Annotated in this window: 47 protein-coding genes and 1 riboswitch (2 of these 48 cut by a window edge); of the genes, 20 read left to right on the forward strand and 27 right to left on the reverse strand. The window is 69.8% G+C overall.

What is annotated here, in order from left to right:
* Positions 1-583, forward strand: partial view of a dihydrofolate reductase family protein gene (locus tag ACLJO0_RS40585; protein ID WP_410585198.1) — the 3' portion only. It extends 506 nt beyond the left edge of the window; 583 of the gene's 1089 nt are visible here — the last part of the coding sequence; its start codon lies beyond the left edge, outside the window; its stop codon occupies positions 581-583.
* 204 nt (positions 584-787) lie between these two features.
* Here ACLJO0_RS40585 and cobN read toward each other — a convergent pair whose 3' ends face one another.
* The 5 genes from cobN to ACLJO0_RS40610 form a co-directional block, all read right to left on the reverse strand.
* Positions 788-4369, reverse strand: coding sequence for a cobaltochelatase subunit CobN (cobN, locus tag ACLJO0_RS40590; protein WP_410585200.1), 3582 nt, complete (start codon positions 4367-4369; stop codon positions 788-790).
* Between the two features lie 53 nt (positions 4370-4422).
* Positions 4423-4497, reverse strand: a riboswitch (cobalamin riboswitch).
* Between the two features lie 214 nt (positions 4498-4711).
* Positions 4712-5392, reverse strand: coding sequence for a Clp protease N-terminal domain-containing protein (locus ACLJO0_RS40595; RefSeq protein ID WP_410585202.1), 681 nt, complete (start codon positions 5390-5392; stop codon positions 4712-4714).
* Positions 5389-5634, reverse strand: a complete 246-nt coding sequence (locus ACLJO0_RS40600) for a helix-turn-helix transcriptional regulator (RefSeq protein WP_005162705.1) — start codon at positions 5632-5634, stop codon at positions 5389-5391. Before ACLJO0_RS40600 ends, ACLJO0_RS40595 begins: the two co-directional genes overlap by 4 nt.
* Positions 5635-5637: 3 nt before the next feature.
* Positions 5638-6489: an ABC transporter permease gene (locus ACLJO0_RS40605; RefSeq protein WP_410585205.1), complete on the reverse strand. Its 852-nt coding sequence runs from the start codon at positions 6487-6489 to the stop codon at positions 5638-5640.
* The gene (locus ACLJO0_RS40610; RefSeq protein ID WP_410585207.1) at positions 6486-7394 is read right to left on the reverse strand and encodes an ABC transporter ATP-binding protein; all 909 of its coding nucleotides are present in this window, start codon (positions 7392-7394) and stop codon (positions 6486-6488) included. Before ACLJO0_RS40610 ends, ACLJO0_RS40605 begins: the two co-directional genes overlap by 4 nt.
* 114 nt (positions 7395-7508) lie before the next feature.
* Between ACLJO0_RS40610 and ACLJO0_RS40615 the strand changes: the two genes are divergently transcribed.
* Genes ACLJO0_RS40615 through ACLJO0_RS40625 form a run of 3 tightly spaced genes read left to right on the forward strand, consistent with a single transcriptional unit; the run spans position 7509 to position 10728 of the window.
* Complete coding sequence (locus ACLJO0_RS40615) at positions 7509-8606, forward strand: precorrin-3B synthase (RefSeq protein ID WP_410585209.1); 1098 nt, start codon at positions 7509-7511, stop codon at positions 8604-8606.
* The gene (locus ACLJO0_RS40620; RefSeq protein WP_125797065.1) at positions 8603-9226 is read left to right on the forward strand and encodes a precorrin-8X methylmutase; all 624 of its coding nucleotides are present in this window, start codon (positions 8603-8605) and stop codon (positions 9224-9226) included. The genes ACLJO0_RS40615 and ACLJO0_RS40620 overlap by 4 nt, the downstream gene beginning before the upstream one ends.
* Positions 9223-10728 carry a precorrin-2 C(20)-methyltransferase gene (locus ACLJO0_RS40625; protein WP_410585211.1) on the forward strand — a complete coding sequence of 502 codons (1506 nt, stop codon included), beginning with the start codon at positions 9223-9225 and terminating at the stop codon, positions 10726-10728. Before ACLJO0_RS40620 ends, ACLJO0_RS40625 begins: the two co-directional genes overlap by 4 nt.
* Here ACLJO0_RS40625 and ACLJO0_RS40630 read toward each other — a convergent pair.
* Positions 10719-11348, reverse strand: coding sequence for a response regulator (locus ACLJO0_RS40630; protein WP_410585213.1), 630 nt, complete (start codon positions 11346-11348; stop codon positions 10719-10721). The two genes, ACLJO0_RS40625 and ACLJO0_RS40630, sit on opposite strands and share 10 nt — an antisense overlap.
* 93 nt (positions 11349-11441) lie before the next feature.
* Here ACLJO0_RS40630 and ACLJO0_RS40635 point away from each other — a divergent pair, with 93 nt between their 5' ends.
* Both ACLJO0_RS40635 and helR read left to right on the forward strand, forming a co-directional pair.
* Positions 11442-15104: a hypothetical protein gene (locus ACLJO0_RS40635; protein ID WP_410585215.1), complete on the forward strand. Its 3663-nt coding sequence runs from the start codon at positions 11442-11444 to the stop codon at positions 15102-15104.
* A gap of 104 nt (positions 15105-15208) precedes the next feature.
* Positions 15209-17377, forward strand: coding sequence for an RNA polymerase recycling motor ATPase HelR (gene helR / locus ACLJO0_RS40640; protein WP_410585217.1), 2169 nt, complete (start codon positions 15209-15211; stop codon positions 17375-17377).
* Between the two features lie 98 nt (positions 17378-17475).
* Here the strand turns inward: helR and ACLJO0_RS40645 are convergent, their stop codons facing one another.
* Genes ACLJO0_RS40645 through cbiE form a run of 5 tightly spaced genes read right to left on the reverse strand, consistent with a single transcriptional unit; the run spans position 17476 to position 24258 of the window.
* Entirely contained in the window at positions 17476-20595 is a 3120-nt protein-coding gene (locus ACLJO0_RS40645) for an arabinosyltransferase domain-containing protein (RefSeq protein WP_410585219.1), read from the reverse strand.
* A 33-nt stretch (positions 20596-20628) separates the two neighbouring features.
* The gene (locus ACLJO0_RS40650; protein WP_410585373.1) at positions 20629-21372 is read right to left on the reverse strand and encodes a cobalt-precorrin-6A reductase; all 744 of its coding nucleotides are present in this window, start codon (positions 21370-21372) and stop codon (positions 20629-20631) included.
* Entirely contained in the window at positions 21369-22364 is a 996-nt protein-coding gene (locus ACLJO0_RS40655; RefSeq protein ID WP_410585221.1) for a Gfo/Idh/MocA family protein, read from the reverse strand. The genes ACLJO0_RS40650 and ACLJO0_RS40655 overlap by 4 nt, the downstream gene beginning before the upstream one ends.
* On the reverse strand, positions 22361-23122 hold the full coding sequence (gene cobM, locus ACLJO0_RS40660) for a precorrin-4 C(11)-methyltransferase (protein ID WP_410585223.1): 762 nt from the start codon (positions 23120-23122) through the stop codon (positions 22361-22363). Before cobM ends, ACLJO0_RS40655 begins: the two co-directional genes overlap by 4 nt.
* The gene (gene cbiE / locus ACLJO0_RS40665; protein ID WP_410585225.1) at positions 23119-24258 is read right to left on the reverse strand and encodes a precorrin-6y C5,15-methyltransferase (decarboxylating) subunit CbiE; all 1140 of its coding nucleotides are present in this window, start codon (positions 24256-24258) and stop codon (positions 23119-23121) included. The genes cobM and cbiE overlap by 4 nt, the downstream gene beginning before the upstream one ends.
* Positions 24259-24319: 61 nt before the next feature.
* On the opposite strand from cbiE, the gene ACLJO0_RS40670 reads away from it, so the two are divergent.
* The 5 genes from ACLJO0_RS40670 to ACLJO0_RS40690 all read left to right on the forward strand — a co-directional run bounded on the left by ACLJO0_RS40670 (position 24320) and on the right by ACLJO0_RS40690 (position 30408).
* Entirely contained in the window at positions 24320-26284 is a 1965-nt protein-coding gene (locus ACLJO0_RS40670; protein ID WP_410585227.1) for a putative cobaltochelatase, read from the forward strand.
* Positions 26284-26898, forward strand: a complete 615-nt coding sequence (cobO, locus tag ACLJO0_RS40675) for a cob(I)yrinic acid a,c-diamide adenosyltransferase (protein ID WP_410585229.1) — start codon at positions 26284-26286, stop codon at positions 26896-26898. The genes ACLJO0_RS40670 and cobO overlap by 1 nt, the downstream gene beginning before the upstream one ends.
* Entirely contained in the window at positions 26892-28226 is a 1335-nt protein-coding gene (locus ACLJO0_RS40680; protein WP_410585231.1) for a cobyrinate a,c-diamide synthase, read from the forward strand. The genes cobO and ACLJO0_RS40680 overlap by 7 nt, the downstream gene beginning before the upstream one ends.
* The gene (gene cobC / locus ACLJO0_RS40685) at positions 28219-29247 is read left to right on the forward strand and encodes an Rv2231c family pyridoxal phosphate-dependent protein CobC (RefSeq protein ID WP_410585233.1); all 1029 of its coding nucleotides are present in this window, start codon (positions 28219-28221) and stop codon (positions 29245-29247) included. The genes ACLJO0_RS40680 and cobC overlap by 8 nt, the downstream gene beginning before the upstream one ends.
* Positions 29248-29712: 465 nt before the next feature.
* Entirely contained in the window at positions 29713-30408 is a 696-nt protein-coding gene (locus tag ACLJO0_RS40690) for a hypothetical protein (protein WP_410585235.1), read from the forward strand.
* On the opposite strand, the gene ACLJO0_RS40695 is transcribed toward ACLJO0_RS40690, so the two are convergent.
* From ACLJO0_RS40695 to ACLJO0_RS40705, 3 genes are read right to left on the reverse strand one after another with little or no spacing between them, the layout of a single operon-like run.
* Positions 30321-31067, reverse strand: coding sequence for an adenosylcobinamide-GDP ribazoletransferase (locus ACLJO0_RS40695; RefSeq protein WP_410585237.1), 747 nt, complete (start codon positions 31065-31067; stop codon positions 30321-30323). The two genes, ACLJO0_RS40690 and ACLJO0_RS40695, sit on opposite strands and share 88 nt — an antisense overlap.
* Positions 31064-32077, reverse strand: coding sequence for a nicotinate-nucleotide--dimethylbenzimidazole phosphoribosyltransferase (gene cobT, locus ACLJO0_RS40700; RefSeq protein ID WP_410585239.1), 1014 nt, complete (start codon positions 32075-32077; stop codon positions 31064-31066). Before cobT ends, ACLJO0_RS40695 begins: the two co-directional genes overlap by 4 nt.
* Positions 32078-32085: 8 nt before the next feature.
* Positions 32086-32691 (reverse strand): bifunctional adenosylcobinamide kinase/adenosylcobinamide-phosphate guanylyltransferase, encoded by a 606-nt coding sequence (locus tag ACLJO0_RS40705; protein ID WP_410585241.1) that lies wholly within the window; start codon positions 32689-32691, stop codon positions 32086-32088.
* Positions 32692-32727: 36 nt separating this feature from the next.
* Here ACLJO0_RS40705 and ACLJO0_RS40710 point away from each other — a divergent pair, with 36 nt between their 5' ends.
* Both ACLJO0_RS40710 and ACLJO0_RS40715 read left to right on the forward strand, forming a co-directional pair.
* Entirely contained in the window at positions 32728-33660 is a 933-nt protein-coding gene (locus ACLJO0_RS40710) for a cobalamin biosynthesis protein (RefSeq protein WP_410585243.1), read from the forward strand.
* Positions 33657-35117, forward strand: a complete 1461-nt coding sequence (locus ACLJO0_RS40715) for a cobyric acid synthase (protein ID WP_410585245.1) — start codon at positions 33657-33659, stop codon at positions 35115-35117. Before ACLJO0_RS40710 ends, ACLJO0_RS40715 begins: the two co-directional genes overlap by 4 nt.
* Positions 35118-35396: 279 nt before the next feature.
* Here the strand turns inward: ACLJO0_RS40715 and ACLJO0_RS40720 are convergent, their stop codons facing one another.
* Together ACLJO0_RS40720 and ACLJO0_RS40725 are read right to left on the reverse strand one after the other, a co-directional pair.
* A complete protein-coding gene (locus ACLJO0_RS40720) occupies positions 35397-36155 on the reverse strand; it encodes a CbtA family protein (protein WP_410585247.1) in 759 nt (252 codons plus the stop codon).
* A 15-nt stretch (positions 36156-36170) separates the two neighbouring features.
* Positions 36171-36377, reverse strand: coding sequence for a CbtB domain-containing protein (locus ACLJO0_RS40725; RefSeq protein ID WP_005162643.1), 207 nt, complete (start codon positions 36375-36377; stop codon positions 36171-36173).
* Positions 36378-36688: 311 nt separating this feature from the next.
* Between ACLJO0_RS40725 and ACLJO0_RS40730 the strand changes: the two genes are divergently transcribed.
* From ACLJO0_RS40730 to ACLJO0_RS40750, 5 genes are all read left to right on the forward strand, one after another.
* On the forward strand, positions 36689-37597 hold the full coding sequence (locus ACLJO0_RS40730) for an ABC transporter ATP-binding protein (RefSeq protein ID WP_410585249.1): 909 nt from the start codon (positions 36689-36691) through the stop codon (positions 37595-37597).
* Positions 37598-37608: 11 nt separating this feature from the next.
* Complete coding sequence (locus ACLJO0_RS40735; RefSeq protein WP_410585251.1) at positions 37609-38349, forward strand: ABC transporter permease; 741 nt, start codon at positions 37609-37611, stop codon at positions 38347-38349.
* Positions 38350-38352: 3 nt separating this feature from the next.
* Positions 38353-39636 (forward strand): sensor histidine kinase, encoded by a 1284-nt coding sequence (locus ACLJO0_RS40740; RefSeq protein ID WP_410585253.1) that lies wholly within the window; start codon positions 38353-38355, stop codon positions 39634-39636.
* Entirely contained in the window at positions 39633-40262 is a 630-nt protein-coding gene (locus ACLJO0_RS40745) for a response regulator (protein WP_410585255.1), read from the forward strand. Before ACLJO0_RS40740 ends, ACLJO0_RS40745 begins: the two co-directional genes overlap by 4 nt.
* 71 nt (positions 40263-40333) lie before the next feature.
* Complete coding sequence (locus tag ACLJO0_RS40750) at positions 40334-41227, forward strand: ROK family protein (RefSeq protein WP_125785777.1); 894 nt, start codon at positions 40334-40336, stop codon at positions 41225-41227.
* Here the strand turns inward: ACLJO0_RS40750 and ACLJO0_RS40755 are convergent.
* The 4 genes from ACLJO0_RS40755 to gltB form a co-directional block, all read right to left on the reverse strand.
* Complete coding sequence (locus ACLJO0_RS40755; RefSeq protein WP_410585257.1) at positions 41217-42002, reverse strand: DeoR/GlpR family DNA-binding transcription regulator; 786 nt, start codon at positions 42000-42002, stop codon at positions 41217-41219. The two genes, ACLJO0_RS40750 and ACLJO0_RS40755, sit on opposite strands and share 11 nt — an antisense overlap.
* A gap of 219 nt (positions 42003-42221) precedes the next feature.
* Complete coding sequence (locus tag ACLJO0_RS40760; protein ID WP_410585259.1) at positions 42222-43634, reverse strand: Dyp-type peroxidase; 1413 nt, start codon at positions 43632-43634, stop codon at positions 42222-42224.
* Between the two features lie 288 nt (positions 43635-43922).
* Positions 43923-45374: a glutamate synthase subunit beta gene (locus ACLJO0_RS40765; RefSeq protein ID WP_410585261.1), complete on the reverse strand. Its 1452-nt coding sequence runs from the start codon at positions 45372-45374 to the stop codon at positions 43923-43925.
* The gene (gene gltB, locus ACLJO0_RS40770; protein ID WP_410585263.1) at positions 45367-49905 is read right to left on the reverse strand and encodes a glutamate synthase large subunit; all 4539 of its coding nucleotides are present in this window, start codon (positions 49903-49905) and stop codon (positions 45367-45369) included. The genes ACLJO0_RS40765 and gltB overlap by 8 nt, the downstream gene beginning before the upstream one ends.
* 551 nt (positions 49906-50456) lie before the next feature.
* Here gltB and ACLJO0_RS40775 point away from each other — a divergent pair.
* A complete protein-coding gene (locus tag ACLJO0_RS40775) occupies positions 50457-51086 on the forward strand; it encodes a YigZ family protein (protein WP_410585265.1) in 630 nt (209 codons plus the stop codon).
* Positions 51087-51201: 115 nt separating this feature from the next.
* Here the strand turns inward: ACLJO0_RS40775 and ACLJO0_RS40780 are convergent, their stop codons facing one another.
* From ACLJO0_RS40780 to ACLJO0_RS40790, 3 genes are all read right to left on the reverse strand, one after another.
* The gene (locus tag ACLJO0_RS40780; protein WP_410585267.1) at positions 51202-51768 is read right to left on the reverse strand and encodes a GNAT family N-acetyltransferase; all 567 of its coding nucleotides are present in this window, start codon (positions 51766-51768) and stop codon (positions 51202-51204) included.
* Between the two features lie 41 nt (positions 51769-51809).
* A complete protein-coding gene (locus ACLJO0_RS40785; RefSeq protein WP_125785740.1) occupies positions 51810-52079 on the reverse strand; it encodes a hypothetical protein in 270 nt (89 codons plus the stop codon).
* 131 nt (positions 52080-52210) lie between these two features.
* Positions 52211-52690, reverse strand: coding sequence for an Lrp/AsnC family transcriptional regulator (locus ACLJO0_RS40790; protein WP_125797093.1), 480 nt, complete (start codon positions 52688-52690; stop codon positions 52211-52213).
* A 111-nt stretch (positions 52691-52801) separates the two neighbouring features.
* Between ACLJO0_RS40790 and ACLJO0_RS40795 the strand changes: the two genes are divergently transcribed.
* The gene (locus ACLJO0_RS40795) at positions 52802-53860 is read left to right on the forward strand and encodes a Glu/Leu/Phe/Val dehydrogenase dimerization domain-containing protein (RefSeq protein WP_410585268.1); all 1059 of its coding nucleotides are present in this window, start codon (positions 52802-52804) and stop codon (positions 53858-53860) included.
* Here ACLJO0_RS40795 and ACLJO0_RS40800 read toward each other — a convergent pair.
* The 4 genes in view from ACLJO0_RS40800 to ACLJO0_RS40815 are tightly spaced (each overlapping or abutting the next) and all read right to left on the reverse strand, a layout consistent with a single transcriptional unit that may run on beyond the window.
* The gene (locus ACLJO0_RS40800) at positions 53802-55052 is read right to left on the reverse strand and encodes an ABC transporter substrate-binding protein (RefSeq protein ID WP_410585269.1); all 1251 of its coding nucleotides are present in this window, start codon (positions 55050-55052) and stop codon (positions 53802-53804) included. The two genes, ACLJO0_RS40795 and ACLJO0_RS40800, sit on opposite strands and share 59 nt — an antisense overlap.
* Positions 55049-56206 (reverse strand): branched-chain amino acid ABC transporter permease, encoded by a 1158-nt coding sequence (locus ACLJO0_RS40805; RefSeq protein WP_410585270.1) that lies wholly within the window; start codon positions 56204-56206, stop codon positions 55049-55051. The genes ACLJO0_RS40800 and ACLJO0_RS40805 overlap by 4 nt, the downstream gene beginning before the upstream one ends.
* A complete protein-coding gene (locus ACLJO0_RS40810) occupies positions 56199-57077 on the reverse strand; it encodes a branched-chain amino acid ABC transporter permease (RefSeq protein WP_125785745.1) in 879 nt (292 codons plus the stop codon). Before ACLJO0_RS40810 ends, ACLJO0_RS40805 begins: the two co-directional genes overlap by 8 nt.
* Positions 57074-57499: the 3' portion of an ABC transporter ATP-binding protein gene (locus ACLJO0_RS40815; protein WP_410585271.1), read on the reverse strand. 351 nt of this gene lie beyond the right edge of the window; the window shows 426 of its 777 coding nt (coding positions 352-777); its start codon lies beyond the right edge, outside the window; it ends in the stop codon at positions 57074-57076. Before ACLJO0_RS40815 ends, ACLJO0_RS40810 begins: the two co-directional genes overlap by 4 nt.

Raw genomic sequence — 57499 nt, forward strand, 5'->3', positions numbered from 1 at the left:
CGCGCCGTTCTTCGTCGGCGACCCGCGGGCGCCGCGCTTCGCCGACGAAGGCGCGTTCCCGCGTGGGCTGACGCTGGTTAAAAGCACACGGCTGGGTGACATCGCCGTACTGGAGTACCACGCGACGCCGGAACCGTCCGAAGTGGACATTCTGCGGCTGCGGGAGGCCATCGCGCTGGCGGATCTTTGCCCGCCGCGCACGTTCCGCGTCGGCGCCGTCATCACCGCCGCCGACGGCGAAGTGATCTCCACCGGTTACTCGGGCGACGGCGATCCCGCCAACCACGCGGAAGAAGCCGCCCTCGCCAAGCTCGAACCGGGAGATCCGAGACTGGCGGAGGCGACGATGTACACGTCGCTGGAGCCGTGCAGCTCGCGGACGTCACATCCGCGAAGCTGCACCCAGCTCATCCTCGACGCCGGCATCCCTCGCGTCGTTTTCGCCTGGCGCGAGCCGTCCGTGTTCGTCGACTGCGTCGGCGCCGAAACGCTGGAGGCGGCCGGACGCCGGGTGATCGAGGTACCCGCCCTCGCCGCCGACGTCCGCCGCGCGAACACCCATATCCCGGGTGTCCACCTCTGAACTTCTACTTGCAGGCGTCGCAGCAGCCGCAGCCCAGACCGGTGCACGCCGAGCAGCAACCGTGGCGAAGCACGACCTTCAACAGACGCTTGATCATCGCTGTCCTCCCGATCATTGACGTCCCACCGCCCTTGTCACGCTAAGTTCTGCGCATATGACAGTGGTACCGCCGGGAGTGCCATGGCGCTGCTCCAGCGGGTGATGTCAAGATTCGAGGTCCCCCTCCAACGAGAGGTAGACCTCGCGCAGCTGAGCCAAAAGATCGGCGTCCGGCTCCGCCCAGAGCCCGCGGTCGGCCGCCTCGTTCAGCCGCTCGATGATGCCGCGCAACGCCCACGGGTTGGCCTGGCGCAGGAACTCCTGGTTGACCTCGTCGAGCACGTAGGACTCGGTGAGCTTCTCGTACATCCAGTCGCCGACCACCCCGGCCGTGGCGTCGAAACCGAAGAGGTAGTCGACGGTCGCCGCCAGCTCGAAAGCGCCCTTGTAGCCGTGCTTGCGCATCGCCGCCAGCCAGCGCGGGTTGACCACGCGGGCACGGAAGACACGGGCGGTCTCCTCGCCGAGGGTGCGTGTGCGGACCGCGTCCGGGGTGGTGCTGTCGCCGACGTAGGACGCGGGCGCGGTGCCGGTGAGCGCACGGACCGTCGCGATCATCCCGCCGTGGTACTGGAAGTAGTCGTCGGAGTCGGCGATGTCGTGTTCGCGGGTGTCGGTGTTCTTGGCCGCGACCACGATCCGCTTGTACGAGTTCTCCATGTCCTCGCGCGCGGGCCTGCCGTCGAGGTCGCGACCGTAGGCGAAGCCGCCCCAGACCGCGTAGACCTCGGCGAGATCCTTGTCGTCGCGCCAGTTCCCGGAATCCATCAGCGGCAGCAGACCCGCGCCGTACGCGCCGGGCTTGGAGCCGAAGATCCTCGTGGTGGCCCGGCGTTCGTCACCGTGCGCGGCCAGATCCGCGCGGGTGTGGGCGCGGACGAAGTTCTGTTCGTCCGGTTCGTCGAGGTTCGCCACCAGGCGGACGGCGTCGTCCATCAGGCTGATCACATGCGGGAAGGCGTCGCGGAAGAACCCGCTGATCCGCACGGTGACGTCGATCCGCGGGCGGCCGAGTTCGGCGAGCGGGATGGCCTCGATCCCGGTGACCCGTCGCGAGGCCTCGTCCCAGACCGGCTGGACACCCAGCAGCGCGAGGACTTCCGCCGCGTCGTCGCCCGACGTGCGCATGGCCGACGTGCCCCACACCGAAAGACCGACCGAACGCGGCCAGTCGCCCGTGTCCTCCTTGTAGCGGCGGAGAAGCGAGTCGGCGAGCGCCTGTCCGGTCTCCCAGGCGAGACGGCTCGGGATGGCCTTCGGGTCGACGGTGTAGAAGTTGCGGCCGGTCGGCAGCACGTTGATCAGGCCGCGCAGGGGAGAACCGCTGGGCCCGGCCGGGATGTAGCCGCCGTCGAGCGCGTGGAGCACGGCGTCGATCTCGGCGCCGGTGCCCGCCAGCCGCGGCACGATCTCGGTGGCGGCGAAGGTCAGCACGCGGGCGACCTCCTGGTGTTCCGGCACGTCGGCGACGACCTCCGCGACCGCGGCGGGTGACCAGTCCCTCGCCTCCATAGCCACGACGAGCGATCGGGCTTTCTGCTCGATGGCGTCCACTTCGGACAGTGGAGCGTCGCTGTTCTCCTTGAGCCCCAACGCGGAACGCAGGCCGGGGACCGCGCCCTGTTTGCCACCCCACATCTGCTGGGCACGCAGCATCGCGAGCACGAGGTTGATCCGCGCCTCGCCTTCCGGTGCGGCGCCGAGGATGTGCAGGCCGTCGCGGATCTGCGCGTCCTTGACCTCGCACAGCCAGCCGTCGATGTGCAGCAGGAAGTCATCGAACTCGGCGTCGTGCGGACGTTCCTCGACACCGAGGTCGTGATCCAGTTTCGCGGCCTGGATCAGCGTCCAGATCTGCGCGCGGACCGCGGGCAGCTTCGCCGGGTCCATCGCGGCGATGTTGGCGTGCTCGTCGAGAAGCTGTTCCAGGCGGGCCATGTCGCCGTAGCTTTCGGCGCGCGCCATCGGCGGGATCAGATGGTCGACGATCGTGGCGTGCGCACGCCGTTTCGCCTGCGCGCCCTCGCCGGGGTCGTTGATCAGGAACGGGTAGATCAGCGGCAGGTTGCCGAGGACGGCGTCCGGCGCGCAGGAGTCCGAGAGGCCCGCGGTCTTGCCGGGAAGCCATTCCAGTGAACCGTGTTTGCCGAGGTGGACGACGGCGTGCGCGCCGAACTCCTCTTCCAGCCAGCGGTACGCGGCCAGGTAGTGGTGGCTCGGCGGGAGGTCCGGATTGTGGTAGATCGCCACCGGGTTCTCGCCGAAGCCGCGCGGCGGTTGGATCATCAGGATGACGTTGCCGGACTGCAGGGACGCCAGCACGATGTCGCCGTTGTCGACGTAGAGCTCACCGGGCGCGGGGCCCCAGTGCTCCTCCATGCCCTCGCGTAGTTCCGCGGGCAGCTCGGCGAACCATGCGCGGTACCTGTCGGCCGGGACGCGGATCGGGTTGCCGGACAGCTGTTCCTCGGTGAGCCACTCCGGATCCTGGCCGCCCGCGGCGATGAGCGCGTGGATCAGCGCGTCGCCGTCGGGCTGATCGGTGCCGGTGGGCTCGACGCCGGGGAACGGGTCCTCGCCGAGGTCGTAGCCCCGCTCGCGCATGCGGCGCAGCAGTTCGATCGCCGACGCGGGCGTGTCGAGGCCGACGGCGTTGCCGACGCGGGAGTGCTTCGTCGGATACGCGGACAGCATCAGCGCGATCCGGCGTTCCGGCGGGGGAGTGTGGCGCAACCGGGCATGGGCCAGCGCGATCTTCGCGACGCGGGACGCGCGCTCGGCGTCCGGCACGTACTTGGGGAGGCCGTCCTCGTCGATCTCCTTGAACGAGAACGGGACGGTGATGAGGCGGCCGTCGAACTCGGGGACGGCCATCTGGTTGCCCGCGTCGAGCGGGGAGAGGCCGTCGTCGTTCGCGGACCACGTCTCGCGGTCGCTGGTGAGGCACAACGCCTGCAGGATCGGGATGTCGAGCGCGGCCATCTCGGCGACGTCCCACGCCTCGTCGTCTCCGCCCGCGCCGACCTCGGACGGCCGGGTGCCGCCGGCGGCCAGCACGGTGACCAGGAGCGCGTCGGCCTTGGCCAGCTCGGCCATCATCTCCGGCTCGCGGGTGCGCAGGGACGCGCAGTGGATCGGGAACGCGCGGCCCCCGGCGTCCTCGACGGCGTCGGAAAGAGCGTGGACGAACTCGGTGTTGCCGGACAGGTGATGCGCCCGGTAGTAGAGGATCGCGATGACCGGACCCTCGGTGGTCTTGGGCGTGCGCTCGAGGACACCCCAGAGCGGCTGCACCGCGGGCGGCTCGAAGCCGTCACCCGTCAGAAGGAGTGTGTCGCTCAGGAAGCGGTACAGCTGGGTGAGGTTCTCCGGCCCGCCCTGCGCGAGGTACGCGTGCGCCTCCGCCGCCGTGCCCGCCGGGACCGTGGACAGCTTCATGAGCTGCGCGTCCGGCGTCTGCTCACCACCGAGGACCACCACGTGCGCGCCGCTCGCGCGGACCGTGTCGAGCCCCTCCTGCCAGCTGCGTTCGGAGCCGAGGATCCGGACGACGACGATCGGGGCGCCTTCGAGCAGGGCCGGCAGCTCCGCGAGGTCGAGCCGGGCGGGGTTCGCCAGCCGGTACTCGGCCTCGCTGGAACGGGCGCTGAGCAGGTCGGTGTCCGAAGTGGACAGAAGCAGGATCACAGCAGTCCTCACTCGGGGTGTCCGCGCCCCGGGTCGTGCGGTCGCGCCGGCCGGAGTTCCTGGCTTCCCCTCCTTGCTCAGGAGGGGTGACAGTGGCGGGACCGCCCCGGACTCTCACCGGGTTCCTCCACCTGCCGACGCGTGGGTTCGGACTTCACTCTCCGGTGCGGTCCGGCGGGAGTCAAGGTGATGTGCAGCCGGGGTCGGGGTCTTGACCCGCATGTGGGGGAAGCGGCCGGCCATGGTGGCGGATGGACGGCTCCCGGGGAGGGGCGAGATCCGGTGTCGCCGGCCCGCCGGGCATGACGAGGCCCGGCATCGAGACAAACAAGCCGCCCGCGATCACTCGGCCAACCGCGCGGCAGCCGAGGCGACCTGCTCCCGCAGCGAGACGACCGCTTCGGCGAGATCCACCGGATCGACGGTCGCGGCCCATTCGCGGATGAGCTCGGATCGCCGGCGAACGATCTGTTTCTCCGCGTCACGCACGATGGCCGCCTGGGTGTACTCCTGGGCGTCGACGGCCGCTTCCTTGCGTCGCCGGTGCTCGGCGATCTGCGAAGTCAGCAGGTCGATCTCAAGAGGCGGGTCCGCGGGTCCGCGTACCGGGGTCCCGGCGGCGGAACCGCCCCAGACGGCGTTCTCGTCGAGAAAGGGGGCCCAGATCCGAGCGTAAGCCTCCCGCATCCCTTCCTCCGTCACGCCGTGTTCGCCCAGGACGCGGGCCGGTCCACCGCCTGCCGACAGCAGTCCGGTGACCAGCTCCACCAAACCGGATAACCGCAACACTTCGCGGACTTCAGCGGTTACGGGATGCCCATCCACGGTCTCGACGGCAAGCGACGAATCCGCGCGAGCCGCTTTCTCCAGTTGCCATACGAGGACGTCGCGGGAAATCCCCAGCGCGCCTGGCAGGGCGTACCCGACGCCATCGTCGAGCACGGCGAGCAGCAGTTCCTCGCCGCCGATTCGGTCGTGTCCCAACCGGACGGCGTGGGCGTGAGCCCGCTCCAGCAGGTTCACGCCGACCGCTCCGACGAAGAGTCGCCGATCCGCGGGAAGGGCGCGGTGGAGAAGATGATCTCCACCGCGACCTCGAAGAACTCCGCGATCCGCAACGCGAGGTAGAGGCTCGGGCTGTACTCGCCGCGTTCGAGGTAGCCGATGGTCTGGTAGTGCACGCCCAGCGCATCGGCGAGCTCGCGGCGGGAGATGCCTCGTTCCGCGCGCAGCATCGCGATCCGGTTGTAAACGACCTCGCTCATGAACTAGCCAATTCGCTGCATCGCCTTTTCCCGTCGTGCCGCCACCGAGGACCCGGACTCGCGCCGCGCCATGCGCCGCAGGACGACCGGGGCCAGCACCAATCCGATCACGGCCCACGCGGTCAGCACGCCGAGGGTCTCCCATGGGCGCCAGGACTGGCCGATCTCGATGATCACCGTCGAGTCCGGCAGCAGCGCCGACCGCATGCCGAGGCCGAGCCAGTACATCGGGAACACCTGCGCGATGTACTGCAACCATTCCGGCAGCGCGGTGATCGGGTAGAAGATCCCGGAGATCGCCCCGAGTCCCAGCACCGGCAGCATGATCAAGCCGATGCTGCGGGCATTGCTGGTCAGTGAGCCGAAGACGGCGCCGATCGGCATGGTCGCGATCAGGCCGATCACCAGGACCCACAGCAGGCTCAGCCACGACGACCAGCCGCCCGGCGCGATGCCGTCGAAAAGGACCAGGCTGGGGATCAGCACCAGGAGTATCCCGATGACGGTGCCGAAGGAGATCGACACGACCTTGCCGACCAGGTAGCCGATCATGCCGTTCGGGGTGGCCTTGGCCCGCAGGAGGGTTCCGTCCTCGCGTTCGACCGCCAGGACGCCCGCCATCCCGAGCATGCCGCTGAACACGATCGACGCGCCCAGCACGCTCGGCACGGTGGCGGCGCCCAGTGAGAAGTCCGTCCCGGGGAGTTTCGAGTCCCGCATGAAGAACATGACGATCACGAAGATGACCGGGAACATGAAGATGTTGAACAGGTCTTCGCGGTTGGTCAGAGTCTGGCGGGTTTCGAGCCAGCCCCGTGTCATACCGAGCCGGACGCTGTGCTGGATCGCGTTCATGGCGCGCTCACCTCCACGAGCGGGGATTCCGCCTGGCGGACCAGGGTCATGTAGGTGTCTTCGAGCGAGGCCCGCCGGACTTCCAGATCGCCGATGGCGTCCCCGTGCTGCTTGAACAGTTCGTGCACGTACTTCGTCGATTCCGTCGTGGAGTGCACGAACCGCTGGCCGTCCAGCGTCCAGCGCACCTCGGCCTCGCCGGCGATCTGCCTGCTCAGCGCGTCGGCCGAACCGTCGGCGACGATCCGGCCGTGGTTCAGGATCAGGATCCGGTCGGCCAGTTTCTCGGCCTCGTCGAGGTCGTGAGTGGTCAGCAGGATCGTCGTGTCGTCGTCGTCGGTCAGCCGGTGCACGAGTTCGTGGAACTCGCGCCGGGCCTCCGGGTCCAGTCCGGCGGTCGGCTCGTCGAGGAACAGCAGTTCCGGACGGCCCACGATGCCGATCGCGACGTCGAGACGGCGCCGCTGCCCGCCCGAGAGCATCCGGACCTTCTTGTCCGCGTGTTCGGTCAGCCCGACCGCGGCGACCAGTTCATCCGGATCCCATGGCCGCTTGATGCGGTCGGTGGAATACGGCGCGTAATAGCCGCCGAGGTGCTCCAGCAGTTCCCGCACCCGCCATTTCGCGTGGTCGCGCCAGGCCTGGAGGACGACTCCCAGCCGCGCCCTCCAGTTCTCGTCCGCGTGTGCCGGGTCGGTGCCCAGCACGCTGACCTCGCCTTCCGAGCGCATCCGGAAGCCTTCGAGGATCTCGATCGTCGTGGTCTTGCCCGCCCCGTTCGGGCCGAGCAGGCAGATCACCTCGCCACGGTGTGCGGTGAAGTCCACGCCGTGGAGGACGTCGTTCGTCCCGTAGCGCATCCGGAGATCTTTGACGGAGATCATCACGTCGTGTGGATCTCTCATTGGTCACCCCCATCTCAGTGCTGCGACTGAATGTAGCACACCTACTACATATGATCTGAGACATACTCTCGCTCGGCAGTGCTCATTCAAAAGCGGGCCATCTACAGTGAGCGCATGTCCACGAGCGCACGTGTCCGAGCCGACGCGTGCCCTGGTGTTTTCGCCACGCACGACGCCGCGGACGGTCCGCTCGCCCGTATCCGGCTGCCCGGCGGCGCGATCACGCGAGCCCAGTTCGGGGCGCTCGCGGACGCCGCCGACGACCTCGGCGACGGCGCCCTGCACCTGACCTCTCGCGGCAACGTGCAGCTGCGCGGCGTCACCCGTCCCGGTCTCGCGGCCAGACTTTCCGCGGCGGGACTCCTGCCGTCGCCGTCGCACGAACGTGTCCGCAACATCCTCGCCTCGCCGGTGAGCGGCGTCGCCCAGGAACTCGCCGCCGCTCTCGACAAGGCCCTGTGTGCCGTCGCCGAGTTGGCCGAACTGCCGGGCCGCTTCCTTTTCGCCCTTGACGGCGGCCAAGGTGACGTCGCCGGAGAAGGCGCCGACGTCTGCTGGCGCGACGGCGCGTTGCTGCTCGCCGGTGAGGACACCGGCCTGCGCGTCCCCGCCGGGCATGCCGTCGAAGCGCTGCTCTCGGTCGCCGGCGCGTTCCTGCGGACGAGAGGAACCGCTTGGCGGGTCAGCGAACTACCCGACACGGGATCGCTGCTCGAAGGCGTACCAGACAAAACCGGGGAGCCGCGGAGGTTCGCGGTGAATCCCGGCCTCCCCGTCGGACCGATCGGCGAAGCGATCGTGGTCGCCCCCGTCTTCGGCAGGCTGACCTCGGCTCAGGCTCGGGCGATCGCGAAGGCCGGGGACGCCGTGGTCACCCCATGGCGGTCGATCCTGGTCCGCGGCGCCCTCGAAGCGGGCACGGGGCTGGTCACCGATCCGGGCGCGCCGTCGCTCGGGGTCAGCGCCTGCATCGGACGACCGGGTTGCGCGAAGTCGCTCGCCGACGTCCGGGCCGACGCGGCGAAGGTCGGCAGGACGCCGAGGGTTCACTTCGCCGGCTGTGAGCGGCGATGCGGGAAGCCCGCGCGCGAGCACGTCGACGTGCTCGCGACGGAGGACGGTTATCTGGTCGACGGGGCGTTCGTCCCGGTCGGCGAGCTAGCGAGGACGTTGGCGACGAAGGACAGTGCCGAATTGAAGGGACAGCAGTGATCGACTACATCCGGGACGGGGCCGAGATCTACCGGCATTCGTTCGCCACCATCCGCGAGGAGGCGGATCTCGCGATCCTGCCCGGCGACGTCGCGGTGCTGGCCGTGCGGATGATCCACGCCTGCGGGATGGTCGACCTGGTCGACGACCTCCGCTACAGCCTGGACGTGGTGGAATCCGGCCGCGCCGCGCTCGAAGCGGGCGCGCCGATCCTCTGCGACGCGAACATGATCGCCTCCGGGGTGACCCGCAAACGTTTGCCTGCCGCCAACGAGGTGCTGTGCACGTTGTCCGACCCGAAGGTGCCGGGGCTGGCGGAGCGGATGGGCACCACCCGGTCCGCGGCCGCGCTGGAGCTGTGGCGCGACAAGCTGCCCGGTTCCGTGGTGGCGATCGGCAACGCGCCAACCGCGTTGTTCCGGCTGCTGGAACTGCTCGACGAGGGGGTCGGTGCCCCGGCGGCGATCATCGGGGTCCCGGTGGGCTTCATCGGGGCCGCCGAGTCCAAAGTGGAGCTCGCGAAACGGGCACCCGCGCCGTATCTGGTGGTGCACGGACGTCGCGGCGGCAGCGCGATGGCCGTGGCCGCGATCAACGCGATGGCGAGTGAGGTCGAATGAGCGGGCTCGGGAAACTGTGGGGTGTCGGGCTCGGTCCCGGTGACCCGGAACTGATGACGGTCAAGGCCGCGCGGCTGATCGGCGAGGCCGACGTCATCGCCTATCACAGCGCGCGGCACGGCCGGAGCATCGCGCGTTCGGTCGCCGAGCCGTATCTGCGGGAGGGCCAGGTCGAGGAGAAGCTGGTCTATCCGGTCACCACCGAGACCACCGACCACCCCGGCGGCTACGAAGGCGCCATCGCCGACTTCTACGAGCTGAGCGCGAAACGGCTCGCCGAACACCTCGACGCCGGACGCGATGTCGTCGTGCTCTGCGAAGGCGACCCGTTCTTCTACGGCTCCTACATGTACATGCACGAGCGGCTCGCCGACCGCTACGAGGCGACCGTGGTGCCCGGCGTGACGTCGGTCAGCGCGGCGTCCTCGGTGCTCGGCCGCCCGTTGGTGCAGCGCGACGAGGTCCTCACCATCCTGCCCGGCACCCTGCCCGCGCCGGAACTCGCGCGGCGACTGGCCGACACGCAGGCCGCGGCGGTGCTGAAGCTCGGCCGCACGTTCGGCAACGTCCGCGAGGCGCTGGCCGAAGCCGGGAAACTGGACGACGCCTTTTACATCGAACGGGCGACCTGGCAGGCGCAGCGCGTCGAGCCGTTCGCCGACGTCGACCCGGAGTCGGTGCCGTACTTCTCGCTGGCGTTGCTGCCCAGCCCCGCTTACGCCTCCCGGCTCGCCGACGAACCGGAAACGCCCCGGGAGCGGGAAACGCACACCGGCGGTGAGGTCGTGGTCGTCGGCCTCGGCCCGGCGGGCCCCGGCTGGCTGACCCCCGAAGCGACCGAGGAACTGGCCGCGGCGGAGCACATCGTCGGCTACGGCCCGTACGTCGCGCGGGTGCCGCAGCGCGCGGGCCAGCAGCGGCACGCGTCGGGCAACCGCGTCGAGGCCGAACGCGCCGTCGAAGCGCTGGAGCTGGCCGCGAACGGCGCCAAGGTCGCCGTCGTCTCGTCGGGTGATCCTGGCGTGTTCGCGATGGCGTCGGCGGTGCTGGAGCAGGTCGCCGCCGGGCACGGCAAGGGTTCGCGGGTGCGGATCGTGCCGGGGGTGACCGCCGCGCAGGCGGCCGCGTCCCGGGTCGGCGCGCCGCTCGGCCACGACTACTGCGTGCTTTCGCTGTCCGACCGGCTCAAGCCGTGGGAGATCATCGAACGACGGCTCGACGCGGCGGGCGCGGCGGATCTGGTGCTCGCGTTGTACAACCCGGCGTCGCGCACGCGGACCACGCAGCTCGCGCAGGCCCGCGAAGTCCTGCTCCGGCACCGCGCGCCGGAGACCCCGGTCGTCATCGCTCGTGACGTCGGCGGGCCGGAGGAGGACATCCGCGTGGTCACCCTCGGCACCTTGGAGCCGTCGGAAGTGGACATGCGCTGCCTGCTGATCGTGGGTTCGTCGAAGACCCGCGCCGAGAACGGCGTCGTCTGGACGCCGCGCACCTACGAGTAACGGCCCAGCCCGGCGTTGCGTGCCTGGGTGAGCAGGACTTCGCGGTCGTCCGTGCCGACCTTGGCGTGGACGGCCGAGAGGACGTTGCGGACGGTCTTGGGCGCGAGCCCCAGCCGCCGCGCGACGGCCGGGATCCCCAGCCCGCCGGCCAGCAGGTCGAGCACCTCGTGTTCGCGTGCGGTCAGCTGCGGGAAGACCTGGATCGGCCGCGACGCGTTCAGCAGACCGTAGAGCCGGTTCGCGGCGTGCTCGCCGAAGACGACGGCGCCCGCCGCGACCCCGTGGATGGCGCGGACCAGGTCTTCGGGTCCCGCCGTCCTGGCCAGGACGCCGCGGGCGCCCGCGCGGATCGCGGCGACCCACGTCTCGTTGTCGCCGGGCGGGGTCAGCACGAGCACGGCGGTGCCCGGGAAGCGCGACGACACATCGCGTGTCACGGTGAGCCCGTCGAGTGAAGGCGGCCGAACGGGCAGGACGAGAACGTCCGGACGCAGGGCGGTCGCGTGCGAAATCGCTTCGCGTTCGTCGGGGGCGTGGGCGACCACGTCCAGCTCCGGGGACGCGGGCGGCTCGGGCACACCCGCGAAGACGACGGTCACCACTGGGGTTCGAATCGGCACGCCTCGGTTGTAGCGCAGAACATTTGTACAGTGTCCGGCCGTTTTCGGTGAACAATGTCCATTCCATAACGCTTCGACGATCAGGGGGGCCTGGTGCCGAGACGCGAGCGCCCGCTGGGGCCGGGCGACGACGTCGTCGTGAGCTTCGCGGCGGATCTTCGCCTGCTTCGCGAGAAGGCCGGCGGGCCGACGTACCGCGAACTTTCCTCGCGCGCGGGCTACTCGGCGGCCGCGCTCTCGGAAGCCGCGGGCGGACGGAAACTGCCGGGGCTCGCGGTGACGACCGCGTACGTCACCGCGTGCGGTGGTGACGTCCCGGCGTGGGAGGAACGCTGGCGCGCGGTCGCCGCCGGGCTCGCGGCGGCTTCCGGCGAACGTGACGACAGCGAACTCCCGTACCTGGGGCTGGCCGCGTTCCAGACCGCCGACGCCGCCCGCTTCTTCGGCCGTGAGCGATTGGTCGCCGAGCTGACCGGCAAGCTCGCGGAACGGCGGCTCGTCGGCGTCTTCGGCGCTTCGGGTTCGGGGAAGTCGTCCGTCCTGCGAGCCGGATTGGCGGCGGCGAGCGAACGCCCGGTCGTCATCCGGACGCCAGGAGCGTGTCCACTCGCGGAGGATCTCGACGCCGGGGGACGGCTGCTGATCATCGACCAGTTCGAGGAGGTCTACACCCTCTGCCGGGACCAGGACGAACGCGAGAGGTTCGTCGACGCGCTGCTCGCCCTCGCCCGTGACGGGCACGGGACGCGGGTCGTCCTCGGTGTCCGCGCGGACTTCTACGGTCACCTCTGCCGTCACGCCGGTCTGGTCGAGGCGCTCACCGACGCGCAGGTCATGGTCGGCCCGATGACCGCCGACGAACTCCGCACCGCGATCGTCGAACCCGCCGTCCGCGCGGGCTGCCGGGTCGAAGCGGCGCTGGTCACGACGCTCGTCGCCGACGCCACCGGCCAGCCGGCGATGCTCCCGCTGGTGTCGCACGCGCTGCTGGAGACCTGGCGGCGGCGGCAGGGGATCACGCTGAGCAGCGCGGCGTACGAGGCGGCGGGCGGGATCCTCAACGCGATCGCGCGGACCGCGGAGGCGGTCCACACGGATCTGGAGCCGGATCGACAGCGGGTCGTACGGCAGATCTTCCTGCGGCTGACCGCGCTCGGCGAAGGCACCGAAGACACGAAGCGGCGTCTCAACCGGCGCGAACTCGACGACGATCCGGCGACCACGGAGGTTCTCGAACGTCTCGCCGACGCGCGCCTGCTCGTTCTTGACCGCGACGGTGTCGAGATCGCCCACGAGGCGCTGATCCGCAGCTGGCCGCGGCTGCGCGACTGGCTCGCGGAGGACCGCGAAGGGCATCGCCTGCACCGGCAGCTGGCCGAGGCGACCGAGCTGTGGGAGTCGTTGGATCGCGACAAGGGCAGCCTCTACCGCGGCACGCGGCTGGGGCTCGCGGCCGAATGGGTTGCCAGGGAGCCGGACGCGTTGAGCGCGCGCGAGCAGGAGTTCCTCCAGGCCGGGCTCGACGCCGAAGCCGAAGAGACCGCTGTCGGCCGCAAACGGACGCGAAGGCTGCGAAGACTTGTCGCGCTCCTCGGCGTCTTGCTGCTCCTCGCGGGCGTCGCCGTCGGATACGCCGTCGACGCCGGGCGGACCGCCACCGACCAGCGGAACGTGGCGCTCGCGCGTAAGGCCGTCGTCGACGCGAAGGCGTTGCGGGAATCGAATCCGGCCCTGTCGACCCAGCTCAGCCTCGCCGCGTACCGGCTCGCGCCGATCCGGGAGACCCACGACGGCCTGCTCGCGTCCATGGCCGCGCCGTTCGCCACGCGGATGACCTTCGACCCGGGCGACTTGGCCGTCGTGCTGAGCGGACGGCTGATGATCACCTCCGACTCCTACCGGGCGACGCAGGTGTGGTCCATCGCCGATTCGCGGCGACCGGAGCTCCTCGCGACGCTGCCCGGTTCGGAGGAGGTCCGCGGACCGCTGGCGTTCAGCCGCGACGGGCGGGCCCTGGCGACCGCCACCCGGGACGGCCGGGCCCGGCTCTGGGATCTGACCGATCCGCGGCGTCCGGTGCGGAAGGCGGACGTCACCGGGCACCGCGCCGTCCTGCTTTCGCTCGATTTCAGCCCGGACGGCCGCCGTCTCGTCACGGGTTCCGTCGACCGCACCGTCCAGCTCACCGACGTCGGCGATCTCGGCGCGCCGAAACCGCTCGGCCGGATCCCGGCCCCCGGACTCGAACGCGCCGTGTTCAATCCCGACGGCACGATGCTCGCGGTCACGAACACGAACTGGACGGCGGAACTCTGGGACGTCACCACTCCGTCCGCGCCGCGACGGCGATCCGTCCTCTCCGGACACAAGGATCTGCAGCTCACGCCGTCGTGGAGTCCCGACGGAAAGCGGCTGATCACCACGAGCTGGGATCACACGGCGAAGCTCTGGGACGTCGCCGATCCGGTGGCACCGCGGCCGCTGTCGACGTTGACCACCCCGGCCGTGGTCTGGGCGGCCGGGTTCAGCCCGAGCGGCAGGCTGGTGGTGACCGCGGGGGACGACCAGTCCGTGCGCCTGTGGGACGTCACGGGGCAGGCGAAGGAACTGCCGCCGCTGACCGGGCACACGAACGCCATCTGGTGGGCCGGCTTCTCCCCGGACGGCAAGACCATCGTGTCCACCAGCGACGACCGGACCGTCCGGCTGCAGGACGTCGGCGAACTCGCGCTGGCCTCGAGCGCGGGCTGGAGCGCCGGCGCGTTCATCGAGCAGGGACGGATCCTCGTCACCGCCGGGGACGACGTGCGGCTCTGGGCGATGGACGACGTCCGCGCGCCGAGACAGCTCTCGAAACTCCCCGGCCCGGCCACCGTCACCGCCATCGCGCTGAGCCCGGACGGGCGCAGTCTCGCGCTGGCCGCGCACGACGGCGCCGGGGTCGCCGGAACGTTCGTGCTCCAGCGCTGGGACATCAGCGATCCGACGGCACCGAAACTCCAGGCGTCGACCGGTGTCCTGCCGACCTACTCGCTCGCGTTCAGCCCGGACGGCAAGACCTTCGCCTCCGGCCACGACGACGGGCCGATCCAGCTGTGGGACATCGGCGATCCGGCTCGGTTCGCCGCGCCGCGGGTCCTCCCGGTCGGTGACGGGACCGTCTGGTCGCTCGCGTTCACCCCCGACGGGCGGACGCTGGTGGCGAGCCAGGGGCTCGACACCTCCGCGGTGACGCTGTGGGACGTCGCCGACCCGAAACGGCCGAGTCTGGTGTCGACCCTGCGGCCCGACGCGGGTGCCCTGTTCAAGATGGCGCTCAGCCCCGACGGCCGCCTCGTCGTCGCGGGCGGCGACGACCGGCACCTCTATTTCTGGGACATCACCGACCGCGCGAACGCCGTGCGGCTGGCGAAACTGGGCGGGAGTCCCGAAGGCATCGGCCATCTGGCGTTCGGGCCGACCGGCAGGGAGCTGGCGGCGTCGGCCTTCCGCACGGTGCGCGTGCTGGATCTGACCGATCCGCGGAATCCGGTCGAAAAGGCACAGATCAGCGGCTTCGCCGCGACGGTCAACTCGCTGGCGTACCGGCAGGACGGGCGCACGCTCGCGATCGGCGGCGGCGGCGTCCAGCTGTGGCAGACGGACGTGGACCGGGTCGGCGAGGAGATCTGCCGTCTGGCGACGCCGAGGATCACGAGGGAAGAGTGGGAGAGGTACTTTCCGGGGCTCGACTACGCGCCGCCGTGCGGGGCGTAACTCCCTCCGTAATAAACATATAGCGCATAGGGGGACTTGCCACAAGACCCCGGTCATGCCTCAGACTCACTCGCCGTAGCCGAAACCTGGCGAAATGGGAGTCTGTGTCAACTCAGGGTCATGAAGAAGAGCTGCGGTCCGAACGCGAATACGTCGCCGGGCTCTACGCGCGCCTGGACGCCGAACGCGTGCGCGTGAAGGGCGAGTACCGGGCGGCGCTCGGGGGAACCGGCGGGACGGCCATGGAACGCGACGTCGAGGTGCGCGCGCTGGCCAGGGAGTCGCGCCGGCTGGACGTCGTGGACAACGGCCTGTGCTTCGGCAGGCTGGACAGCGCCGCGGGGGAGACCTCCCACATCGGCCGCATCGGTCTCTTCGACGAGGAAAACGACTACGAACCGGTGCTGCTCGACTGGCGGGCCCCGGCGGCGCGCCCGTTCTACACCGCGACCGCCGCGACACCGGAGAAGATGCGCCGTCGCCGTCAGTTCCACACGCACGGACGTGAGCTGCTCGGGTTCACCGACGAGGTGTTCGGCCGTCCTGGCGGTGACGCGGAAGGGGACGCGGCGCTGCTCGCGGCGGTCAACGCGCCGCGGGGCGAGGGGATGCGCGACATCGTCGCGACGATCCAGGCCGAACAGGACGAGATCATCCGGCACGAGCACCCCGGTGTGCTCGTGATCGAGGGCGGGCCGGGTACCGGGAAGACCGTGGTGGCGCTGCACCGCGTCGCGTACCTGCTCTACACGCAGCGCGAGCGGATGGAGCGTCACGGCGTGCTCGTCGTCGGGCCGAATCCGGCGTTCCTGCACCACATCGGCCGGGTGCTGCCGTCCTTGGGCGAGACCGACGTGGTGTTCATGACCACCGGCGATTTCGTGCCGGGCAAGCATGTCACCGCCGAGGACGGGCCGGAGGCGACGCGGCTCAAGGGCTCGCTGAAGATGCTGGACGTCCTCAAGGCCGCGGTCGCCGACCGGCAGCGGCTGCCGGAGGAGCCGGTGCTGATCGACCTGGCCGACGTCACCGTCCGGATCGACGCCGAGACCGCGGAATGGGCGAGGGACGAGGCACGCAAGAGCGGCCTGCCGCACAACGAGGCGCGCGGGACGTTCACCGACATCGTCACCTACGTCCTGACCGAGCGGGCGATCGCGCGGATCGGCCGCGGCTGGCTCAGCCGCGACGACCGTGACGAATGGGAGCGGCTGCGGAAGGACCTGCTCAAGGAACTGGCGGAGAGCGAGACGTTCACCGCCGCGCTCCAGGAACTCTGGCCGATCCTGACGCCCGAAAGCCTGCTGGGCTCGCTTCTCTCGTCGTCGGAACGGCTTCGCGCGGCCGGTGCCGACCAAGCGCTGCTGCGTACCGACGGGGAAGCCTGGACGGTGTCGGACATGCCGCTCCTCGACGAACTCGTCGACCTCCTCGGCCGCGACAAGCGGGCGGAACAGGCAGCCGAAATGGCGCTCGCGCGGGAGAAGAAGGCCGAGGCCGAGTACGCCGAAGGGGTGCTCGACACGATGAAGCTGGACCGCGAGGAGATGGACGAGGACGTCATGCTGTCCGCGGAAAACCTCCTGTTCGCCGACGAACTCGCCGACCGGTTCGTCGAGCACGACACGCGCAGCCTCGTCGAACGCGCCTCCGCGGACCGGGACTGGACGTACCGGCACGTCGTCGTCGACGAGGCACAGGAACTGTCCGAAATGGACTGGCGGGTGCTGATGCGGCGTTGCCCCAACCGGTCGTTCACCGTCGTCGGCGATCTGGCGCAGCGCCGGTCCGAGGCGGGGGCGCGGTCGTGGGGCGCGATGCTGGAGCCGTACGTGCCGGGCCGCTGGGTCTACCGGTCGCTGACGGTGAACTACCGCACCCCGGCGGAGATCATGGCCGTCGCCGCCTCGGTGCTCGCCGAGTTCGCGCCCGACGTCCGGGCGCCGGAGTCGGTCCGGTCCAACGGGGTCCGGCCGTGGGCGCGGCAGGTTGATTCCTGGGCAGCCGCCATCGAGGAGTTCGTCAAGGACGAAGCCGGTCGTGAAGGCACCAGCGTCGTGATCGGGCCGCCGGGCGTGCTCGGCACCGTGCCCGCCTCGGAGACGAAGGGACTCGAGTTCGACGCCGTCCTCGTCGTGGACCCGGCGCGGATCCTCGCCGACGGCCCGCGAGGCGCGGCTGAGCTCTACGTCGCCCTCACGCGCGCTACGCAGCGCCTCGGAGTCCTGCACGAGGGCCCGCTGCCGCCGGCGTTGGCGTGCTTGAACCCGTAACTCGCGTGATCAGACACCGCACTCGCGTGATTGGAGGCGTAACTCACGAGTTACGCCTCCAATCACGTGAGTTACGGGTTCAAGCACGCGAGTGACGCCTAGCGCGTCGGGTCCTTGCCGTTCGGCTGCCGTGGTCCGGGACCCGGCGACCACCAGCCGGGGACGACCTTCTCGCCGTGGACGATCGTCGGCGCGATCCCCTCGGTGAACGGTTCGACCTGCAGCAGCTGTCCCCAAGACTGGCTCGGCTGGCCGATCAGGTAGCTGGGCACCTCGGGTTCGGCGGCGACCTCTTCGAGCCAGCCGATCGGGCCGCCGTTGGTGCTGGACGCCCAGTTCGCCTCGTCGGCGACGGCGCCGGCGGTGATCCGGTATTCGGGCATCTTCGAGATGCCGTCGTGCGACGTCACCGGCTGCACGCACGGGTACACGAACGACGCGGGCCAGTCGACGTACACCGGTTTGCCCGCGATCTTCTCCGTCAGCGTGGTGAACGTCGGCACGCGGGGCGCCGACGCGGCGATCCAGCCGTCCTCGGTGAGGTCGTTGTCGACGATGTTGATCCGCACGGACGTCGTCTCGGCGGGGAGGTCGCGCAGGTTGATCCGGGTGTCGTTCCAGCCGTTGGTCCCGGCGCCCGGCGGGAGCACGAACTGGCTGCGGACGACCTTCACACCTTCGCTGGTGTTCACGCCGTAGTCGAGGCTGACCGATGTCGGACGCCGCGCCGCACCCGCGGTGGCGACCACGATCTGGCCGTCGGCGGGCTTTTCCGAGAGGGCGTACCAGTCGCTGCGCAGCCGCCCGGCCCGCGTTTCGGGGTCGAGGAAACTGCTCCACATCGGCACTTCGTCCGGTTTGAAGCCGTGCGGCGGTTCGGCGAGCGGGTCCTTGTCGTCGATCGCGCGGGTGTGGAACCCGGTCTGCACGCGGCCGTTGTCCTGTTCCGGATCGGGCAACGGCGGCGGGGTCTGCCCGGCGGGCGGCTCCTCTTTCTTCACCGGCACCGTCCGCTGTTCGGGCTGCGCCCGCAGGATGCTGGTGGCGGCGTCCCGTTCCACCATCACGTGGTCGGAGAGGTTGCAGCTCTTGCCGGACAGATGCCCGAAGTTCGCGGCGCCGAGGCTGTAGGAACCGGCCTGGTTGTGGATCGCCCACGCCATGCTGACGAATTCACCCGTGGCCATCAGACCGCAGACCACCACCAGCGAAAGCGACCCGAGCCGCAGCGAGCGGCTCCGCCCTTCCTGTGGCACGGCCTGTAGCCCTGGCCGATGCGCGCGGACGTTCTCCACGAACGCGTACACGCCGGAGATCCCGGCCGCGATGAGCAGGATCGTCGACAGCGGGATCCCGCCGATCGAGGGCGCCACCGCGGTCCACTGCACGCCGAGTTTCGAGACGAACCAGAAAGAGTTCGGTCCGGTCGCGGCCAGCGCGCCGACCACCAGCAGACCGGCGAGGAACGCCGCCCGGTTGCGCCTGGACCGCAGCACGGTCGAACTGGTCGCCAGCGCGGTGAGCGCCGCCATGGCCGCGCCGACCGCGGCGAACGCGCCGAAGTGGTGTGTCCACTTGGTCGGGGTCAGGGCCAATAGCAGGAAGAACAGCGCGACCGTGCCGATCAGGCGGCGGCTGGGGCCGAGCGCGGCGCCGGGGATCCGGCCGCGGCGCAGCAGCACCACCAGGCAGGTTCCGACACACAGCAGCACCAGCAACACGGGGAACCGGCGCGACACGGAACCGTCCGGCAGGCTTTCGAAGAGCAGTTGGTAGCGCGCGAGCTCCTGGAACCACGACAGGTTCGGGCCGACCTGGGTGCGGATCCGGGTCGCCTCCTGCACGGTGGCGAAGGTCTGGTCGGCGAACACCACGACCAGCACCAGCAGCCCCGCGGCCAGCACCGGCGCGAGCACCGGCAGCCAGCCGTTCTCGGCGCGCTGGCGGACCAGTTTGAACAGCGGGCGGGCGGCGACGAGGAACGGCGCCACCGCGATCAGCCCGGTCGGCGTCGCGGCCAGGGTGAACCCGGCCGCGGTGAGCCCGAGGGCGAGCGGCAGCAGACGGCGCGTCACCAGCGCGCGCTCCACGGCGCAGATCGCCAGCAGCGAGCCCAGCGCGGCGACCGGTTCCGGCCGGACGCCGTTGTTGTACGGCATCCACCAGACCAGGAAGACCGCGGCGGCGGCCCAGCCCGCGGCGCGGCTCGTCCGGACCTGGGTGCCAAGGCGCGGCATGACCTCGCGGCTGATCAGCAGCCAGCTCAGCACGCCGAGCAGGAACGACGGGAGCCGGATCCACGGCGGCACCGTGCTGACGTGCGCCATCAGCTGATACACGTGGTAGAACCAGCCGAACGGCGCCTCGGCGACGCCGAACCAGCGGTGGTAGTTGGTGAGGTAGCCGGTCTCTTCGGCCACTCTCGACATCGTGAGGATGTAGCCGTCGTCGGAGGTCACCGGGCCGATGAAGACCCACGCGCCGAGCGCGACGATCACCGTCGCGTCGCGGGCGGTCAGCCGCCACCAGCCGATCGGCGCCCAGCGCGGCGCGCGGCGGGCGAACCCGGAGTCCATCCGCCACACCGCGATCAGGCAGCCGATGAACGACAGCGCCGCGATCAGGCCGATGATCCACTTCAGCAGGGTCGGCGAGGTCTGGTAGCGGGTGTCCGGGACGACCGAGACGCCCACGCCGGCGATCGGGTCCTTGCCCGCGTTGATCGACGAGTAGATGCCGACCAGCCGCGGCCGGACGTCGCCCTCGGCGTGGAACACCACGGTCTCGGCGATGCTCAGCGTCATCTGGTTCGCGTCCGCACGGAGCTTGACGTCGCAGTTCTGCTGTGACGTTGACTGAGGGGGTAGCGGCTGCTGCACGATCTGCTGGCCCTGGCTGACGGCGAGCAGCACGCCGTTGTCGATGCGCAGCTGGAGGCCGACGCCCTTGCCCGCGCGTGGGTCGGTGCGGCCGTCGGGCACGGTGGAGAACAGCAGTGCCTGTCCCTGCGAACGCGCGTCCAGCGACCGGACGGTCGTGCACGGCAGATCGACGCGCAGGTCCTGCGCCCAGTACCCGGTCAAGGGCGCGTTGACGGAGCGGGTGTCGCCGCCCGTTGGCCAGACGACCTCCGCTGTGTCCTGCACCACCGGCAGGAAGGGGAAAGCCAATGCGCACAAGGCGGACAGCAACCCCAGCGTGACAGCGATCAAACGCATCGGCGCAACGCTAACGGGTCTGGTCCGAACGGCTTACGCAGGGCTGCCCTTCTCCTGGGCACCGATCCAGCCGACAGCGTCCTGAACTGTCGTTACGCTGGCCGTTTCGGGTCGCCGAGGCCGGCGGACGACGACCGCCGGGAGGCCGAGCCCGCGGGCCGCGGTGAGCTTCGCGGCGGTCATCGTGCCGCCGCTGTCCTTGGTGACGAGGACCTCGACGCCGTGCCGTTCCATGAGCGCGCGTTCCCCGTCCACCGTGTACGGCCCCCGGTCCAGCAGGACTTCGTGACGGCGGGGGAGCGGTGCCTCTGGCGGGTCGACGCAGCGGATCAGGAACCAGAGATCGAGCCCGGCGAACGCGGCGAGCCCTTGACGGCCGCTGGTGAGGAACACGCGTTCGCCGAGCGCCGGGAGCAGCCGCGCGGCGTGGCCGAGGTCGTCGGCCCAGTGCCAGCTGTCGCCGGGCTGTTCGGTCCAGCCGGGCCTGGCGAGCCTGAGCAGCGGCGTTCCCGTCGCGCGGGCGGCTTCGGCCGCGTTGGCGCCGATGCGTTCGGCGAAGGGGTGCGTGGCGTCGATCACCGCGTCGACGTCGTTCTCGGTCAGCCAGCGCGCGAGACCTTCCGGGCCGCCGAAGCCGCCGACGCGGACTTCGCCGTCGGGCAGCTTCGGTCGTGCGACGCGGCCTGCCAGCGACGAGACGACGTGCTCGCCACGAGCCACGAGCTCCTTCGCGAGGTCGCGTGCTTCGCCGGTTCCGCCCAATATCAGCAGCTTCATCGCGCCACAGCCGCGCGCCACCGTTCCAGCGTGCGCAGGTTGGCGAGCGTTTCCGCCCAGGTGAGTTCGGGCGCCTGACGGTCTTCGAGGTGCGCGGCGACGTGGTCGGCCTCGCGAGCAAAGAGGCCTTGAGTCGCTTCGACCTCGATCACCTCGGGCTCGCCGCCTTCCGGCGTGAGGACGATCTGCGACGTCTTCGGCTTGCGCATTTCGTGGATCCACGCCGGTTTCGGCACGTACAGCTGCCCTTGCGTGCCGTACACGCGGATGTGGTCGTCCTGCGTCAGCTGGAAGCCGCATGCCAGCTGCGCGAGGATCCCGCCGGGCAGCCGCAGCAGTCCGAACGCGACCTCGTCGATGCCGTTCTCGTCGAGCTTGGCCATCCCGAGCACCTCGTCGGGCTCGACGACGTCCTGCCCGGTCGCGGCCTGCGAGACCAGCCGCGCGAGCGAGGTGCAGTAACAACCGACGTCGAAGATCCCGCCTCCGCCCAGCGCGGGATCGGTGAGCCGGGGGACGGCGAAGTTGTAGCTGAAGGCGACGTCCACGGCGCGGACCTCGCCGATGGCGCCGCACGAGATCAGCTCGGCCAGCCGCCGGATCTGCGGATGCAGCCGGTACATGAACGCCTCCATGAGGAAGATGTCGTTGGCGCGGGCCGCCTCGATGACCTTCTCGGCTTCGGCGACGGACACGGTCAGCGGCTTCTCGCACAGGATGTGCTTGCCCGCTTCGGCCGCACGGATCGCCCACTCGCCGTGCAGCGGATGCGGCGTCGAGATGTAGACCGCGTCGACGTCCGGATCGGCGAGCAGGTCTTCGTAGGCGCCGTAGCACTTCGGGATCTCGAAGCGGCTCGCGAACTCGGCCGCCCGATCACCGGACCGCGCGGCGACGGCCTCCAACACGCCGTGCTTGCTCTCTTCGACGCCCGCCGCGAACTCGGCGGCGATGGTTCCGGCGGCCAGCAGGCCCCAGCGAAGGTTCTTCACAGCGACTCCGGTTGGTTGGCGCGATCACGGGTGGCCGAGTACAGGAAACTGTCGGGAAACCCTTCGGCGGCAAGGACTTCCCCGACGAAGATCATCGCGGCGCGGCTGATCCCGGCCTCACGGGACTGCGCGGCGATGGTGCCGAGCGTCCCTCGCAGCACCTGCTCACCGGGCTGACTCGCCAGCGCGACCACCGCCGCCGGACAGTTCTCTTGATAGAAGGGCCGCAATTCGTCGACTACTTGCTCGATGCGGTTGATCGCCAGATGCAGCGCGAGCGTGGTGCCGGTGCGGGCGAAGTTCGCCAGCGTTTCACCCGGTGGCATGGCCGTGGACCGGGCCTGCGCGCGCGTGATGACCAGGCTCTGGCCGATCTCGGGCACGGTCAGTTCGCGTTTGAGCAGCGCGGCCGCGGCGGCGAACGCGGGCACACCCGGCGTGACGTCGTAGGGAACGCCGGCCGCGTCGAGACGGCGCATCTGCTCGGCGACCGCGCTGTAGATCGACGGATCACCGGAACAGAGCCGCGCGATCTCGTGGCCGTTCCGGTGCGCGTCGACCATGCGCTCGACGATCGCGGGCAGATCGAGATTCGCGGTGTCGATGAGCACCGCGTCGTCCGGGCAATAGGCGAGCAGGTCCGTAGGCGTCATGCTGCCGGGGTACAGGCAGGTCTCGCAGCGCCCGAGCAGGTCACGGCCCCGGACGGTGATGAGGTCGGCCGCGCCGGGACCGGCGCCGATGAAGTGCACTGTCACGCTTTGCTCCACTGTGTGACGACCCGCGCCGGGGTCCAGCCGGTGAATCCGCCCAGCGGCGCCGCCTGTTCGACGGCGACGCGGATCAGCTCCCCGCCGTGTTCGCCGTACGCGCGGGCCAGTGCCTGTTCGGATTCGAGGGTCACGCCGTGCGCGACGATCCGCGCGCCGGTCGCCAGGCAGGCGTCCAGCACACCGGGCACGGTCAGCCCGCCGCCGACGAAGATCGCGTGCGGCCTGGCCAGTCCTTCGAGTGCTTCCGGCGCGGGGCCGATGACCACGTCGAGTTCGGGGACCCCGAGCGCGTCCGCGTTCCGGGTGATCCGGGCGGCCCGCTCCGGGAGGCGCTCGATCGCGATCGCCCGGTTCAGCGGATGCGCCCGGGACCACTCGATCCCGACGCTGCCCGCGCCCGCGCCGACGTCCCACAGCAGTTCGCCGGGTGACGGCGCGAGCCTGGCCAGCGCGGACGCGCGAAGGTCGCGTTTGGTGAGCTGCCCGTCGTGCTCGAAGGCGTCGTCCGGGAGACCGGTCAGCGGCAGTGCGGGCCCGTCGGCCTCGATGGCGAACACGGTCAGCGAGCCGGGTCCGATCCGTTCGTCGGGGCCGCCGAGGTCGGACAGCGCGGTGACGCGGCTCTTGCCGTAACCGCGGGCTTTGAGCAGGTCGAGCAGGTCTTCGGCGTTCGCGCCGAGGACGAGGATCTTCCGGCCGGGCGCCAACGCCCGGCTCACCCGGCCGATCGCGCGGCCGACGACGGTGACCACCTCGGTCTCCTCCGCCGACCAGCCGAGCCTCGCGCGGGCGAGCGTCACCGAGGAGAGCGCGGGCAGGATCTCGACGTCGTAGCCGCGCTGGACGAGCGTCGTGCCGATGCCGGACAGCAGGGGATCACCGCTGGCCAGCACGCAGACGCGGCCTTCCCGTCCGGCGAGGAACTCGTCCAGTCCTGGCAGGAGCGGGCTGGGCCAGGGTTCGCTTTTCATCCCGGCGGGCAGGTACGCGAGCTGACGCGGCGCGCCGACGACCACGTCCGCGTTCACCACCGCTTCCCTGGCCTGCGAGGACAGACCGGGCCAGCCGTCGGCTCCGATCCCGACGACCGTCAGGGGTGATTTTTCGCGCACGCTCGTCACGTTAGATGACGGAATTCCTATGCGATGATCGGCCGGAGGTCGTCGACGATGAGGGAGTGCTGTGAAGCCGTACCCGTTCACCGCCGTTGTGGGGATGCCGGATCTGCGCCTGGCGCTGGTGCTTTCCTCCATCTCGCCCGCCGTCGGCGGGGTGCTGGTGCGCGGGGAGAAAGGCACGGCGAAGTCGACGATGGTCCGCGCGCTGGCCGGTCTGCTGCCCGGCGTCGACGTCGTGGACGCGTGCCGGTTCTCCTGCGATCCCGTCGAGCCTGATCCGGCCTGTCCCGACGGCCCGCACGCCGAGGGCTCGCCCGCGCACCGCCGTCCCGCGCGGCTCGTGGAGTTGCCGGTCGGCGCGGCTGAGGACCGCGTGATCGGCTCGCTGAACCTGGAACGCGCGCTGGCCGACGGCGTCACCGATTTCCAGCCCGGTCTGCTCGCGTCCGCGCATCGCGGCCTGCTGTACGTGGACGAGGTCAACCTCCTGCACGACCACCTGGTCGACACGCTGCTCGACGCCGCCGCCATGGGCCGCGCGACTGTCGAGCGCGAGGGCGTTTCGGTCTCGCACGCGGCCCGGTTCGTCCTCATCGGCACGATGAACCCCGAGGAAGGCGAACTGCGGCCGCAGCTGCTGGACCGCTTCGGGCTCACCGTCGAGGTCGCGTCCAGCCGGGATCCCGAACTGCGGGTCGAGGTCGTCCGGCGACGGCTGGCCTACGAGGCGGATCCCGACGGTTTCGCCGGCCAGTACGCCGCGGCCGACGCCGAACTCGCCGCGGACATCGAGGCGGCGCAACGACTTCTGCCGTCGGTCAAGCTGCCGGACGACGCGCTGCGGCAGATCGCCGAGGTGTGCGCGTCCTTCGAGGTCGACGGGATGCGCGCGGACATCGTGACCGCGCGGACGGCCGTCGCGCACGCCGCCTGGGCCGGTCGCACCGAGGTGACCACCGAGGACGTCCGGGTCGCGGCACGGCTCGCGTTGCCGCACCGCCGTCGCCGGAATCCCTTCGACGCGCCCGGGATCTCCGAGGAACAGCTGGAGCAGGCGTTGCAGGACGCCGAGCCGGAAGGTCCGGGCCCCGACGACGACGGCCCCGGTTCCGGTGCACCGCCTGAGGGTGGCGAAACGTCGGGCCCGCCGCCGTCGGAAGGCGGCGAGGAGCCCTCGGGCGGTGGCCAGAGCGGCGGCGAGCAGAAGCCGGTCGGCGCCGGGGAAGCCTTTCGTGCCAGGCGTTTCGAGGTGAAGGGCACCGGCGAGGGCGCCGCTGGCCGCCGGTCCCGCGCCATCACCACCAACGGCCGGACCATCGGCGTCCAGCCCGCCGGGACGAAGGACGGGCATCCGCATCTGCTCGCGACCGTACGCGCGGCCGCGCCGCACCAGCGGTCTCGCGGTCGCAGCGGCGCCGGACTCGTCGTACGGTCCCAGGACCTGCGGTTCGCGCGGCGGGAAGGGCGCGAGGGCAACCTGGTGCTGTTCTGCGTCGACGCGTCCGGCTCGATGGGTGCGCGGCAGCGGATGCGCGAGGTCAAGACCGCCGTGCTGTCCCTGCTGCTCGACGCCTACCAGCGACGCGACAAGGTGGGCCTGGTGACCTTCCGGGCTGCTGGTGCCGAACTCGCGCTCCCGCCGACGATCAGCGTCGACGCCGCGGCGTCCCGTTTGGACGGTCTCGCGACCGGCGGCCGGACCCCGCTGGCAGAAGGACTCCTTGAAGCGGCGCGGGTTCTGCGGATCGAAGCGGTCCGTGATCCGCTGCGGCGGCCGCTGCTCGTCGTCGTCACCGACGGCCGCGCGACCAGCGGCGCCGACGCCGTCCAGCGCGCGAAGCAGGCGGCAGGGCTGCTGGCCGGGAACGTGACCTCGGTCGTGATGGACTGTGAGAGCGGGAAAATGCGCCTCGGGCTCGCCGCCGAACTGGCGGAACACCTTGGCGCGGAACACGTCCCGGTCGCCGAAGTCGCCGCTGACACACTGGCGGGCGCTGTCCGCACACGTATTTCCGGGAGGGCCGCGTAATGCCGCAGGGTAAACCGGAAACGGTGCCGAACGACGGGCTCACCACCCGTCAGCGCCGCAACCGCCCGCTGCTCGCCGTGCACACCGGCGAGATGAAGGGGAAGTCCACAGCCGCGTTCGGCATGGCGTTGCGCGCGTGGAACCAGGGCTGGTCGATCGGCGTGTTCCAGTTCGTCAAGTCGGCGAAATGGCGCGTCGGCGAGGAAGCCGCGTTCCGCGCGCTCGGCAAACTGCACGACGACACCGGCCAGGGCGGCCCGGTCGAATGGCACAAGATGGGCGAAGGCTGGAGCTGGGCGCGCAAGTCCGGTTCCGAAGAGGACCACGCCGAGAACGCCCGTGAGGGCTGGGCCGAGATCAAACGCCGTCTGGCCGCCGAAACCCACGACTTCTACGTACTCGACGAGTTCAGCTACCTGCTCAAATGGGGCTGGCTCGAAGTGGACGACGTCGTCTCGACGCTGACCTCGCGCCCCGGTCACCAGCATGTGGTGATCACCGGCCGGTACGCGCCGCCGGAGCTGATCGAAGCGGCGGACCTGGTCGCCGAGCTGACGAAGGTGAAGCATCCGATGGACGCCGGGCAAAAAGGCCAGCGAGGCATCGAATGGTGAACCGCGTGGTCATCGCCGCGCCCGGTTCCGGGCACGGCAAGACCACGATCGCCGCGGGGCTGATGGCGGCCTTGCGGGCGCGGGGGCTGAAGGTGTCCGGGCACAAGGTCGGCCCCGACTTCATCGACCCGAGTTACCACGCCCTCGCCACCGGACGGCCGCCGCGCAACCTCGACCCGTTCCTCCAGGGTGAGGACCGGCTGATTCCCTTGCTGCGGCACGGTTCCGCCGGTGCCGACATCGCGATCATCGAAGGCGTGATGGGCCTGTTCGACGGGGCGCTCGGCACCGAGGGCTACGCGTCGACGGCGCATGTCGCGCGGCTGCTGGACGCTCCGGTGGTGCTCGTCGTCGACGCCTCGGCCGCGTCGCGCAGTGTCGCCGCGACCGTGCTCGGGTTCGCGCAGTACGACACGCGCGTCCGGCTCGCCGGCGTCATCCTCAACAAGCTGGGCTCGCAACGGCACGCGGACGAGATCGTCACCGCGCTGGAAGCGACCGGCGTCCCGCTGCTGGGAACGTTGTACCGCAACGAAGAGATCCACGCGCCCAGCCGTCACCTCGGCTTGGTGCCGGCGGCGGAACGGGCGAGCGAGTCGGCGCGGCTGCTGCCGGAACTGGCCGCCTGGATCAGCGAGGGAGTGGACCTCGGCGCGGTCGTGCAGGTCGCGCGCTCGGCCTCCAGGCTTTCCGGGGAGCCTTGGCGCCCGCCGCTTTCCCATGACGGACGGCGTTCGGTCGTCGCCGCCGCGGCCGGTCCCGCGTTCACCTTCCGCTACACCGAGGCCGTCGAACTGCTCGCCGCCGCAGGCGTCGACGTCGTCGAGGTGGATCCGTTGCAGGACAAGGAACTCCCCGAAGGCTGCGCCGGGCTGTATTTCGGCGGCGGCTTCCCCGAGGTGCACGCCGAAGAGCTGTCGGCGAACCTCCCGTTGCGGACGGCGATCGCGCGAGCCGTCGGCGACGGAATGCCCGTCGTGGCGGAATGCGCGGGACTGCTGTATCTGTGCCAGGACATCGACGGCTTGCCGATGGCCGGCGTCCTCGACGCGTCGGCCACCATGACCAAACGCGGGAAACTCGGCTACCGCAAGGCTTTCGCGCCCGCGGACAGCGTGCTGGCCGTCGCGGGGCAACGCGTCACCGGCCACGAATTCCACCGTACGATCGTCGAACCCGGCAGTGGCCCGACCCCGGCCTGGGGCTGGGACCGCACGCCCGACGGCTTCGCGTCGGCGTCACTGCACGCGTCCTACCTGCACGTCCACTGGGCGGGCTACCCCGAACTCGCCGAACGGTTCGCCGCCGCGGTGCACGACCATGGCTGACTACGACCTCTGGCACCACGGCGATCGCGAGGTCGGCGAGGGGCTCGTCGATCTGGCGGTCAACGTCCGGCTCCCGGCGCCGCCCGCGTGGCTGCGCGCCGAACTGGCGGTGGCCCTTGATGACCTGGCCGCCTACCCGGACGTCACCGCCGCTGTGATGGCGGTGGCCCGGCGACATGGTCTGCCGGAGTCCCAGGTGTTGGTGACCTCGGGCGCGGCCGAGGCCTTCACGTTGCTGGCCACGGCGTTGCGGCCCGCGCACGCCGTGGTCGTGCACCCGCAGTTCACCGAACCGGAAGCCGCTTTGCGCGCGGCCGGACATCGAGTGCACCGGGTCCTGTTGGCGCCTGACGACGGTTTCCGGCTGGGCGGCGTCCCGGACGAAGCGGACCTGGTCTTCGTCGGGAACCCCACGAACCCGACTTCGGTCCTGCATCCGGCCGCGGACCTGCTCGCCCTCGGTCGCCCTGGCCGCCTGGTCGTCGTCGACGAGGCATTCCTCGACGCCGTCCCCGGCGAGACCGAAAGCGTTGCGGGACAACCCGGTTTCGCCGTCCTCCGCAGCTTGACGAAGACCTGGGGCATCGCCGGACTACGCGCCGGATACGTCCTGGCAGACGAGTCCATTGTGGACAGACTGCGCGCGGTACAGCCGCCGTGGTCGGTGTCGTCCCTCGCCGCCGTCGCCGTGGTGGCGTGCTGCCGCCCGGCGGCGCTGGAGGAAGCCGAAAAGCTGGCGGTCGCGGCGGAGTCGGACCGGGAGTACCTGGTCTCGGGCCTGACCGGGTTGGGTGTCGAGGTGCTGGGGGAGCCGCGGGGGCCTTTCGTGCTCGTCCGGCTCCCCGGCGCTGACGGCGTCCGGGAACGGTTGCGGGCGAAGGGTTTCGCCGTCCGGCGGGGGGACACCTTCCCGGGGCTGGACGCACGGTACCTGCGGATCGCGGTGCGGGACCGGGAGACGGTGGACGCGTTCCTGGCCGCGTTGGTCGGGTTGGTCGTGAGTGGCGATTCGGGTTATTGAGGGGTAGGGCAAAGTCGAGATGTGTCGCGAAAGCCGCTTTCGCGACGCCTGGGGTCGCGAAAGTGGCTTTCGCGGCACGGTCGCCCACGGCCGCGAAAGAATCCCCGGACCCGACACCTTTGCCTTACCTCTCAATAGAACCCTGTTCTAGGTACCTACGGCGGGTGAGTCGGGACCGCAGGTCCGTGAGGGACTCCTTCCCTACCCTCAGGGGAGCGAAGGGGCCCTTCGCTACATGCTGGGCTGAGCTCGGCCCGAGCCGAGGCGGACCCGCTGCTGCGGGCGGGCAGGAACGCGACCTTGAGCCTCGGCACTACAGCGACAGCGCGTGAAGGACCCCTTCCCCAGTACATGAAGGGGTCCTTCATGTACTTCAAACCAGGCATCACGCAAAAAGCGCCGCAGGTCACGCAGTAGGTACCTAAGAGAAGCCCCGCCCGGCGAGCGAAGTGGTTGGATGGGCCGGTGAACTTCGTGATCGGCGTCTTTGATCTCTTCGCCTACACCATCCCCGGCGCGTTGTACGTCGCGTTCTTCGGCTACCTCGGGGCGAAACTCCACATCCTGACCGCGGCGAGCATCGGCGGCGTGCCCACCGTCGTGCTGGTCGTCGTGATCGTGGTGCTGAGCTTCCTGCTGGGCTATTTGGCCTACCCGCTCGGTGAAGCGCTGGAGCGGATCGTGCCGCGGAGGCGGACCAGGAACGCGGCCCAGGAGTTCGTCCGCCGGATGCCCGCGGCCAAGGACCGCCCGTTCCTGAAGGAGAGCCCGCATCTCCTGCTGTGCGCGCTGCAACTGCACGACAAGGAGGTCGCGGTCGACGTCACGCGGTTGCGCGCGTCCGGGCTCATGGTGCGCAACTGCGCGCCGCCGTTGCTGTTCGGAGCGGTCGCGGCGATCGTCGAGATCTTCGCCGGGAAGCATCCGTTCATCGCCGCCGGGCTCGCCGCGCTGTTCCTGTTCGCGTCGCTCACGTTGGTTTCGCAGGGCCGAAAGCTCGGTCTCTGGGCCGGGATGAAGACTCTCGAGCTGTGCTTCTGGCTACCGGACATCGACGAGAAACTGGCGGCTCCTCAGAAGGACACAGCCAGCAAGACCCCCGCGACGGCGACCTCGACACAACCCCCGAGCACGTCCCCGGTGACCCCGCCCAGCCGCTGAACGCACCGCGCCAGCAGCGCCGACGCGGCCAGGTATCCCAGCGTCACCGCGATCAGCCCTTGCCACCACGGGAGTACCAGTGCCGCCGCGCCCGCGAGCACGGCGAACACCACCGCCGCCGTCCACACCGGCACCGAGCCGGCGACGGTCGCGCCCAGCCCTTCCGGCCGGGCCGAGGGGACGCCGCGCGCGCAGCACAGCGACAGCACCCCGCGTCCGGCGACGACCGCGATCGCGACCGCCGCGACCCCGTGTCCGGCCGAGATCGCCCCGGCCAGCGCGCCGACCTGCACCAGCAGCGTCAGCACGAGGGTCGCGATCCCGGTCGGCCCGGAGTCCCCTCGCCGCATGACCTCCAGCGCGCGTGCGCGGTCGTACGAAGCGCCGAGTCCGTCGGCGGTGTCGGCGAGCCCGTCCAGGTGGAGCCCGCGGCTGCCCAGCGCGACCGCGCCCACCGCGAGCGCAGCCGACGCGAAAGCGGGCAAGCCGATCAGTTCACCCAAGAAGACGATCACCGAAGCGACGGCGGCGAGCGGCAGGACGGCCAGCGGGCCGAGCACCATCGCGCCGCCCGCCACCCGCCGGTCGATCAGGCCCGGTGCCGGCACCCGGACCGTGGTCAGGGTGCCGACGGCCATCTTCAGTGCGTCGGCGATCAAGCCAGATCCGCCAGCAGGCCCATGTCCGCGAGGATCGCCCGCGCCGCCCTCAGCGTCGGCACCGCCTGCACGGCCCCGCTGCCCTCGCCGAGCCGCAGCCCGAGGTCGAGGATCGGCTCCAGCCCGAGTGCCTTCAACGCGAACGCCTGCGACGGCTCGGTCGACCGGTGCCCGGCCAGCCACCACTGCTCGGCACCCGGCGCGATCTCGCGGGCGACGAGCGCCGCGGCCCCGGAGAACACACCGTCGAGCAGCACCGGAACCCCGCGGACCGCGGCCTGCACGAGGAAACCCGCCGTCGCGGCGAGACAAGCGCTGCCGAGCGCGGTCAGCATCGTGAAGGGGTCTTTCACCGCACCGGCCCTGATCAACGCGGCCTCGACGACCGCGAGCTTCCGTGCCCGCCCGTCCTCGTCGATCCCGGTGCCCGTACCGACGACGTCTTCCGGGTAAAGGCCGAGCAGCGAGGCGACCACGGCCGCGCAGATCGTCGTGTTGCCGATCCCCATGTCGCCGGGGATGAGCAGATCCGCGCCGCCGTCGATCTCCTCGTCGGCGATCGCCAGCCCGTGCTCGAACGCCGTACGCGCCTCGCCCTCGGCGAGCGCGTCCTCGACGTCGATCGAACCGGAACCCCGGCGGACCTTGTGCGCGGTGACCTCGGCCGGCACGTCCGCGCCGTCCCAGTCCACCGCGATGTCCAGCACCCGCACCTTCGCTCCGGACAGCTTGGCCAGCACGCCGACGCCACTCTTCCCGGCCAGGAACACCCGGACCATCGCCGCGGTGACCTCACGCGGATACGCCGACATGCCGGAAACCCCGTGGTCCCCGGCGAACACGACCACCCGGACGTCGTCGAGCGGCCGCGGCGGGACGACGCCGTGCGCCGCGCTGAGCCAGGCGGCCAGATCTTCGAGCCGCCCGAGCGAACCCAGTGGCTTGACCAGACCGTCGAGTCTGACGCGCGCCGCGGCTTCGGCGGCGGCGTCCGGGGTGGCGATACGCATGGCGACTCCTAGGGCAGGTCCAGCATCCGTCCGGCGACGACCAGCACGGTCCGGTCGGACACGGCGGACACCCGGTTGTTCAACGCGCCCAGCACATCACGGAACACGCGTCCGGACACCGTCGCGGGCACCACACCGCTGCCGACCTCGTTGCTGACCGCGATCACCGGCACGCCTGCCTGCGTCCACGCCGCCAGGAAGTCCTCCAGCCGCTCGTCGAGCCGCCGTTCCCAGCCGTCGCGCTGCTCCCAGGCGCCGACCTCGTCGAGCACCCGGCTGATCCAGGTGCCGAGGCAGTCGATGAGCAGCGGATGCGTCGCCGTCCGCAGCACCGTGGCCAGGTCGGTGGTCTCGACCGTCTTCCAGTTGGCCGGTCGCCGCGCCCGGTGCGCGGCCACGCGAGCGGCCCATTCCGGGTCGGCGGCGCTCGGCGGCAGGCCGGGCGCGATGTAGGTCAGGTGCGGGTGGCGGGACGCGAGCCGCTCGGCGTGGTGTGACTTCCCAGAGCGGACGCCGCCCAGTATCAGCACCTTGCCGTCGTCGCGCGAATAGCGGCGAAGTGCCCGCGCGAGAGTCTCCAGGACCCCCGCGAGGCGATGCGTCAGCTTGGTCATACCCCGCATTCTCGTGCACGCGCTACCGTTCGCCACGTGCCACTCCGACAAGCCGCCACCGCAGCCGGACTCGTTACCGGTTACGTCGCCGACGCCGTGTTCGGAGATCCACGCAGAAGGCATCCGGTCGCCGGCTTCGGCCGCGCCGCGCAAGCCCTCGAACAGCGGGTTTACGCCGACTCGAAGGCGCGGGGCGCGGCGTACACCGCGATCTGCGCGGGCAGCGTCACCGGATTGGGGGTCGCGGCCCAGTTTCTGACCCGCAACCGGCCGTTCGCCCGGTTCGCGCTCACCGCGGCGTCCACTTGGGTGGTTCTGGGCGGCAAGGGGCTCGCGGCCGAGGGCACTCACATGGCCAGATTGCTTGACGACGGCGATCTGCCCGGCGCGCGGCAGCGGCTCTCGCATCTCTGCGCCCGCGACGCCACCGGGCTCGACACCGGACAACTCTCGCGCGCGACCGCCGAGTCCATCGCCGAGAACACCTCGGACGCCGTCGTCGCGCCGCTGCTGTGGGGCGCGGTCGCCGGGATCCCCGGCCTGCTGGGCTATCGCGCGCTCAACACACTCGACGCGATGGTCGGCTATCGCTCGCCGAAGTACGCGAACTTCGGCTGGGCGTCGGCGAGGACGGACGACCTGGTCAACCTGGTCCCGTCCCGGGTCGGCGCGGCACTCACGGTGGCGTCGGCGCCGCTGGCCGGCGGCTTCGCCAAACCCGCGTTCCGCATCTGGCGCCGCGACGGGAAGCACCATCCGAGTCCCAACGCGGGCCAGGTCGAGGCCGCTTTCGCCGGCGCGCTCGGGATCAGGCTGGGCGGGACGAACAGTTACGGCGGCCGTGCCGAACGTCGTGGTGTCCTCGGCGACGGCCGCGAGCCGGAACCGGTGGACGTGCGGCGCGCGGTCCGGCTGTCGCGGGCGGTCGGCCTGGCGGCGCTCGCCGTCGCGGTGGCGGTCACGCGATGACCGGCCTGCTCGTCGCGGGGACGACGTCGGACGCGGGAAAAAGCCTGGTCACCGCCGCGTTGTGCCGCTGGCTCGCGCGCCAGGGCGTGCGGGTCGCGCCGTTCAAGTCGCAGAACATGTCGAACAACTCGATGGTGTGCGCGGACGGCGCCGAGATCGGCCGCGCGCAATGGTTGCAGGCGCGGGCGGCCCGCGTCGAACCCGAAGCCGCGATGAACCCGGTGCTGCTGAAACCCGGGAGCGATCGCCGCAGCCACGTCGTCGCGCTCGGGAAACCGTTCGGCACGCTGGAAGCGGGGGAGTACGCGACCGGCAGGGCCGGTCTCGCCGAGATCGCCTTCGACACCTTCGCCTCACTGCGAAAGCGCTTCGACGTCGTGTTGTGCGAAGGCGCGGGCAGCCCGGCCGAGATCAACCTGCGCGAGGGCGACTACGTCAACATGGGGCTGGCGCGGCGCTTCGGCCTGCCCGTGATCGTCGTCGGCGACATCGACCGCGGCGGTGTCATGGCCGCGATGTTCGGCACCCTCGCCCTGCTGTCCGCCGAAGACCAGGCACTGGTTTCGGGCTGGCTGGTCAACAAGTTCCGGGGTGACGTCGGCCTGCTGCGGCCGGGACTGGAAACACTGGAGAAGCTCACCGGCCGCGAGGTCTTCGGTGTGCTGCCCTGGCTCGACCAGGTGTGGATCGACTCGGAGGACGCGCTGGCCGCCGCGGGCTGGGGCGCTTCAGGCGGGTCTCTCCGGGTCGCCGTCGTGCGGTTTCCGCGTGCCTCCAACGCGACCGACGTCGACGCGCTCGCCGCCGAGCCCGGGGTTTCGGTCGCGCTGACGGCCGATCCGGACACGGTCCGCTCCGCCGACGTGGTGATCCTGCCGGGTTCCCGCGCGACCGTGGACGATCTGGCGTGGCTGCGTGCGCGCGGCCTGGCGGACGCCGTCCGCGCCCGGGCCGAGGCGGGGCGTCCGGTACTGGGCATCTGTGGCGGCTACCAGATGCTGGCCGCCGAGATCGAGGACGACGTCGAGTCCGGCGCCGGAACGGTCCCCGGTCTCGGCTTGCTGCCGACGCGCGTCTCGTTCGGCGCCGACAAGGTGCTGGCCCGGCCCACGGGCTCGTGGCGTGGGCAACCCGTGGAGGCGTACGAAATCCACCACGGCACGGTGACCGCCACCGGCCCCGCCAAGTCCTTTTTGGACGGATACCGGCAGGGCGCGGTGTGGGGCACGATGTGGCACGGCGCCTTCGAGAACGACGGTTTCCGCCGCGCCTGGCTGGGCGAGGTGGCGGACTGGTCACCGGTCGACGGCGCGCCCGGATTCGGCCTGCTCCGGGAGAGCATGCTGGACCGGCTCGCCGACGCCGTCGAAGACCACGTCGACACCGAGGCTCTGCTGAGGCTGATCGAGGACGGTCCCGGCCGCGACCTGCCTTTCGTGCCGCCTGGGGTCTCGTGAAGGGGCCCTTCACGGCATGAGAGTCCGGCGCCGGGCCATCGGAAGCGCTGAAGGAGCCGTCCGCTCATCCCCGCGTCTCGTAAGTGGTAAGGACGTTAGGGCCAACCGTGTTCTAAGTACCTACGGCGGGTACGTCGGGATCGCGGGTCCGTGAAGGCCCCCTTCCCTCGACCTTCACACCTTGCCGAGGTACATGAAGGACCCCTTCCTTGCGCCAGGCGCAAGGAAGGGGTCCTTCATGTACTCAGGAGGGCAGGGGCACTGGTGCCGAGCCGGTCCCTACGCGGTCTTGCCCGCCAACGCCTTCCCGGCCAACGCTTTCTCGGCCAAGGCCCCGAAGGTCAGGCCGAGGGCGGTCCAGAGCACCACCTGCGTGCCCGCCGACGCCAGCCGGAAGGTCCACAGCGTGGAACCCGGGAACCCGTCGGGGACTTCGTCGATCGACGGCAACAGCGCCGCCGCCACCGCGATCACCACGACGTACCCACCCGCGGCGATCAGGCCGCCGCGCCAGGCACCGAGCTTGTCGGCCAGCTTCCGGCCGAACGCCGCCGCCAGGATGCCGACCAGCAGCGAAAGCGCGACGAAGCCGAAGTACAGCGAAGTCCGGCTCCCGATCGTGCCCGCCTGCCCGACGGCAGGCGGATTCCCCGGGTACTTCAGGAACGGCACCAGGAACACGACCACGAAGGCGCCGCCCGCGAGGAGCGCCGCGGTCACCCGCGGCCGAAGGGTGCCGAGCCGTCCGTAGACGAAGGCGAAAGCGAGCGAGAACAGCCCGCCGACCGCGACGCCGTACAGGCCGACGCCGGTCAGCAGACCCACGGTGCTCTGCACACCACGGGTGACGAGCTCTTCCTCGGCCTCGGCGGGAGCGTGCTCGTGGGCACCCGGCGCACTGTGCGAATGCGCGGCGGTGCCTTCGAGACCGATGGCGGTATCGACGGAAGGCTCACCGAAGAAATAGGCGAAAAGGGTCGCCAGGACACCGGCGACCAGGCCCGCGAGCATGCCGCGGACCAGCAAGGTCCTCATCATGGGGTGCTTGCCCGCCTAGTGGCAGGGGAAGGCCAGCAGGTGCCGGCCGTCGTGGACGAACTCATGGACGTACGAGTTCGCGAACACCGACACCGCACCCTGTTCGGCGCTGATGAAGTACAGCGTGATCAGCGAAAGGAGGATGACGAGCACCGCCCAGGGCAGGATCTCCCGGACGGGGATCCGGACGGGGACGGGTACTGCTGCTACCGCTTCGGACATGGCGGTGGGACCTCCTCGGGCTAGCGCGGCCTCTTCAGGGGTTTCACGACGGCTCCGGGTCTGGCTTCCCCGATGGCTCGGGGTCACAGTGGCGCGACCGCGCGGATTCTCACCGCGTTCCGGGTGCCGTCGTCTGGCCGGTCGAGCGTAGGTCGCCTCGGAGCGTCCGGTCAATGTGACGGAACCCGATCGGCGCAGGCTCGTTACGGCGGGCATCCACCGATCGGTTGATGGCGGCTCCACCGTTGTCCGTCCCAGTCGTGGCCACGCGGTTGATTCGGGGGACCCTTCCCGCGCGGCAAGGTTTTCGTATGGCAATCATCGAGGTGGAAAACCTCGTCAAGCGCTACGGCGACCACACCGCGGTGGACGGGGTCGGTTTCGCCGTCGAGCAGGGCGAGATCTTCGGCATTCTGGGCCCCAACGGGGCGGGCAAGACGACGACGGTCGAGTGCGTCGAGGGCCTGCGGGTCCCGGACGGCGGGACCATCCGGGTCTGCGGGATCGACCCGCGACGTGAAACCGGTGAGCTGCGGCAGCTGCTCGGCGCACAGCTGCAGGAAAGCGAGTTGCCGGACAAGCTCAAGGTGGGCGAGGCGATGGAGCTGTACGGCTCCTTCTACCGCGAACCGGCCGACTGGCGGGAACTGCTCGCCACCCTCGACCTGACCGACAAGATCGGCACCCAGTTCCGCCGGTTGTCCGGCGGGCAGAAGCAACGGCTGTCGATCGCGCTCGCCCTGATCGGCAACCCGAGGGTGGCGGTGCTCGACGAGCTCACCACCGGCCTGGACCCGCAGGCCCGCCGTGACGCGTGGGGCCTGATCGAGCGCGTCCGCGAGCGCGGCGTCACGATCCTGCTGGTCACGCACTTCATGGAGGAAGCGGAACGACTGTGCGACCGGCTCGCGGTGATCGACTCCGGCCGGGTCGTCGCGCTCGACACCCCGGCCGGGCTGGTCGCCGGCGTCGACGACCGGCAGCGCATCCGGTTCCGTCCTTCCGCCCCGCTGGACCACTCCGTGCTGACCGCGCTGCCCGAGGTCACCTCGGTCGGCCGCGCGGGCGACCAGCTCGTCGTGACCGGCACCGGGAACCTGCTGCTCGCCGTCACCACCGTGCTCGCCCGCAACCAGGTCACCGCGGCGGGCCTCCGTGTCGAGCAGGCGTCGCTGGACGACGCGTTCGTCGCGCTCACCGGCCGCACCATCGACTCCTGAGGAGAACACCCATGTCCGCCCTCACCCGGCTCACCGTCGCCGAGACCAAACTCTTCTTTCGCGAGCCGATGCTCGTGTTCTTCGTGCTCGCGTTCCCGCCGCTCCTGCTCGTCGTTCTCGGCGCGTTCCCCGCGATGCGAGAACCCAGCCCGGACCTCGGTGGCGACAGGGCGATCACCCTGTATCTGCCGATCATCGTCACGATGGGCCTGGCCATGTTCGCGCTCAACAGCGTGTCCCAGCTGCTCGCCACCTACCGGGAGAAAGGCGTGCTGCGGCGCATGCGGACCACCCCGGTCAAACCGCACCTCATGCTCGGCGCGCAGCTGCTGATGTCCACGATCATGTCCGTGGCGACGATGCTGGTCGTGCTGGCCATCGGCAGGGTGATGTACGACGTGGGCCTGCCCCGGCAGCTGTTCGCCTACCTGATCGGGTATCTGCTGACGGCGCTCGCGATGTTCGCGATCGGCCTGCTCGTCGCCTCCGTCGCGCCGACCGGCAAGAGCGCGGGCGCGATCGGGACCCTGCTGTTCTTCCCGATCCTGTTCTTCGCCGGTCTTTGGGTGCCGCGCGCCGAGATGAACGACGTCCTGCGGAAGATCAGCGACTTCTCCCCGCTGGGCGCCGGCGTGCAATCATTGCAGGACGCCGCCGCCGGTCACTGGCCGCAACCACTGCAGGTGGCGGTCTTGCTGGGGTGGACGATCGTGGCAGGCGGGCTGGCCGCCCGGTACTTCCGCTGGGAGTGAGTGGTGAGCATCGAAGCGGAGCTGCGTGCGGAGTTCGACCGCTGGGAACGGGTCGAGACGGCGGTCTTCAAGGTCCTTCCGTACATCCTGCTGGCGGTCGGCGTCCTCATCTCGGTGCTGTTGCCGATCTGGCGGGTGCCTGTTCAGCTGCCGACGGTGCTCGCGCTTTCGGCCGGGATTCTGGCCTGGTCGTTCTGGTTCCACACGCTTCACCCGGAATGGCACCGGAACGGCCCGCTGATGGGCCTGTACTACACGGGTCTGATGGCGCTGACGGCCTCCTTGGTCGCGATAGCGCCGTGGTACGGCCTGTTCGCCTTCATCGGCTACCCCCAGGCGTTCCACTATCTGAAGGGGCGCTGGCGGTACGCGGGGGTCGCGGCCACGTCCGTGATCTCGGCGGTGGCGTACCTGGGCGGGCTGAGGGGCATCCAAGACGAGGACATGTGGGTGGCGTGGGCGGCGCTCAGCGTGGTCATCACCGTGCTGGCCGGGGCCTTCTCCCATATCGCCGAGCAGTCCGACCAGCGCAACCTCAAGCAGAAGCAGGCGCTCGTCGAGTTGCACGAGGCGAACGCCAGGCTGGAAGCGGCGCTGGAGGAGAACGCCGGCTTGCACGCCCAGCTGCTGGTCCAGGCACGCGAGGCCGGGGTGCTCGACGAGCGGCAGCGGATCGCCAGGGACATCCACGACACGTTGGCTCAGGGCCTGGCAGGCATCCTCACCCAGCTCCAGGCCGCCGAGCAGACCCTGGGCGAGCCCCCGGTGCTGCGACGGCACCTGACGAACGCGATGGACCTCGCGAGGGAAAGCCTGACCGAGGCTCGCCGGACGGTGCACGCGGTGCAGCCGGAGCCGCTCGCCGAGGGCAGGCTCCAGGACGCGATCGGCGAGGTGGCCAGACGCTGGTCGGAGGTGAACCACGTCGACGCGGTGCTGACCACCACCGGCGACCCCCGGCCGATGCACGCCGACGTCGAGGTGACGTTGCTGCGGGCCGCGCAGGAAGCACTGGCCAACGTGGCCAAGCACGCGAAGGCGGGCCGAGTCGGCCTGACCCTGTCGTACATGGAGGATCTGGTGACGCTCGATGTGCGCGACGACGGGGTGGGTTTCGAGCCCACTGCCAAGCGCGCCAACGGTTCCGCCCACGGCGGATTCGGGCTGGCCGGTATGCGGCAGCGCGTGCAGCGCCTGGCCGGACGGCTCGACATCGAGTCGGAGCCGGGTGGGGGCACCGCGATCTCGGCTTCCGTGCCGGCGATCACGGCCGGAGCCGAGCGATGATCTCGCTGCTGATCGTCGACGACCACCCGGTGGTACGGGACGGGCTGCGGGGCATGTTCAGCGCCGACCCGCGCTTCGAGGTCCTCGGTGAGGCAGCGGACGGCGAGGAGGCCATCACCGCCGGGGTGAAGCTCCGGCCCGACGTGATCCTCATGGATTTGCGGATGCCCCGCGTCGACGGCGTCACGGCCATCGAGGAGCTGGCGAAACGCGGGGTTGCTTCGCGGATCCTCGTGCTCACCACGTACGACACGGACAGCGACATGCTGCCCGCCATCCAGTCCGGTGCCACCGGCTACCTGCTGAAGGACGCGCCAAGGGAGGAACTGTTCCGCGCGGTGGAGGCGGCCGCGCAGGGGAAGGCGATGCTTTCTCCCGCCGTCGCGACCCGGCTGATGGGGCAGATGCGGCAGCCGACCTCGGGGCCGCTCTCACATCGTGAACTCGAAGTCCTGGAACTGATCGCCCAGGGCTCGACGAACCGCGAGGCGGCGAAGAGGTTGTTCATCAGCGAAGCGACGGTGAAGACACACCTGCTGCACGTGTACGCGAAACTCGACGTCAACGACCGGGCGGCGGCCGTGGCCACCGCGTTCTCCCAGGGGTACCTGACCCCGCGCGGCTGAGGCGAGGGCGTTGGCGGAATCCCTGCCGTCCACGGCGGGGCGCATGCCAAAATCCAGCTATGACACCTGCGGTGGCGGCACTCGATGTCGGCGGAACGTCCATCAAGGCGGCCCTGTACGACGCTGACCTGAAAGACCTCGCCAGCCTGCGCGAGCCGACGGCGCGCGGAGCGGACGGCGAGGCGCTCGCGGACCAGGTCGCGCGGATCGTCGAAACGCTGGGCAAGCAGGCGGGCACCGGCACGCCCGACGCCGTCGGCGTGGTCATCCCTGGCATCGTCGACGACGTCGAGCGGGTGGCGCGGTTCTCGGCGAACCTCGACTTCCGGAACGTGCCGTTCGGCGAGATGCTCGACCGCAGGCTGGGGCTGCCGTTCGCGTTCGGGCACGACGTCCGCGCGGGCGGGCTCGCGGAGTTCCGGGTCGGCGCGGGCAAGGGTTGCACCGACGCCGCCTTCATCCCGGTCGGCACCGGGATCGCGGCCGCGCTCCAGCTCGACGGGAAGCTGTACGCCGCTGGCGGGCAAGGCGGCGAAATCGGGCACATCGACGTCGGCCACCGGTTGCCGTGCGGCTGCGGGGCGACCGGATGCCTCGAAGCGATCTCCTCCGCGTCGGCCATCGCCCGCCGCTACAGCGAGCACACCGGGCGCCCGGCCGAAGGCGCCGAGCAGGTGGTCGACGCCGCCCGGCACGGTGACGAAGCCGCGATCTCCGTGGTCAACGACGCGCTCGAGGGGCTCGGCCACGGCATCAAGACCCTGGTCACCTTGCTCGCGCCGGAAGTCGTCGTCCTCGGCGGCGGCCTGTTCACCGCGGGCGACTACGTCCTCGAGCCGGTGCGGGCGTGGCTGGCGGCGAACCTGCAGTTCCAGCGGATGCCCGAACTGCGGATCGCGCAGCTCGGCGACGAGGCCGGCAGGCTGGGCGCGGCGCTGCTGGCGCTCGACCGGCTCAAGCCTTGACCACCCGCACGCCTTCCTCCTCGAAGGCGTGCACTCGCGCGGGGTCCGCGCGGCCGTCGGTGACGAGCACGTCGACATCGGTGGTCGCGCAGATCTTCGCGAAGGCGTGACCGCCGAGTTTCCCGCTGTCGGCGAGCACGACGACCTGACGGGCACGGGCCGCCATCAGCCGGTTCGTGCTCGCGTCACCTTCGTGGTGCGCCTGCGCGCCGTGCACCGGATCGAAGGCGTCCACCCCGAGGAACACCAGATCCAGCGAGATCTGGTCGAGGAACAGCTGTGACAGCGGCCCGGACAGGTCGAACGACTGTTGTCGCGCGACCCCGCCGGTCACCACGATCTTGATATTGGGCCGCACGGCGAGTTCGTGGGCGATGTTGAGCGCGTTCGTCACCACGGTGAGCGCCGGTCCGCCGGTCGCCTCGCCCATATCCGGCCGGGTCGCGAGCGCGCGGCCCACTTCGGTGGCCGCCGTGCCGCCGTTGAGCCCGACCACCATTCCGGGGTCGACCATTTTGGCCGCGGCGGCGGAAATCCGTTGCTGTTCCGGCGCGTTGCGGGCCGCCTTGTGCCGCAACGGAAGGTCGTAGGCCACGTTGCTCGCGACGGCACCGCCGCGCGTGCGGACCACGAGATTCCGGCCCGCCAGGTGATCGAGATCCCGGCGGATCGTCGCGGGTGAGACACCGAGTTCGCCCGCCGAAACCTCGACGTCGACTTTTTCCCGCACGCCCACCATGTCCAATAAAGCCGTCAGCCGTTCATGGCGATTCATCTCCAGCTCCCTCCCCGAAGCGCGATGTCGCTTACCGCACCGGACAAAGTACTACGCGTCGCGATACGGGCGGAGGGAAGCAGCAGGTTTGGGACATCGGGAAGAAAAAGGCGCCGGCCACCCCCAGTGTGACCGGCGCCCGTCTTTACGCCCGTTCCGGTGACGCCGGGCGGATAATCCGCCATCCGATCACCGGAACCGGCCGCAGTACGTGAAGGATCAGCCCTTTCCGTCGAGCCCCCGCAAGAAGGCGAGTGACGGCATGAAGAAGTAGTCGCCGCCCTTCAAGGTCACCGCCTGCGGGATCGGATCCGCGGTCACCGTTCGCGTGCCCGCCCATTCCGTGGTGTAGACGGATTCCGGGCGCGGGCCCTGGCCGATCACCGGATCGAGCCCCGGCGGCTTGACCCCGTCGGCCGGGACCGGGAACCCGGGGTTGTTCGACCAGTTCGCCTGGGTGAACTCGAACTGGTCGCCCAGCGCCGAATTGAACGCCATGAACAACAGGCCGACCCCGCCGCTCGGCCGGGCCGAAGGCGGCAGGTCGGCGTTCGGGTCGTCGGCCCGTTCGCCGTACGGCACGCCTCGCCGCGCCATCAGGTGCAGACGCTCCTGCGGTGGCTCTTCCGCGCCGCCGCTGCCCCGCGGATTCGTCTTGCGGATATGGGCCTGGAAGGGGCATTTGGCGCCGGCGACGTCGTTTCCGTAGTCGAAGTTGTTCGGTACCGGACTTTCCGCGCCTTCTTCCCGTTGCGCGGTCAGCGGCGTGCCGTCCTCGAACCGGCCGACGATCATCGCCCCCGCGCGTTCCCGGTCTTCGCCGACGAGACCCAGCTGATCCGCCAGTGCCTCTTCCGACTGCTTGAACCGCCGCACGTTCTGTTCCAGTTTGCGGAAAACGAAGTAGCTGCCGAAATGCACTTCGGGATCGGGAGCCGCGTGATCCGGGACGAGCACCTGGTTCAGTGGCGCGGTCGGATTCCAGACGTTGATCCCGTCCGATTCCGTCTTTTCCGCTTGGATGTCCTCGATCAGGAAGAGCGGCTGGCTCCGGCCGTCGACGTAACCGAAATGTTCGATACCGTCGCCGTTGACGTTCACGCGGCCGAATCCGGTTTCCTCGGCGACCACGGAAATCGTCGGCGGAATCAGCGTCAGAACCTCGTTCCGGCGTGCGGTCATCGCCGCGTCCGCGCCGTCACCGATGATGACCACGGCGTGGATTTCGTCGTGGTACCCACTGTCGAATGTGGAGCGTGGCGGGTCGTTCAGCTTCTCGCGGATCTCTTGCGCGCGCATGCCCACAAGGAAGGATTCGTCTTGTGGTCCCTCGATTTTCAGGAACCGGTAGCCTGCCGACGTCAGCCCCGTGCCGACGTAGGGCGTCCCCTTCACCCCTTCGGTCTTGAAGCGCTCGACCTCGGTCAAGTGGGTCTTCGCGGACTTCATCAGCGGGACGATCGACGCGAGGAACTTCTTCGCGCTGGCGGCCTCCGAAAACCGGAGGAAAAGCGCGGAAAAATGGTCGCGAGCGTGTGCTTTGAGGATGTTCGGCTGTAGTTCTTCGAGCATTTTCGCGGCGTCTCCGCTCGCGGTCTTCCATTCCAACGGCATGCTCAGGTCGACGGACATAGCAAGGAACCCCCTCCTCGGAAACCCCGTCCGGCGGCCAGGCCGATGGTGCCGGTCTTCGTCGCCGTGCGGGTCTTACCCCTTGATACAACCGATACCGAAACCTCGCCGTCCTCACCCGCAAGTACCCTCTTTCGGCGGTTTTATCACCCGAAAGAACCAAAGCGATCGTCACGCCCCGCAATTCGTCACCTACTTGCGAGAGTCGCACGCGTCGGCCAAGTACATGAAGGCCCCCTTCCTTGCGTCAGGCGCAAGGAAGGGGGCCTTCATGTACTGAACAGCCGCCTAGGTGAGAGGCCGGTCGGTCGGCGCGATCGGGGCGGGCAGGACGTCCCGCCCGGTGAGGAACGCGTCCACCCCGGCCGCGGCGGAGCGGCCTTCGGCGATCGCCCACACGATGAGCGACTGGCCGCGGCCCATGTCGCCCGCCACGAACACGTTGTCGACGCTGGTCTTGAACGCCTTGTCGCGGGCGACGTTGCCGCGCTGGTCCAGTTCGACGTCGAGCGACTCCAGCAGGCCTTCCCGCTCCGGGCCGACGAAGCCCATCGCGAGCAGCACCAGTTGCGCGGGCAGTTCGCGTTCCGTTCCGGGAACCGGGACGAACTTGCCGCCCTCGTTGCGCACCTCGACCAGCTTCAGCGCGCGCACGCGCCCGTCGGCGTCGGCCAGGAACTCCTGGGTGTTGACCGAGTACAGCCGCTCGCCGCCTTCTTCGTGCGCGGACGAGACGCGGTAGATCATCGGGTACGTCGGCCACGGATGCGCGTCGGACCGCGAAAGCGGCGGCTTCGGCATGATCTCCAGCTGCGTCACCGACTTCGCGCCCTGGCGGTGCGAGGTGCCGACGCAGTCCGCGCCGGTGTCGCCGCCGCCGATGACCACGACGTCGAGGCCCTCGGCGCTGATCGGCGACACGTCCAGCTCGCCGGCGGCGACCCGGTTGGCGTGCGGGAGGAACTCCATCGCCTGGTGGATGCCGTTGTGCTCGCGGCCGTCGATCGGCAGGTCGCGCCACGCCGTCGCGCCACCGGCCAGGACCACAGCGTCGTAGGAGGACTTGAGTTCCTCGACGGTGAGGTCGACGCCGACGTTCACCGACGTCCGGAACTCCGTGCCTTCCGCGCGCATCTGGTCGAGGCGCCGGTCGAGGCGGTGCTTCTCCATCTTGAATTCGGGGATGCCGTAGCGCAGCAGCCCGCCGATCTTGTCGGCCCGCTCGAAGACCACGACACTGTGGCCCGCGCGCGTGAGCTGCTGCGCCGCGGCGAGTCCCGACGGGCCGGATCCGACCACCGCCACCTTCTTGCCGGTCTTGACGACCGGCGGTTCCGGCGTGACCCAGCCTTCTTCGAAGGCCCGGTCGATGATCGAGATCTCGACCCGCTTGATGGTGACGGGATCGTCGTTGATCCCGAGCACACACGCCGTCTCGCACGGCGCCGGGCAGAGGGTCCCGGTGAACTCCGGGAAATTGTTGGTCGCGTGCAGCCGCTCGGCCGCCTCACGCCAATCGTCGCGCCAGGTCAGCGTGTTCCACTCGGGGATGAGGTTCCCGAGCGGGCAGCCCTGGTGGCAGAACGGGATGCCGCAGTCCATGCAGCGTCCGGCCTGCTTCTGCAGTTTCGACGTCGCGAAGTCCTCGTACACCTCGCGCCAGTCCATCAGGCGCAGGTCGACGGGACGGCTCTTGGGCGTCTCGCGAGTGGTGGTCAGAAAGCCCTTGGGGTCAGCCATGTGCGGCCTCCATGATCGCCTCGTTCACGTCACGCCCGTCGCGCTCGGCCTCAGCCTGCGCCGCGAGCACGCGCTTGTAGTCCTTCGGCATGACCTTGCCGAACCGGTCGACGGCGGCGTCCCACTCGGCGAGCAGCGCACGCGCGACCGCGGACTCCGTTTCGTCGTAATGCTTTTCGAGCGCCTCGCGCAGGAAGTCCACATCGGACGAATCCAGCGGGTCGACGTCGACCATCTCCGGGTTGATCCGGTGCACGGGCAGGTCCAGCACGTAGGCGACGCCGCCGGACATGCCGGCCGCGAAGTTGCGGCCCACGTTGCCGAGCACGACGACACGGCCACCGGTCATGTACTCGCAACCGTGGTCGCCGACGCCCTCGACGACGGCCAGCGCGCCGGAGTTGCGCACGCAGAACCGCTCACCGACCTTGCCGCGGATGAAGATCTCGCCGCTGGTCGCGCCGTAGCCGATCACGTTGCCCGCGATGATGTGCTCTTCGGCGTTGTACCGCGCCACCTTCGGCGGCCGCACGATGAGCCGTCCACCGGAGAGACCCTTGCCGACGTAGTCGTTGCCGTCGCCGTAGAGCCGCAGCGTGATGCCCTTGGGCACGAACGCGCCGAACGACTGACCGGCGGTCCCGGTGAAGGTGACGTCGATCGTGTTGTCCGGCAGGCCTTCGCCGCCCCACCGCTTGGTGAGCTCGTGGCCGAGCATGGTGCCGACGGTCCGGTTCACGTTGCGGACCGGCAGTTCCAGCCGCACCTTGTCCCCGGAGGACAGCGCGCCCTCGGCGAGCTGGATCAGCGTGTTGTCGAGCGCCTTCTCCAGCCCGTGGTCCTGCACCGTCTGCTGGTGCCGCAGACCGGCCGGGGCCATCGCGGGCACGTGGAAGATCGGCGACAGGTCGAGCCCGGCGGCCTTCCAGTGATCGATCGCCTTGCGCTTGTCGAGCATCTCCGCGTGGCCGACGGCCTCGGCGATGGACCGGAAACCCAGCTCCGCCAGGTACTCCCGGACCTCCTGGGCGATGAACTCGAAGAAGTTCACCACGTACTCCGCCTTGCCGCTGAACTTCTCACGCAGCTTGGGGTTCTGCGTCGCGACGCCGACCGGGCAGGTGTCGAGGTGACACACCCGCATCATGATGCAGCCGGAAACCACCAGCGGCGCGGTCGCGAAACCGAACTCCTCGGCGCCGAGCAGCGCGGCGATGACGACGTCACGGCCGGTCTTGAGCTGGCCGTCGGTCTGCACGACGATCCGGTCGCGCAGCCGGTTGACCAGCAGCGTCTGCTGCGTCTCGGCGAGCCCGAGTTCCCACGGGCCGCCCGCGTGCTTGATCGACGACAGCGGGGAAGCACCCGTGCCGCCGTCGTGCCCGGAGATGAGCACGACGTCCGCGTGCGCCTTGGACACACCGGCCGCGACCGTGCCGACGCCGACCTCGGACACGAGCTTCACGTGGATGCGCGCGGCCGGGTTGGCGTTCTTGAGGTCGTGGATCAGCTGGGCGAGATCCTCGATCGAGTAGATGTCGTGGTGCGGCGGCGGCGAGATCAGCCCGACACCCGCCGTGGAGTGCCGCGTCTTCGCGATCCACGGGTACACCTTCGCGCCGGGCAGCTGGCCGCCCTCGCCGGGCTTCGCGCCCTGCGCCATCTTGATCTGGATGTCGTCGGCGTTGACCAGGTATTCGCTGGTGACGCCGAACCGGCCGCTTGCGACCTGCTTGACCGCGCTGCGGCGTTCGGGATCGTAGAGCCGGTCCGGATCCTCGCCGCCCTCACCGGTGTTCGACTTGCCGCCGAGCCGGTTCATCGCGATGGCCAGGGTTTCGTGCATCTCCGCCGAAATCGAGCCGTAGGAGATCGCGCCGGTGGCGAACCGCTTGACGATCTCGGAGACCGGCTCGACCTCTTCGATCGGCACGGCGGGCCGCTGCCCGATCTTGAAGTCGAACAGCCCGCGCAGTGTGTACAGCTTCTGCGCCTGGTCGTCGACGGCCTTCGTGTACTCCTTGAAGACCTCGTACTTCCCGGCACGGGTGGAGTGCTGCAGCTTGAACACCGTCTGCGGATTGAACAGATGCGGCTCGCCCTCGCGGCGCCACTGATAGTCCGAGCCGGTCTCCAGCTCGCGGTGGTTCGCGCGGAACCCGTCGCGCGGGAACGCCCGGCGGTGCCGCTCGGCGACTTCCAGTGCGAGCGTGTCGAAGCCGACGCCGCCGAGCCGGGAAGTGGTGCCGGTGAAGCAGTTCTGGATGACCTCGTCGCCGAGCCCGACCGCTTCGAAGATCTGCGCGCCGGTGTAGGAGGCCACTGTGGACACTCCCATTTTCGACATCGTCTTGCGGACGCCCTTGCCCAGCGCCTTGATCAGGTTCGCGGTGGCCTGTTTGGCGGTGGCACCGGGGATCAGGCCCTGGTCGGCCATCTCCTCGACGGTCGCCATCGCCAGATACGGGTTCACCGCCGCGACGCCGTAGCCGATCAGCAGCGCGATGTGGTGCACCTCGCGCGCGTCGCCCGCCTCGACGATGAGGCCGACCTGCGTGCGGGTCTTCTCGCGCACCAGGTGGTGGTGCACCGCGCCGGTGAGCAGCAGCGACGGGATACCCGCGTGGTCTTCGTCGATCCCGCGGTCGGACAGCACGATCAGCCGCGCGCCCTCGGCGATGGCCGCGGACACCTCGGCCCGGATCTCGTCGAGCCGCCGCACGAGCGCCTCGCCGCCGCCGTGGACGTCGTAGGTGCCGTGCACGGTGACCGCCTGGAACTCCGGCAGGTCGCCGTCGTCGTTGACGTGCACGAGTTTCGCGAACTCGTCGTTGTCCAGCACGGGGAAGGGCAGCACGATCCGGCGGCACGACTTCGCGTCGGCCTCCAGCAGGTTCGGCTGCGCGCCGAGCTGGGTGCCGAGCGCGGTGACGAGTTCTTCGCGGATCGCGTCCAGCGGCGGGTTGGTCACCTGGGCGAAGAGCTGGATGAAGTAGTCGAAGATCAGCCGAGGACGGCTGGACAGCGACGCGATGGGGGAGTCGTTGCCCATCGAGCCGATCGGCTCCGCGCCGGTGCGGGCCATCGGCTGGAGCAGGACGTCCAGTTCCTCTTCGGTGTAGCCGAAAGCCTGCTGACGGCGGACGAGCGCGGCGTGCGGCGGGATCTCGCGCTCACGCTCGGGAAGCCCGTCGAGCGGGAGCAGCCCGTCCTCGACCCATTCGTCGTACGGATGCTCGGTGGCGAGCCGGTCCTTGATCTCCTCGTCCTCGACGATCCGGCCGGCGGCCGTGTCCACGAGGAACATGCGGCCCGGCTCCAACCGTCCTTTCCGGACGATCGTGGACTGGTCCAGCTCCAGCACGCCGACTTCACTGGCGAGGACGACGAGGCCGTCTTCGGTGACCCAGTACCGGGCGGGGCGCAGGCCGTTGCGGTCGAGCACCGCGCCGATCTGGGTGCCGTCGGTGAAGGAGACCAGCGCGGGGCCGTCCCACGGTTCCATCAGTGTCGAGTGGAACTCGTAGAACGCGCGGCGCGCGGGGTCCATCTCCTGATGGTTCTCCCAGGCCTCCGGGATCATCATCAGCACCGCGTGCGGCAGCGGCCGCCCGCCGAGGTGGAGCAGCTCCAGCACCTCGTCGAAGGACGCCGAGTCGCTCGCGCCGCGGGTGATGATCGGGTAGATCCGCTTGAGGTCACCGGGGATCAGGTCGGATTCGAGCAGCGCCTCACGCGCGTCCATCCAGTTGCGGTTGCCGCGCAGGGTGTTGATCTCGCCGTTGTGGGCGACGTACCGGTACGGATGCGCCAGCGGCCACGACGGGAAGGTGTTGGTGGAGAAGCGGGAGTGCACCAGGCCGATGGCGCTGGTGACGCGCTCGTCGGTGAGGTCGGCGAAGAACTTCTCGACCTGCGGCTCGGTGAGCATTCCTTTGTAGACGATCGTGCGGGAGGACAGGCTCGGGAAGTAGACGTCATCCTCGACGAGCGCGTGCTCGGCGCGTTTGCGCACCACGAAGGCGGCGCGTTCCAGAGCCAAGCCCTCCAGCGCGTCCTGTCCTGCCAGGAACAGCTGGCTGAAGTGCGGCATGGTCTCGGCCGCGCCCGTCCCGACGTGGTCGGTGTCGACGGGGAGGTCGCGCCAGCCGAGTACGCGCATGCCCTCTTCGGCGGCGACGCGCTCGATGGTCGTCATCGCCCGGCCGCGGGCGTTTTCGTCCTGCGGAAGGAAAGCCGTGCCGACGGCGTACGCGCCGGGCTCGGGAAGTTCGAAGCCGACGACCTCGCGGTAGAACTCGTCGGGGACCTGGATGAGGATCCCGGCGCCGTCGCCGGTCTCCGGGTCGGCGCCGCGGGCTCCGCGATGTTCCAGGTTCCGCAGCGCGATCAGTGCTTTGGCGACGATGCCGTGATCGCGTTTACCGGAGAGGTCTGCGACGAACGCGACACCACAGGCGTCATGTTCGAACTCCGGGTCGTACAGGCCTTCGGGGGCCTTGCTGCCCTTGTTGCTGGCATGGTGGGTCACGGCTGGCCGCCTCCCAAGGCGTCGGCGCGACCGGTACCACTCCGTTCGGGTGGTTCGTGCGTGAACCAGTTAACGGAGTGGTCCGGGACCGCGATGGTCAGTCGAGAGGGAACGATCCCGCCCGCGGAAACGGGGGCAGGCCTCGTAGAGCCGCACTGCACTGGGCGGCCGATGCGCATATCGGTACTGCTGTGCACATGGGTGCCGTCTGGCCACTGTGGTGGGCGGCTGACGGGTACACGTGTTACTCCCGGGTTCGCCGGTCTTATGACGATAGTGTGAAATCGCTGTTATCGACATACGTCTCTTGGTCGGGGTGGGAAATGCCACGCGGGCGTTGACTTCAAACATCATCTGCCCACTGGCTGGAATGAGATGTCCACTGAGTGGAGCATCGGCGCTCTGACCTGCGTAAACGATCGCTCACCTAGTCCGATAGTGTGACCTGGATCGCGCGGGAGAGTGGGTTTCGCCGGTGTTGCGGTGACCCGCGGTGACCATCGGATCGCCCGAACGGCAGAGCGATCTGCCTGGTTTGAGAGGCTTGGCCGATGGCGGATCGTTATCTCACCGTGGCGGGCACCGGGGTCCACGAGATCGAAATCCGGCGGTCACGCTTCCTCTGCGCGCTCGCCCCGGTCACCTCGGAAGAGGCCGCCCGCTCGCTGATCGCGGCCCGCCGGAAGGCTGAACCGTCGGCCCGGCACCACTGTCACGCGTTCGTGTTAGGCGCCGACGGCAGGGCTCAACGTTCGAGTGACGACGGCGAGCCCGCGGGCACGGCGGGCACCCCGATGCTCGAGGTGCTCCGCCGCCGGGAGCTGACCGACACGGTCGCGGTGGTGACCCGGTACTTCGGCGGGGTGCTACTCGGCGCCGGCGGCCTGATCCGCGCGTACGGCCAGGCCGTTTCGGAGGCCGTCGACGTCATCGGCGTCCGGGAGTACCGGCGGCTGCGGCTGGTGGAGGTCGTCGTCGACTACGACCGGGCCGGACGGCTGGAGAACGACATCCGCTCGTCGCCGTACCTGCTGCACGCGACCCGGTTCGAGGACGTCGCCCACTTCGACGTCGGGCTCGCGCCGGACCAGGGCGACGCGTTCCACGCCTGGCTCGCCGACCTCACCGGCGGGGAGGCCCTCGCCGAGGAGATCGGGGAGACCTGGCTGCCCACCCCGTGATCAGACGGCGTTCACACGTGATTGAAGGCGTAACTCACGTGATTGAAGGCGTAACTCGATGATCGCCGTCTGATCACGCGAGTTACGTCTCTGATCACGCGAGTGACGGGTTTGGTCACGGGCGGCTGCGGGCTCGCCACTCTTCCAGCGTGATGGCGTACTCGACCTCACCCTCCTCCGTGCCGGGGATCGGGTTGTCGAAGTGCTCGTGACAGGTCCGGACGTGCCGCATCCCGATCTTCTCCATCACCCGCCGCGAGCCGAGGTTCACCGCCATCGTTCCCGCCCAGACCCGCTGGGCCCCCAGTTCCGTGAAACCCTTCTCCAGGAGTGCGAGCGAACCTTCGGTCGCATAGCCCTTGCCCCAGGAAGACCGGTTCAGCCGGTAGCCCAGTTCGGGGTCGTCCGTGTGATGACCGCGCAGCGGACGGAAATGGAACCACCCCAGAAAAGACCCGCTGGATTTCTCGATCGCCGCCCAGAACCCGTAACCGGGGAAACGCTCGTAGTAACCGAGAAACGCGGGAAGGTCGTGTTCTTTGATCTCCGCCCTGTCGGCGGGTTCGCCCCCATTGAGGTACCGCATGACTTCGGGGTCGTCGTAGAGCGCGAACAGGTCGTCGACGTCGGCGTCGGTGAACTGCCGCAGCAGGAGCCGCTCGGTCTCCAGAAAGACACGCATCGGCAAAGCGTGGCGCCGAGGGCGTGCCCGGGCAACCCGTTTTACGCGGCGACCCCGGGCCTGGCGAGGCCGCCCAGCGCCACCGCTCCGGCGTCGGTGAGCAGGGCGGGCACGCGCTCACCCCACCGGCCGCCCCTGGCGGGCGCCACCAGGCCGAGGTGGGCCAGGCGGTGCGCCGTGTGCTGGTCGCAGCAGGCGAGGCCGTCTACGAACAGGTCCGGCTCGCAGCTGCAGCTGATTTCGGCGTGGCCCTCGGCCACGGCTCTCAGGGTGGCCCGCTCACGATGGTTCAGTTCCGTCCGAACGTCCATGGCGTGCCTCCTTTCTGTTCCGCTCTGAACAGTGAAACCCATACCCCCGACAGTTTCCGTCTTCTCCGATGCGAAGTCTCGGATTTAGGGCGTACTTAAGGGTGGTGTGTCGCGTATTCAAGGGTGAACACCTAGGGGCTGTCACCCGGTATTCGGCGCGGAAGCGGTTCCAGCTCGGTCTTGCGCAGATGCCGGAAAATGATCGAACTGCGGAATCCGATGATCTCTTTACGCTTCGCCAAGCGATCCACCAGGAATGCGTGGAGCTGATCGACGTCCTGCGCGGCGACGTGGATCAGGAAATCATCGCTGCCCGCGGTGACGAAGACCGAAAGGACCTCCGGCAATTCCGCGACCGAACGCTGGAAGGAGTCGATCACCTCCCGGCTCAGCGGCCGCACCTGCGCCGAGACCATCGCCTGCACGCCGCGGTTGAGGCTGCGCAGGTCGATGTCGGCGTGATAGCCGCGGATGACGCCGCGCTCCCGCAGCAGCCGCGTGCGTTCCAGGCAGGTCGACGGCGCGACGCCGACCTTGCGGGCGATGTCGCGGTTCGACTGCCGCGCATCCGCCTGGAGTTCCCGGATGATCGCCGAATCAAGTTCGTCCACGCCTGCTCCTTCGCTTCTTCTGCCGAATAACGTTCGGCAGAACCCCTGCGAACCTGAGGATCAGCCTAACTTCGGCGCAAGTAGGTGACTAATTGCGTGGAAGGGGACGAAATGTCCGTACAGGAGCTGGTCGTCCGGCGGGGCCGCCGATCCGGGGTGACCACGATGGTGGCGGTGCACTCGCGCACGCTCGGCCCGGCCGTCGGCGGCTGCCGGTTCAAGGTTTATCCGCGCATCGAAGACGCGATCGGCGACGTCCTGCGGCTGTCCGCGGCGATGACGCGCAAATGCGCTGTCGCGGGCCTGGACTTCGGCGGCGGTAAGAGCGTCGTCGCCCTCAATGCCGTGCCGACCGCCGAGCAGCGGCGCGAGATCCTGCTCGACCACGCCGACCTCATCGAGTCACTCGACGGTGCGTATCTTGCCGGCCCGGACGTCGGCACCGGCCCGGAGGACATGCTGGTGCTGCGTGAACGGACCCCGCACGTGTTCTGCCTCCCCGAGGAGCACGGCGGCACCGGTTCGTCGAGCGGGCCGACCGCCGTCGGGGTGCTCGCCGCGCTGCGGGCGGGCGCGCGGGCGGTCTTCGGCGACGACGACATGAAAGGCCGCCGGGTGGTCATCAGCGGCTACGGCTCGGTCGGCGCCCACCTCGCGGCCGACCTGGTCGAGCAGGGCGCGAAGGTCACCGTGTCCGATGTGGACGAACGGCGCCTAGCCGCCGCCGAGGAGCAGGGCCTGAGCGTCGCCCGGCCGGAGGAGGTGCTCGGCATCGAGGCCGACGTCCTGATCCCGGCCGCGGTCGGCGGCGTCTTCGGCCCCGGAACCGAGGTCGCCGCGCCGCTCGTCGTCGGCCCTGCCAACAACCAGCTCACCGACGACACGATGGCGGAAGATCTCGCCGCCAAGGGGGTCTTGTGGATCCCGGATTTCGTCGCGAGCGCCGGGGGAGTCGTCTACACGCTCGGCCGCGAGGCCGAAAGCCTCACCCACGCCGAAGCACTCGCCCGCGTCGAAACCCTGGAGGAAACGACGCGAAGGATCCTCGACGCCGCTTCGGCCAACGGCACCACACCGTTGGCCGAAGCGGACGCACTCGCCGAAGCCCGCCTCACTTCTGGTGCGGGGCCACGTACTCCTTCGCCTCGGGAGCCTCGAACAGCGGCTTGACGTAGCGGACCCCGCCCTCGGCCGACGCGTCCGGTGTCGCCGCGTACACCTGGCGCGTCGCCGGGGTGCCCGCCTTCGAGAAGTCCAGTGCCGCCACCAGGTCGCCGGTGCTCGCCGACGTCGTCTGCTTCAGCGCCGTGGCGATACCCTCCCGGGTGAGGTCCTTGTTCTCGCAGGCCTTCTTGAGCACCGTGCCCCACACCTCGCCGACCGCGTAGCCGTAGGGGATCCCGCCGTTCGGGGTCTCCTTGTACGCCGCCTTGTACTTCGTCGCGACGTCCTTGGCCTTGGGGATGTCGGCGGAGAACGGGACGCTGCTGGCGACGATCGTCAGCTTGTCCAGCGCGTTCGCCGCCGGGCTCTTCAACAGCACGGGGTCGAACACCGGGTTGTTGCCGAGCACGGGGACGTTCAGCCCGAGTGCCTTGTTCGCCGCGAGCGCGGAACCGGTCTGCGCCGGGGTGGTGGTGAGGACGATGGATTTCACCCCGGAGCCCTTGAGCCCGGTGATGATGTTGGTGAGGTCGTTGTCGGTCGAGGTCACCTTGACCTCTTTGACCGTCAGATTGTGCTTCTTGGCGTAGAACTGCGAGCCGCGCAGGCCGTTCTTGCCGTACTCGCCGTCGATGTAGACGTGCCCGATCGTGTCGCCGTCCTTCACCAGGCCCTGTTCCTGGAAGTAGGAAAGGCCGTCGATGATCTCCAGGTCGTAAGTCGTCCCGACGATCATCACGTACGGATTGTCGAGCAGTTCCGAAGACCACGACGCGGGCGCGGCGACGGTCTTGTCCGACGCGATGTTCTGCTTCAACGCGGCCACCACCGGCGAGCCGAGCAGCTGCACGAAGCCGAGCACCTTCGGCTCGATCTGCGGATACAGCGTCTTCGCCGTGTCCGCCTTGTAGCCGTGGTCGACGGTCTCGAGTTTGACCTGACGGCCGCACGCCCCGCCCGCGGTGTTGAAGTCCTTGGCCCACAACTCGTTGCCCTGCGTGATGCCGAGCCCGAGGTTCTTGAACACCCCGGTCTTGTCGGTCATCACACCGAGGGTGATCTCCGAGGCCGTCACCCCTTTGTCGGTCTTGACGCCCGAACCGTCCGCCCCCGAGGACCCCGAGTCGCCCGCTTTCGTGCTGCACGCCGAGAGGGCGAGGACCGCCGCCAGCGCGACGGCCGGATATGTGCGCTTCATTTGTCTTGCTCCTCCGGGAGACGATGTTTCTTGGCGGGGGTGATCCGTCGGCCGATCGCGGCGAGCCCACCCGGTTCGAAGAGCACCACGAGGATGATCGCGGCACCGTAGACGAACGAGCTGACCAGGATCGGGGTCAAGGCGCCGTCCCCGGTTCCGGAGAACCAGCCGAGATCGGCGGAATACAGCGAAAGCACCTGCGGCAGCCCGTTGACGATCAGCGCGCCGATCAGCGCGCCCGGTACCGAGCCGAGTCCCCCGATGATCACCATGGCCAGGAAGGCGATGGAGATGTTGATGCCGTACGTACCGAATTCGCTCTCGTCGGGTTTGAGGATGTCGAACCACAGCACGGTCATCGCGCCGGCGAGCCCCGCGTACGCCGAGGAGACCGCGAACGCGCCCGCCTTGGCCCGCGTGACGCTGACGCCCATCACGGACGCGGCGGCTTCGTTGTCCCGCACCGCCCGCCACGACCGGCCGACCCGGCTGCGCACCGCCGCCTTGGCGACCACGAACGCGAGCACGGTCAGCAGCAGGAACAGGTACCAGAGCCGTTCCGCCTGCCGGATCGGCACGCCCATCAGTTCGATCTCCGGGCCGCCGTTGGTGAACGGGAAACCGAAGAGCGAGAACGGTTCGGGGGTGCGCCCGGTCGACGTCCCGCCGGTCAGCGTTTCGGCCGACTGTCCGAAGTAGAGCCCGAGGAACACGAGCGACAGTGACGCGACACCGAGGTAGATCCCGCGCAGCCGTCCGGAAACCGGCGCGAACGCCAGCCCCAGCAGAGCGGTGATGACCACCGCGCCGACCAGCGACAGAGCGGGATCGAGGCCGAGGCCGAACACGCGCTCGTCGTCGGCCGGTCCGGAAAGGACGGTGTACCCGGTCGCGCCCGCCAGCAGGAAGAACGCGTGTGCCAGCGACAACTGCCCGGCCTGCCCGACCAGCAGGGTGAGCCCGATCGCGCCGACGCCGCCGATCATCATGTACTGCCCGGCCTTCAGCCAGGCGGCGTCGAGGTACAGCGGGATCGCCAGCAGGACGACGAGCAGCGCGACCCAGGCCAGCGCCTTGAGCAGCCGCCTCCGATCGCGTTTCGCGGGCCGTTCGGGCGGAGCCGCGGCAGGGGTTTTCACAGCGGTGTCAGACACGTGTGCTCTCCCTCGTCCCGAACAACCCCGACGGCCGCACCACCAGCACCACGAGCATCACCAGGAAGACCGCGCTCTTGGAGAAATCGAACGACACGTACTGCGCCGAAAGCGCCTCGACCAGCCCGACGACCAGGCCACCCACCACCGCGCCCGCCGTCGAGTCGAGCCCGCCGAGGATGGCCGCGGGGAACGCCGCGAGCGCGATGGAGTGCGTGCCGCGGGACAGTCCCGCGCCGGAGAAGTCCTGCGTGGCGATGAAGAGCACCGCGACCCCGGCGAGCACCCCGGCGACCACCCACGCCGTCGCCGTCACCCGGGAACTGCGGATCCCCATCAGCGCGGCGGCTTCGCGGTTCTCGGCCTGGGCCCGCATCGCGACACCCCAGTTCGAGTACTTGAAGGCCAAGGTGAACGCGGTGATCAGCACGGCGGCGACCACCAGCGCCACCAGATGCGTGCGGAACAGGGTGATCCCGCCGATCTGGAACGGCTGCGCGTCCCAGGCGTCGCCGAGGAACGGCAGCGTGACACCGAGGCGCCGCACGATCTCCTCGGTGACGATCACATCGACGCCGATGGTCAGCAACGCCAGGCTGTTCGCGTCCGCGTGCCGCGAGCGGGACAGCAGGAACCGTTCCAGCAGGAGGGCCAGCAGACCGGCGGAGACGATGCCGACCAGTGAAGCACCCGCCCAGCCGAGCGATTCGCGGGTCACGACGACCAGGTAGCCGCCGAAGAGCACGAGCGAGCCGTGCGCGAAGTTGACCACCTCGGTGGCCTTGAAGATGATCACGAAACCCAGCGCCAGCAACGCGAACACCGCGCCCTTGCCGAGTCCGTTCACCACGAGTTGCAGGAAAGTGTTCACGCCGAGGCCTCCGTGCCGAGATATGCCCTGATCACGTCCGGATCCGACTGGACCTCGGCCGGGGTGCCGTCGGCGATGCGCCTGCCGAAGTCCAGGACGGTGACCCGGTCCGCGATGCCCATCACCAGCCCCATGTCGTGTTCCACCAGCAGGATCGAGATGCCGAGTTCGTCACGGACGTCGCGGATCGTCCCGGCCAGTTCGGCGGTCTCGGTCGCGTTCATACCCGCGGCCGGTTCGTCGAGCAGGAGCAGGACCGGTTCGACGGCGAGCGCGCGGGCGAGGTCGACGCGTTTCACCGCGCCGTAGGGCAGCGCCCCGACCGGGAGGTCCACCAGTGCACCGATGCCGAGGAAGTCGCAGATCTCCCGCGCCCGCGCGGAATGCCGTCGTTCGGCGCGGACCGTCCACGGCAGCCGGAG

It is taken from the genome of Amycolatopsis sp. lyj-108, assembly GCF_046549005.1.
Classification (GTDB): domain Bacteria; phylum Actinomycetota; class Actinomycetes; order Mycobacteriales; family Pseudonocardiaceae; genus Amycolatopsis.

What these genes read in the sequence shown, in the direction of transcription:
- ACLJO0_RS40680 (WP_410585231.1), top strand. Translation starts at nt 26,892, where the DNA reads ATGGTGAACCGCGTGGTCATCGCCGCGCCCGGTTCCGGGCACGGCAAG.
- ACLJO0_RS40745 (WP_410585255.1), top strand. Translation starts at nt 39,633, where the DNA reads ATGATCTCGCTGCTGATCGTCGACGACCACCCGGTGGTACGGGACGGG.
- ACLJO0_RS40800 (WP_410585269.1), bottom strand. Translation starts at nt 55,052, where the DNA reads ATGAAGCGCACATATCCGGCCGTCGCGCTGGCGGCGGTCCTCGCCCTC.
- ACLJO0_RS40795 (WP_410585268.1), top strand. Translation starts at nt 52,802, where the DNA reads ATGTCCGTACAGGAGCTGGTCGTCCGGCGGGGCCGCCGATCCGGGGTG.
- ACLJO0_RS40755 (WP_410585257.1), bottom strand. Translation starts at nt 42,002, where the DNA reads ATGAATCGCCATGAACGGCTGACGGCTTTATTGGACATGGTGGGCGTG.
- ACLJO0_RS40785 (WP_125785740.1), bottom strand. Translation starts at nt 52,079, where the DNA reads ATGGACGTTCGGACGGAACTGAACCATCGTGAGCGGGCCACCCTGAGA.
- cobC (WP_410585233.1), top strand. Translation starts at nt 28,219, where the DNA reads ATGGCTGACTACGACCTCTGGCACCACGGCGATCGCGAGGTCGGCGAG.
- ACLJO0_RS40765 (WP_410585261.1), bottom strand. Translation starts at nt 45,374, where the DNA reads ATGGCTGACCCCAAGGGCTTTCTGACCACCACTCGCGAGACGCCCAAG.
- ACLJO0_RS40780 (WP_410585267.1), bottom strand. Translation starts at nt 51,768, where the DNA reads ATGCGTGTCTTTCTGGAGACCGAGCGGCTCCTGCTGCGGCAGTTCACC.
- ACLJO0_RS40605 (WP_410585205.1), bottom strand. Translation starts at nt 6,489, where the DNA reads ATGAACGCGATCCAGCACAGCGTCCGGCTCGGTATGACACGGGGCTGG.
- ACLJO0_RS40760 (WP_410585259.1), bottom strand. Translation starts at nt 43,634, where the DNA reads ATGTCCGTCGACCTGAGCATGCCGTTGGAATGGAAGACCGCGAGCGGA.
- ACLJO0_RS40610 (WP_410585207.1), bottom strand. Translation starts at nt 7,394, where the DNA reads ATGAGAGATCCACACGACGTGATGATCTCCGTCAAAGATCTCCGGATG.
- ACLJO0_RS40725 (WP_005162643.1), bottom strand. Translation starts at nt 36,377, where the DNA reads ATGTCCGAAGCGGTAGCAGCAGTACCCGTCCCCGTCCGGATCCCCGTC.
- ACLJO0_RS40615 (WP_410585209.1), top strand. Translation starts at nt 7,509, where the DNA reads ATGTCCACGAGCGCACGTGTCCGAGCCGACGCGTGCCCTGGTGTTTTC.
- ACLJO0_RS40625 (WP_410585211.1), top strand. Translation starts at nt 9,223, where the DNA reads ATGAGCGGGCTCGGGAAACTGTGGGGTGTCGGGCTCGGTCCCGGTGAC.
- ACLJO0_RS40720 (WP_410585247.1), bottom strand. Translation starts at nt 36,155, where the DNA reads ATGATGAGGACCTTGCTGGTCCGCGGCATGCTCGCGGGCCTGGTCGCC.
- ACLJO0_RS40600 (WP_005162705.1), bottom strand. Translation starts at nt 5,634, where the DNA reads ATGAGCGAGGTCGTTTACAACCGGATCGCGATGCTGCGCGCGGAACGA.
- ACLJO0_RS40775 (WP_410585265.1), top strand. Translation starts at nt 50,457, where the DNA reads ATGGCGGATCGTTATCTCACCGTGGCGGGCACCGGGGTCCACGAGATC.
- ACLJO0_RS40735 (WP_410585251.1), top strand. Translation starts at nt 37,609, where the DNA reads ATGTCCGCCCTCACCCGGCTCACCGTCGCCGAGACCAAACTCTTCTTT.
- ACLJO0_RS40645 (WP_410585219.1), bottom strand. Translation starts at nt 20,595, where the DNA reads ATGCGTTTGATCGCTGTCACGCTGGGGTTGCTGTCCGCCTTGTGCGCA.
- ACLJO0_RS40715 (WP_410585245.1), top strand. Translation starts at nt 33,657, where the DNA reads ATGACCGGCCTGCTCGTCGCGGGGACGACGTCGGACGCGGGAAAAAGC.
- cobO (WP_410585229.1), top strand. Translation starts at nt 26,284, where the DNA reads ATGCCGCAGGGTAAACCGGAAACGGTGCCGAACGACGGGCTCACCACC.
- ACLJO0_RS40730 (WP_410585249.1), top strand. Translation starts at nt 36,689, where the DNA reads ATGGCAATCATCGAGGTGGAAAACCTCGTCAAGCGCTACGGCGACCAC.
- ACLJO0_RS40650 (WP_410585373.1), bottom strand. Translation starts at nt 21,372, where the DNA reads ATGAAGCTGCTGATATTGGGCGGAACCGGCGAAGCACGCGACCTCGCG.
- cobT (WP_410585239.1), bottom strand. Translation starts at nt 32,077, where the DNA reads ATGCGTATCGCCACCCCGGACGCCGCCGCCGAAGCCGCGGCGCGCGTC.
- ACLJO0_RS40705 (WP_410585241.1), bottom strand. Translation starts at nt 32,691, where the DNA reads ATGACCAAGCTGACGCATCGCCTCGCGGGGGTCCTGGAGACTCTCGCG.